This is a genomic window from Candidatus Babeliales bacterium (genome assembly GCA_040879965.1).
Taxonomy (GTDB): Bacteria; Babelota; Babeliae; order Babelales; family JACPOV01; genus JBBDJI01.
In genome coordinates, this window is record JBBDJI010000012.1 from 115,344 (window position 1) to 173,014 (window position 57,671).

Annotated in this window: 44 protein-coding genes (2 of these 44 cut by a window edge); 26 read left to right on the forward strand and 18 right to left on the reverse strand. The window is 31.8% G+C overall.

Going from position 1 to position 57,671, the window contains the following annotated elements; translation table 11 throughout:
• A protein-coding gene (locus tag WDZ41_02965) for an ABC transporter ATP-binding protein (protein MEX0940294.1) crosses the window boundary here: on the reverse strand, positions 1 to 305 show its beginning. The gene continues 412 nt to the left of window position 1, outside the view; the window shows 305 of its 717 coding nt (coding positions 1-305); its start codon is at positions 303 to 305; its stop codon lies off the left edge, out of view.
• A gap of 187 nt (positions 306 to 492) precedes the next feature.
• Here WDZ41_02965 and lon point away from each other — a divergent pair, with 187 nt between their 5' ends.
• The 3 genes from lon (at position 493) to WDZ41_02980 (ending at position 6,055) form a co-directional block, all read left to right on the forward strand.
• Positions 493 to 2,862 carry an endopeptidase La gene (gene lon, locus WDZ41_02970; protein ID MEX0940295.1) on the forward strand — a complete coding sequence of 790 codons (2,370 nt, stop codon included), beginning with the start codon at positions 493 to 495 and terminating at the stop codon, positions 2,860 to 2,862.
• Entirely contained in the window at positions 2,859 to 3,980 is a 1,122-nt protein-coding gene (locus WDZ41_02975; protein MEX0940296.1) for a carbohydrate kinase family protein, read from the forward strand. The genes lon and WDZ41_02975 overlap by 4 nt, the downstream gene beginning before the upstream one ends.
• 191 nt (positions 3,981 to 4,171) lie before the next feature.
• Entirely contained in the window at positions 4,172 to 6,055 is a 1,884-nt protein-coding gene (locus WDZ41_02980; GenBank protein ID MEX0940297.1) for an ATP-binding protein, read from the forward strand.
• Here the strand turns inward: WDZ41_02980 and rdgB are convergent.
• Entirely contained in the window at positions 6,052 to 6,666 is a 615-nt protein-coding gene (rdgB, locus tag WDZ41_02985) for an RdgB/HAM1 family non-canonical purine NTP pyrophosphatase (protein MEX0940298.1), read from the reverse strand. The two genes, WDZ41_02980 and rdgB, sit on opposite strands and share 4 nt — an antisense overlap.
• A gap of 201 nt (positions 6,667 to 6,867) precedes the next feature.
• Between rdgB and atpD the strand changes: the two genes are divergently transcribed.
• Genes atpD through WDZ41_03000 form a run of 3 tightly spaced genes read left to right on the forward strand, consistent with a single transcriptional unit; the run spans position 6,868 to position 10,172 of the window.
• A complete protein-coding gene (gene atpD, locus WDZ41_02990) occupies positions 6,868 to 8,313 on the forward strand; it encodes a F0F1 ATP synthase subunit beta (protein ID MEX0940299.1) in 1,446 nt (481 codons plus the stop codon).
• Positions 8,313 to 8,552, forward strand: coding sequence for a hypothetical protein (locus WDZ41_02995; GenBank protein ID MEX0940300.1), 240 nt, complete (start codon positions 8,313 to 8,315; stop codon positions 8,550 to 8,552). Before atpD ends, WDZ41_02995 begins: the two co-directional genes overlap by 1 nt.
• Positions 8,553 to 8,561: 9 nt before the next feature.
• A complete protein-coding gene (locus WDZ41_03000) occupies positions 8,562 to 10,172 on the forward strand; it encodes a DUF87 domain-containing protein (GenBank protein MEX0940301.1) in 1,611 nt (536 codons plus the stop codon).
• 13 nt (positions 10,173 to 10,185) lie between these two features.
• On the opposite strand, the gene WDZ41_03005 is transcribed toward WDZ41_03000, so the two are convergent.
• A complete protein-coding gene (locus WDZ41_03005) occupies positions 10,186 to 10,524 on the reverse strand; it encodes a hypothetical protein (protein MEX0940302.1) in 339 nt (112 codons plus the stop codon).
• Between the two features lie 172 nt (positions 10,525 to 10,696).
• On the opposite strand from WDZ41_03005, the gene glnA reads away from it, so the two are divergent.
• The gene (gene glnA / locus WDZ41_03010) at positions 10,697 to 12,085 is read left to right on the forward strand and encodes a type I glutamate--ammonia ligase (protein MEX0940303.1); all 1,389 of its coding nucleotides are present in this window, start codon (positions 10,697 to 10,699) and stop codon (positions 12,083 to 12,085) included.
• A gap of 4 nt (positions 12,086 to 12,089) precedes the next feature.
• On the opposite strand, the gene WDZ41_03015 is transcribed toward glnA, so the two are convergent.
• The 4 genes from WDZ41_03015 to WDZ41_03030 form a co-directional block, all read right to left on the reverse strand.
• Positions 12,090 to 12,629, reverse strand: coding sequence for a hypothetical protein (locus tag WDZ41_03015; protein ID MEX0940304.1), 540 nt, complete (start codon positions 12,627 to 12,629; stop codon positions 12,090 to 12,092).
• 243 nt (positions 12,630 to 12,872) lie between these two features.
• Positions 12,873 to 13,172 carry a hypothetical protein gene (locus WDZ41_03020; protein ID MEX0940305.1) on the reverse strand — a complete coding sequence of 100 codons (300 nt, stop codon included), beginning with the start codon at positions 13,170 to 13,172 and terminating at the stop codon, positions 12,873 to 12,875.
• A gap of 10 nt (positions 13,173 to 13,182) precedes the next feature.
• Positions 13,183 to 13,746 (reverse strand): hypothetical protein, encoded by a 564-nt coding sequence (locus tag WDZ41_03025; GenBank protein MEX0940306.1) that lies wholly within the window; start codon positions 13,744 to 13,746, stop codon positions 13,183 to 13,185.
• 12 nt (positions 13,747 to 13,758) lie between these two features.
• Positions 13,759 to 14,964 (reverse strand): M23 family metallopeptidase, encoded by a 1,206-nt coding sequence (locus WDZ41_03030; protein ID MEX0940307.1) that lies wholly within the window; start codon positions 14,962 to 14,964, stop codon positions 13,759 to 13,761.
• Positions 14,965 to 15,117: 153 nt separating this feature from the next.
• Here WDZ41_03030 and WDZ41_03035 point away from each other — a divergent pair, with 153 nt between their 5' ends.
• The 5 genes from WDZ41_03035 (at position 15,118) to WDZ41_03055 (ending at position 26,778) form a co-directional block, all read left to right on the forward strand.
• Positions 15,118 to 16,665 carry a hypothetical protein gene (locus tag WDZ41_03035; protein MEX0940308.1) on the forward strand — a complete coding sequence of 516 codons (1,548 nt, stop codon included), beginning with the start codon at positions 15,118 to 15,120 and terminating at the stop codon, positions 16,663 to 16,665.
• A gap of 17 nt (positions 16,666 to 16,682) precedes the next feature.
• Positions 16,683 to 18,521, forward strand: a complete 1,839-nt coding sequence (locus WDZ41_03040) for a hypothetical protein (GenBank protein ID MEX0940309.1) — start codon at positions 16,683 to 16,685, stop codon at positions 18,519 to 18,521.
• Between the two features lie 9 nt (positions 18,522 to 18,530).
• Positions 18,531 to 22,865, forward strand: a complete 4,335-nt coding sequence (locus tag WDZ41_03045; protein ID MEX0940310.1) for a hypothetical protein — start codon at positions 18,531 to 18,533, stop codon at positions 22,863 to 22,865.
• Between the two features lie 77 nt (positions 22,866 to 22,942).
• Positions 22,943 to 24,220, forward strand: a complete 1,278-nt coding sequence (locus WDZ41_03050; GenBank protein MEX0940311.1) for a GIY-YIG nuclease family protein — start codon at positions 22,943 to 22,945, stop codon at positions 24,218 to 24,220.
• Complete coding sequence (locus WDZ41_03055; protein ID MEX0940312.1) at positions 24,220 to 26,778, forward strand: AAA family ATPase; 2,559 nt, start codon at positions 24,220 to 24,222, stop codon at positions 26,776 to 26,778. The genes WDZ41_03050 and WDZ41_03055 overlap by 1 nt, the downstream gene beginning before the upstream one ends.
• Before the next feature lie 44 nt (positions 26,779 to 26,822).
• Here WDZ41_03055 and WDZ41_03060 read toward each other — a convergent pair whose 3' ends face one another.
• On the reverse strand, positions 26,823 to 27,194 hold the full coding sequence (locus WDZ41_03060) for a hypothetical protein (protein ID MEX0940313.1): 372 nt from the start codon (positions 27,192 to 27,194) through the stop codon (positions 26,823 to 26,825).
• A 195-nt stretch (positions 27,195 to 27,389) separates the two neighbouring features.
• Between WDZ41_03060 and WDZ41_03065 the strand changes: the two genes are divergently transcribed.
• Complete coding sequence (locus WDZ41_03065; GenBank protein ID MEX0940314.1) at positions 27,390 to 28,415, forward strand: RING finger domain-containing protein; 1,026 nt, start codon at positions 27,390 to 27,392, stop codon at positions 28,413 to 28,415.
• A 59-nt stretch (positions 28,416 to 28,474) separates the two neighbouring features.
• Here WDZ41_03065 and WDZ41_03070 read toward each other — a convergent pair whose 3' ends face one another.
• Positions 28,475 to 29,623 (reverse strand): hypothetical protein, encoded by a 1,149-nt coding sequence (locus WDZ41_03070; GenBank protein ID MEX0940315.1) that lies wholly within the window; start codon positions 29,621 to 29,623, stop codon positions 28,475 to 28,477.
• Between the two features lie 156 nt (positions 29,624 to 29,779).
• On the opposite strand from WDZ41_03070, the gene tpiA reads away from it, so the two are divergent.
• The 10 genes from tpiA to WDZ41_03120 all read left to right on the forward strand — a co-directional run bounded on the left by tpiA (position 29,780) and on the right by WDZ41_03120 (position 41,923).
• A complete protein-coding gene (tpiA, locus tag WDZ41_03075; GenBank protein ID MEX0940316.1) occupies positions 29,780 to 30,535 on the forward strand; it encodes a triose-phosphate isomerase in 756 nt (251 codons plus the stop codon).
• A 41-nt stretch (positions 30,536 to 30,576) separates the two neighbouring features.
• Positions 30,577 to 30,870 (forward strand): preprotein translocase subunit SecG, encoded by a 294-nt coding sequence (gene secG / locus WDZ41_03080; protein MEX0940317.1) that lies wholly within the window; start codon positions 30,577 to 30,579, stop codon positions 30,868 to 30,870.
• 42 nt (positions 30,871 to 30,912) lie between these two features.
• A complete protein-coding gene (locus WDZ41_03085) occupies positions 30,913 to 31,689 on the forward strand; it encodes an ABC transporter permease (protein MEX0940318.1) in 777 nt (258 codons plus the stop codon).
• A gap of 7 nt (positions 31,690 to 31,696) precedes the next feature.
• Positions 31,697 to 32,458: an ATP-binding cassette domain-containing protein gene (locus WDZ41_03090; GenBank protein ID MEX0940319.1), complete on the forward strand. Its 762-nt coding sequence runs from the start codon at positions 31,697 to 31,699 to the stop codon at positions 32,456 to 32,458.
• A gap of 129 nt (positions 32,459 to 32,587) precedes the next feature.
• Positions 32,588 to 33,577, forward strand: coding sequence for a MoxR family ATPase (locus WDZ41_03095; GenBank protein ID MEX0940320.1), 990 nt, complete (start codon positions 32,588 to 32,590; stop codon positions 33,575 to 33,577).
• A 114-nt stretch (positions 33,578 to 33,691) separates the two neighbouring features.
• Complete coding sequence (locus WDZ41_03100; protein MEX0940321.1) at positions 33,692 to 34,846, forward strand: type II secretion system protein N; 1,155 nt, start codon at positions 33,692 to 33,694, stop codon at positions 34,844 to 34,846.
• Positions 34,847 to 34,900: 54 nt separating this feature from the next.
• Positions 34,901 to 37,315, forward strand: a complete 2,415-nt coding sequence (locus WDZ41_03105) for a secretin N-terminal domain-containing protein (GenBank protein ID MEX0940322.1) — start codon at positions 34,901 to 34,903, stop codon at positions 37,313 to 37,315.
• Positions 37,312 to 38,928: a pilus assembly protein PilM gene (gene pilM / locus WDZ41_03110; GenBank protein ID MEX0940323.1), complete on the forward strand. Its 1,617-nt coding sequence runs from the start codon at positions 37,312 to 37,314 to the stop codon at positions 38,926 to 38,928. Before WDZ41_03105 ends, pilM begins: the two co-directional genes overlap by 4 nt.
• A complete protein-coding gene (locus WDZ41_03115; protein MEX0940324.1) occupies positions 38,928 to 39,494 on the forward strand; it encodes a hypothetical protein in 567 nt (188 codons plus the stop codon). The genes pilM and WDZ41_03115 overlap by 1 nt, the downstream gene beginning before the upstream one ends.
• Before the next feature lie 8 nt (positions 39,495 to 39,502).
• Positions 39,503 to 41,923, forward strand: a complete 2,421-nt coding sequence (locus tag WDZ41_03120; GenBank protein ID MEX0940325.1) for a secretin N-terminal domain-containing protein — start codon at positions 39,503 to 39,505, stop codon at positions 41,921 to 41,923.
• Here WDZ41_03120 and eno read toward each other — a convergent pair.
• Positions 41,883 to 43,130: a phosphopyruvate hydratase gene (gene eno / locus WDZ41_03125; GenBank protein MEX0940326.1), complete on the reverse strand. Its 1,248-nt coding sequence runs from the start codon at positions 43,128 to 43,130 to the stop codon at positions 41,883 to 41,885. The two genes, WDZ41_03120 and eno, sit on opposite strands and share 41 nt — an antisense overlap.
• 161 nt (positions 43,131 to 43,291) lie before the next feature.
• Here eno and WDZ41_03130 point away from each other — a divergent pair, with 161 nt between their 5' ends.
• Both WDZ41_03130 and WDZ41_03135 read left to right on the forward strand, forming a co-directional pair.
• Positions 43,292 to 43,759 carry a DNA starvation/stationary phase protection protein gene (locus tag WDZ41_03130; GenBank protein MEX0940327.1) on the forward strand — a complete coding sequence of 156 codons (468 nt, stop codon included), beginning with the start codon at positions 43,292 to 43,294 and terminating at the stop codon, positions 43,757 to 43,759.
• Positions 43,760 to 43,779: 20 nt separating this feature from the next.
• Positions 43,780 to 45,831 (forward strand): hypothetical protein, encoded by a 2,052-nt coding sequence (locus WDZ41_03135; GenBank protein MEX0940328.1) that lies wholly within the window; start codon positions 43,780 to 43,782, stop codon positions 45,829 to 45,831.
• A 7-nt stretch (positions 45,832 to 45,838) separates the two neighbouring features.
• Here WDZ41_03135 and aspS read toward each other — a convergent pair whose 3' ends face one another.
• The 3 genes from aspS to WDZ41_03150 all read right to left on the reverse strand — a co-directional run bounded on the left by aspS (position 45,839) and on the right by WDZ41_03150 (position 50,424).
• Entirely contained in the window at positions 45,839 to 47,617 is a 1,779-nt protein-coding gene (gene aspS, locus WDZ41_03140; protein MEX0940329.1) for an aspartate--tRNA ligase, read from the reverse strand.
• A 157-nt stretch (positions 47,618 to 47,774) separates the two neighbouring features.
• On the reverse strand, positions 47,775 to 48,428 hold the full coding sequence (locus tag WDZ41_03145; GenBank protein ID MEX0940330.1) for a hypothetical protein: 654 nt from the start codon (positions 48,426 to 48,428) through the stop codon (positions 47,775 to 47,777).
• A 4-nt stretch (positions 48,429 to 48,432) separates the two neighbouring features.
• Positions 48,433 to 50,424 carry a hypothetical protein gene (locus WDZ41_03150; GenBank protein ID MEX0940331.1) on the reverse strand — a complete coding sequence of 664 codons (1,992 nt, stop codon included), beginning with the start codon at positions 50,422 to 50,424 and terminating at the stop codon, positions 48,433 to 48,435.
• Positions 50,425 to 50,624: 200 nt separating this feature from the next.
• On the opposite strand from WDZ41_03150, the gene WDZ41_03155 reads away from it, so the two are divergent.
• Entirely contained in the window at positions 50,625 to 51,521 is an 897-nt protein-coding gene (locus WDZ41_03155; GenBank protein MEX0940332.1) for a deoxyribonuclease IV, read from the forward strand.
• 318 nt (positions 51,522 to 51,839) lie between these two features.
• Here WDZ41_03155 and WDZ41_03160 read toward each other — a convergent pair whose 3' ends face one another.
• The 5 genes from WDZ41_03160 to WDZ41_03180 form a co-directional block, all read right to left on the reverse strand.
• Positions 51,840 to 52,871 carry an MraY family glycosyltransferase gene (locus tag WDZ41_03160; GenBank protein MEX0940333.1) on the reverse strand — a complete coding sequence of 344 codons (1,032 nt, stop codon included), beginning with the start codon at positions 52,869 to 52,871 and terminating at the stop codon, positions 51,840 to 51,842.
• 155 nt (positions 52,872 to 53,026) lie between these two features.
• On the reverse strand, positions 53,027 to 55,030 hold the full coding sequence (gene infB, locus WDZ41_03165; GenBank protein MEX0940334.1) for a translation initiation factor IF-2: 2,004 nt from the start codon (positions 55,028 to 55,030) through the stop codon (positions 53,027 to 53,029).
• A gap of 63 nt (positions 55,031 to 55,093) precedes the next feature.
• A complete protein-coding gene (nusA, locus tag WDZ41_03170; protein ID MEX0940335.1) occupies positions 55,094 to 56,161 on the reverse strand; it encodes a transcription termination factor NusA in 1,068 nt (355 codons plus the stop codon).
• A 410-nt stretch (positions 56,162 to 56,571) separates the two neighbouring features.
• A complete protein-coding gene (locus WDZ41_03175) occupies positions 56,572 to 57,159 on the reverse strand; it encodes a uracil-DNA glycosylase (GenBank protein MEX0940336.1) in 588 nt (195 codons plus the stop codon).
• Between the two features lie 117 nt (positions 57,160 to 57,276).
• Positions 57,277 to 57,671, reverse strand: partial view of a clostripain-related cysteine peptidase gene (locus tag WDZ41_03180; protein ID MEX0940337.1) — the 3' portion only. 1,057 nt of this gene lie beyond the right edge of the window; the window shows 395 of its 1,452 coding nt (coding positions 1,058-1,452); its start codon lies off the right edge, out of view — the gene reads right to left on this strand; its stop codon occupies positions 57,277 to 57,279.

The window sequence follows — 57,671 nt, forward strand, 5'->3', positions numbered from 1 at the left end:
TCATCAATCAAATAAGGAGACTGAAAAACAAAACCCAAAGAACTTGTTCTTATATGCTGCTGCGCAGATGATGGCAATTGATTATAAGGCATATTATTAAAATAGACAATTCCTGTTGTGGGTTGGTCAAAACAAGCAATTATATGAAGCAATGTAGATTTGCCAGACCCTGAAACACCCATAAAAGCATAAGTATTATTTTTCTCAAGCGATAAGCTAATATCGTCAATAACCGAAACCATTTTCCCATCATGACGCATAAATTGCTTAGTTATATTTTTAATGTTTATTTGTTTAATAGGCATAATATTTTTTTATATTTCAGCAAAAGTTTTCTTTATTATCGATCATTCTTAAAGTATTACCTGAGAATTCTTGTTTTTAAAATTGCCCTTCATTTAGAATGGTATCTGTAGGGGATGTAACACCGGTTACGAAATAAGATTATTAGTATACGGTGTTTCGATCAAAATAAAAAAGGGGGAGTGGCAAATGATAAATTCATCAAACAAATCTATTCTAGACGCTATTCCGGAAATACTCCCAATTGTACCAACTATGGATGTTGTGGTATTTCCTCAGATGATCGTTCCGTTATTAGTTCTTGATGAACGGATTATCGCAGGAATTCAAAAAAGCCTAGAAGAATCAAAACTTATTTTATTGCTTGCATCAAAAAAACAAATAGATGATTTTCAAGGTGCAATCGGTACGCATGATTTATATCAAGTGGGAACCGTTGCTTCAGTAATGCGTTTAATTAATGTTCCAGAAGGAGGTATTAAAATATTAGTACAAGGAATGAGCAAAGTGTATGCTCATGAAATTTATACCGATAATGACATGCTTACCGCGCGAGTCGAACCTATTATACCACCTGAAGTAACTGATGATTCTCAAGTAGAATCTTTAATTAAAAATATTAAACAATTAATTGAGAAGATGGAAACTGCAGGCCAGGCTTTTAATCCTGATTTTTTTTCAATCATTTCAAAAATGCATGATCCACAAAAAATTGGCGATTTTATTTTATCGCATCTTAATATTTCAGTGGCAGAAGCACAATCATTACTTGAAGTTAATTCAACTCAAGAATTTTTAGAGAATCTAAATGCTATACTTGCAGAAGAACTTGAAGTTGTCGAAATACAAGAACGAGTAAAAAATCATACGCGTGAATCAATGAACAAATCACAAAAAGAATTTTATTTGCGCGAACAATTAAAAGCAATAAAAAAAGAATTAGGTGAAGATGAAATTGAAGATATTGAATCGATGCGGGAAAAACTCGAAAGCATTGCATTACCCGAGGACGCACGCAAAGAAGTTACTCGTCAGATTAATCGTTTAGAAAGAACTGCTTCAGATTCTATGGAAGCTTCGGTAACTCGAAATTATCTTGATTGGATGTTCTCATTACCATGGAATCACGTAACTCTTGATAATCTTGACATCAAACATGCAAAAACAATTCTTGATGAAGACCACTTTGGTTTAAAAGATATTAAAGAACGCATTCTTGATTTTATTTCTGTACGTAATCTCAAGCAAGATGGCTCCACGCCAATTATTTGCTTTGTAGGGCCTCCAGGAACTGGTAAAACTTCACTTGGTGCATCAATCGCAAAATGCTTAGGCCGAGATTATTTCCGTGTTTCTTTAGGTGGCGTTAAAGATGAAGCAGAAATTCGTGGACATCGTCGTACTTATGTTGGTGCTATGCCAGGAAGATTCATTCAAGGATTTAGAAAAGTAAACTCATCTAATCCTGTTATTATTATCGATGAGCTTGATAAAATTGGTGCAGATTTCCGCGGTGATCCATCTGCAGCGTTGCTTGAGGTTTTGGATCCGCAACAAAATAAAGCATTTTATGATAACTATATTGGCGTGCCATTCGATTTATCAAAAGTAATTTTTATTGCAACCGCCAATACGCTTGAAACAATCTCTGAGCCACTTCGTGATCGCATGGAAATTATTTCACTTTCTGGATACACATTGGATGAAAAACTTAATATTTGTAAGCAATATCTTATTCCAAAAGCAATCTGCGATGCGGGCCTTACAATACATAATCCTGCGTTCACTGATTGTGTATTACATGATATTATTATGAATTATACACGAGAATCTGGTGTACGAAACCTTGAACGAACGGTAAGAACATTATGTTCAAAACTTGCACGAGCGATTGTTGAAGAAAATAATTTAGTAACCTTTACGCAACAAAATATTGAATACTATTTAGGACCACGTAAATTCAAAGAAGATACGATATTAACTGAAGATCAAATTGGTATAGCAAACGGACTTGCATGGACTTCTTATGGCGGTGAAATGTTGAAAATTGAAGCGGTCGTTATGCCTGGAAAAGGTAAACTCATTTTAACCGGTCACCTTGGTAATGTTATGAAAGAATCTGCTCAGGCAGCAGTAAGTTATGCACGGGCACATGCTAAAACATTTGGTATTGGTCCAAAAATGTTTACGCATTATGATCTACATATCCATGTTCCTGCTGGCGGCATACCAAAAGATGGTCCTTCTGCAGGTATTACCATGCTTATTTCAATACTTTCAGCGCTTACTAATAGGCCAATTAATGGTCATTATGCAATGACAGGTGAATTGAATTTACATGGTGAAGTAATGCCAATTGGTGGCGTAAAAGAGAAAATATTGGCAGCAAAACGCAATGGCATACCACATGTTATTTTCCCATACAAAAATAAAACTGACATTGCAGGACTTGAAGATATTATTAAAGATATTAATATTATTTGGGTTAATCATGCCGATGAAGTATTAAAACAAGTATTAATATTAGATCCTGAAAAGAAGTATAAAATCAGACCATGAAAAAAATACTAACCATAGGTGGTGCCACACAAGATATTTTCATATCCTATGAGCATGCCGAAATGGTTACCTATTGTAAAAGCGAAGTACAAGAAAAATCATATATGCTTTTGCAAGAAGGAAAAAAAATAGAAGTACAAAATATTCACTATGCTACTGGCGGCGGAGCAACAAACTCCGCCGTTTCCTTCAAGCGTTTAGGTTTTAATGTTTCAACTTTTGTTAAAGTTTCTGAAGATATTGCAGCACAAGAAGTTTTAAAAAAACTGGAACAAGAAGGCATTAACACTGAATTTATCAAGCAAGAAACTAAAGGATCTACCGGGGTATCATTTATTTTGCCAACGGTATCAGGTGATCGTATTATTTTTGCCTATCGAGGCATCAATGGTCAAGTAGTTAAAAATGATATACCATTTGATAGCATTAAAGAATTTGATCAATTATATATTACTTCGCTTTCAGGCAATTCCTCTGATTTATTTTTACCAATCAGCAAGCAAGCAAAAGAGCATGATATTTATGTTGCAACCAATCCGGGAAGTAGTCAACTTGCAGCAGGTGCTGAAATAATGCGAGAATCACTCCCCTATATCGATACGTTTATTTTAAATGCTGAAGAAGCAAAAATATTTATGCTTTCTTTAGTAAAAACTTCTGAAAGATTATTAAAACAGGTAGAACATGCAGAAGAAACATTAAATCCAGATTTACCAGAGTTATTAAGCTGTCATATTTCATATGATAGTATTTGTTTTAGCTTGCCACAATTTTTTAAAGAAGTTCTTAAACGCGGACCTAAAATTGTAGTGGTAACTAATGGTGCTGAAGGCGTATATGTTGCAACAAAAGAACATATTTTATTCCATCCCAGTCTTGAAGTCGATGTTTATAATACCATTGGTGCAGGTGATGCCTTTGGCTCTAGTTTTACTGCAAGCCTTGTGCATGGCAAATCAATTGAAGAATCGTTAGTCAGCGGCATTTGCAATGCGGCTTCAGTGATTAGCTATTTAGACACAAAAGAAGGTCTTTTAACACTAGACAAACTAGAAAATAATTTTAAAAAAGTCGGAATTAATCAAATTCAATACTTTTCATTTTCTTCAGTTGAATAAAAAACTTTTAAAGCTATTATCTGAACAACACTCTTATTGATTCATACTGAAAACATTTCACGTTAAACATTGGCAACCTCATTGCAATAAGAATAAAAATTCTTTAGCCATTTGACTTATATTTATATTTATTTAATTATTAAGACTATATACAATTAGTATATTAATTTTCCAAATGGGGGTTATTTTCAATGAAATTAAAAAAATATTTATTTATTATTCTATTGTTCACCAGTGTTTCTCAATCTACTTTTCCAATATCTTGGCCAGCTTGGCCTTCCATGCCTGCAATATCTAATCCATTTGCTTCTTGTACTACTCGGCTTGCACAAGCAACAGCACCTGTTACAAAAGCTTTTAGTGGTTTAGCACAAGGAATAGGCCATTATGGAACTCAAATAGCTAACCGATTCGATAAAGGAATATCTGTTATTAATGCTATTGGAAAACGCTTGAAAAGCGTACAGGTACTCACATCATTTGCCTTATCTAGTGCAATAAGTACATTAATATACAAACAACTATTTGATATATCAGAATTACATATTACTTCTGCAGACTATGCAGGATGTCCAAAAAAAATTAATACCCTTATTGGACAGGTAAGAGCAGGAACGATGCCAAAAAAGCCGCTCTTACTTACCGGAAGCCCTGGGTCTGGAAAAACACAACTTGTTAAATATATCGCTTCCAAGTTACGCTATTGCCGTGGGAAAACAACAGTCTTTCCTTTATTTGAGGTTAAACCTGCAAGTTTAGTTACTATGATTCCACAATTAGCAACCATACAATTAGATTGCTTTCTGGCAAAAGCACAGCTTGCTGCAGATAAACATCCACTTAAAACTTCTATAGTTTTTATTGATGAATTTCATTCATTTACTGAAAACAAATCACTCAAGGAATATTTTAAAACATTGACTGATGGTGTTAATAGCTCAAAGCGTTTTGATCAGACAAATATTCAAACACTCGCATATAAATTAGCTGGTGGCTTACTAAATCAAAAAAAAGAAGGTACCGTAATTATTATTGCTGCTACCGATCGCCCTGATGCTGACTTAGCATTAGACAGACGCTTTGAAAAAATAAATGTAGAAAAAGATATTTCTGAAGATGAATATAAAGAACGATTAGAATATGCTTTTCAATATGGAAAAATGATTTATAAATGCTCTAATGAGCCAGAATATGCTGAGCAATGGTTTGAAAAGATGCCAAGTTTTTATAAAAAGTGCAAGTGCTACAATATAAAGATATCTACACCAGGTGGTGATCTTTATCATTATCAATATTGTTACAAAACAAATGATAATCAATTAAAACAATATACAATTGCTGATTTGCACGAAGCATTTAAGAAAATCTTAGCAAATAAAATATATCCATCATATACCAGCCTAAGTGCTTATTTGAATAACAACCAAGAACCACAAAATATAAGCATAGATGGTCTCAAAATAAAAATTACTATGACAATCAATAGCAATGATATTGCTGAAACTTTGGAAGAAATTAGTAAATCTAATAAATCTGATTTTAAAGAGGTTATTCTACAAGAATTACAATTCCCTGGCTTAGGTAACACAATGTCCCTTAAGGAATATCTAATGCATGAACAAATAATTCAAAAAAATCCAAAAGAAGAGAAAGATTATAAAGTTGAATTGCTTGAAAAAGCTTCTTTATTAAATACAATAAAAAGCCATTGCGCAACAATAACAAAAACTTTAATTAATCAATATTTCATAAATTTAGATAAAACCGAGCAATCAATATTAAGCGAAACCTTCTATAGTTTAATTTCAACTTCATGTCAGGAAACCAATGAAAAAGAATATAAAGTTCCTTTTACTGCCTATGAAAGTGCTTTATCAGAATTCGCTGAAAAATTAAATGCTAATATCGAAACTGAAATAACTGAGTTAACTGATTTGATTAATCAGGGAATTAACAAATCAAATATAAAATTATTTTCTGAAATGGATATTCCCTCTCTGGAAAATATCAAAGGCCAATATACTAATTGGTTAGATCAAATAAAAAAACAGAACCAATTTCAAATAAATCCCTAGTAGTAAGCTAGGGATTTCAAATCATCTGCAACTTGTCTTAATGATTGCTGACGATGCGATTCGTATGGAATTTGTTGTTCTTCGAGCTCAGCAATTGTCTTACCATATCTATCAAGAATGTAAATTCGGTAATACGGAAAGCCATAACGTGATTTACCGCGCGGCTCCATTGAAATCAAGCCCATGGATTGGCCTTCATAAATCTTTACTTTGCCATTAGGCCATGCAAGTACCATGCAAGAAACAAATTGCGCTTGTCTTTTGTCTATCGGAATGTTTTGCATTTTATCCAAAATAAACTGCATCTTTTCTTCATTTGTTTTATTAGGCCCTGCATAACGTGCAGAATAAATGCCCGGCTCTCCATTGAGCGCGTCAATTTGCAAACCAGAATCATCTGCCAAGGTAAGTAAACTAGACATTTGCGCGTATATTTGTGCTTTTAAAAGGGCATTTTCAACAAATGTTTTACCTGTTTCTTCAACATCATAAGTAATACCAATATCTGATAATGAAATCAGCTCATAGGGGATATCGCGAAGATAATCACGAATTTGTTCGAATTTTGCTTGATTATGAGTAGCAATCAATAATTTATTTTTCATTTCCATAAAATTCTCATATAAAAACATGATTCAGTATAACTTTAAATTATCACAAAAAAACAAAAATGACCTTTTTGCAACTATTTTTTACTTTACTAACACTTAAGATATACTAAAAAGAGAGCATAAAAAAGCGCTATTCTTTACAATAGCTCTCCATTGTTTTAGCTTAAAACTATAAAGATTGTTTTTTTCACAAGGATCGATATGATCAATATTGCTGATTCACAGATTAAAGAATCAAAAAATTCTCACGGAAAAGTTTTACGTGTTACGAACACCATTATTGATGTTCAGTTCCCTCAGGAAAGTACTCCTAGCATTCAAAATGAACTTAAAATTGTTTTCCCTATCAATAAAAAAAAGCGTATTGCAAGCGTTGAAGTAGCACAACAACTTGGAGATGGCATTGTGCGCTGTATTGCAATCGAAAATATTGAAGGTATCTATCGCGGCTTAGAAGTTATCGATACTGGCGGTCCTATAAAAGTACCAGTCGGCCCTGAAGTACTTGGTCGAATTTTTAATGTATTGGGAGAACCAATAGATAATAAAGGACCCGTGGATACTAAAGAACATTGGCCTATTTACCGTGAAACACCACCACTTATTGAACAAAAAATTGCTCATGAAATTCAAGAAACTGGTATTAAAATTATTGACTTAATTTCCCCATATATGAAGGGCTCAAAAATTGGTTTATTCGGTGGGGCTGGCGTTGGCAAAACTACCATAGTAATGGAACTTATTCGTAACATTGCTATCGAACACGGTGGGGTTTCAATTTTTACTGGAATTGGTGAGCGTACTCGAGAAGGTAATGAATTATGGCTTGAAATGAAAGAATCGGGCGTAATTGATAAAACAGCACTTGTTTTTGGCCAAATGAGTGAATTACCTGGTGCACGTTTTCGTGTAGGCCTTGCTGGATTAACAATGGCTGAATATTTTAGAGATCGTGAAAAAAAAGATGTACTTTTCTTTGTTGATAATATTTTTAGGTTAGTGCAAGCAGGTGCTGAAGTGTCTGCACTACTTGGCAGACTGCCATCAGCAGTTGGTTATCAACCAACATTAGCATCAGAAATGGGTGCTTTTCAAGAACGAATAACAAATACTATAAATGGTGCTATTACCTCAATACAAGCGGTATATGTTCCAGCTGATGATATTACTGATCCAGCACCGGCAACTACTTTTATGCATTTAGATGCAAGTACAGTTCTTTCCCGTAAACTGGTAGAACTAGGATTATATCCTGCTATTGATCCGCTTCAATCTAACTCTAAAGCACTTGATCCGTTAATAGTCGGGCAAAAACATTACCGTGTAGCACGAGAAGTTCAACAAATTTTGCAACGTTATAAAGACTTACAAGATATCATTGCTATTTTAGGAATGGATGAGCTTTCTGAGGAAGATAAAAAAATTGTTAGTCGAGCTAAAAAAATTCAAAAGTTCTTAACGCAGCCATTATTTGTTGCTGAAGCATTTACCAGCATTCCTGGTCAATATGTACCGCTTGAAACCACCATAAATGATTTTGAAAAAATAATTGATGGCCAATATGATAATTTACCGGAACAAGCTTTTTATATGGTTGGTACACTCAAACAAGTGGAAGAAAAAGCACAACAATTAACGGTTGAATAATGAATCTTACTATAATTAGTCCGCGTGAAAAAAAAACATATACCATTGCTTGGATTGAAGTTGAAACAGCGATAGGTAATTTTGTTATTCAACAAGATCATGTGCCAACTATTTTACTCGTAAAACCACATGAACCGATTACTTTTTGCTTAACAAATGGCAAGCAAGAAACTTTTATAAGCGCAGGTGGCATCCTAGAAATACAACGAGAATCAGCGCGATTACTATTAAATGAATAATATTAAGCAATGAAAAAAATACTGGGTCATATTTTAACGGGTTCACTCACTGAAGGTTTTGAAATGCGTATTCATGCTGATGCGCATTTAGAAAAAATAAAAACAGGTAAATTTGTCTCTATCATTGGTAATGAGCATACCTTTTTTTCAATGATTACCGATTTATCACTTCATGTAACGAATAACGATATTTTATTATTTCCGCCAACAAAACAAGAGAAATTATTAAATCGCATATTGCGCAAAAAAGATATCTATGCAAAAGCACAATTAAAGCCGATGTTAATGGTTACCAAAAATAATGAAATTAAACCGGTCAAAACAATACCTTCACATTTTTGTACTGTCCATGAAGCAAGTAATCAAGATGTAGCGCTTATTTTTGGCGATGAGCATGAAGCAACAAAACGGTATTTTAATATTGGAAGCCCGCTTGATATGAATACGCCGGTATGTTTAGATCTTGAACGATTGACTGAAAGAAGTAATGGCATTTTTGGAAAAACAGGCACTGGCAAAACATTCTTAACACGGCTCGTACTGGCGGGGTTAATTAAACAAGATAAAGCAGTCAATATTATTTTTGATATGCATAGTGAATATGGTTTACAAGCACGCAAAGAAGGAAATGATAAATCTTTTGTTAAAGGCTTAAAAACACTTTTCCCAGATAAAGTTGCTATATTTTCATTAGATCCGCAATCAACACGTAGACGTGGTGGATCACCAGATGTTGAAATTACACTCAATTATCAATCAATTCATGTTGAAGATATTTTATGCCTGCAAGATGAATTGAATTTACATGCCACCGCAGTTGAAGCAGCTTATTTGATTGCTACTCGCTATAAAAAAGATTGGCTTGCGGTTTTATTAAATCAAGGAGAAAATTTAAAAGATTTTGCGCAAGAACTGGGTGCTCATCCTGAATCGATTGCAGCGTTATATCGAAAATTAAAACGCATAGAACGATTACCTTTTTTTAAACCAGGTGGGCCTGGTGCTTATAAAGATCGATCGGTTATTGATCAAATGATGGAATACATCGATCGCGGAATATCGATCATTGTTGAATTTGGCAACTTTACTTCAACATTTTGCTATCTTTTGATTGCAAACATTATTACTCGTCGCTTACATACTGAATATGTCACCAAAACAGAAAATTTTTTGGGTAGTCATAAAAAAGAAGATGAACCAAAAAAAATAATGATCACTATTGAAGAAGCGCATAAATTTTTAAACCCGCAAGCAGCACGCCAAACTATTTTTGGCATCATTGCCCGAGAAATGCGTAAATATTACGTTTCATTATTGGTAGTTGACCAACGGCCTTCCGGTATTGATCAAGAAATTATTTCACAAATTGGCACCAAAATTATTGCACAATTGAATGATGAAAAAGATATTGGCGCGGTATTGACTGGTATTTCTAATGCTTCAAATTTACGTTCAGTGCTTGCTTCACTTGATAGTAAAAAACAAGCACTTATTCTAGGCCATGCGGTGGCCATGCCCGTTGTAGTCCAAACACGTGAATATGATGAACAATTTTATCGGGCTATGGCACCTGAAGTAAGTACAACTGACATTGATTCATTTATTAAAGAAATTTTTTAAAGCAATTAATCGATTATTTCAGCTTTTTCAATTCTTCAATTGCTTCTGGTGAATCTTTTAGAACTATCTCAAAGATTTCAGGTTTTCTCATTTGCATCATTATGCTCATCATTGGTTGTTGTAAGTTTTCATTATAATCATGTAAAGCTAACTCTATTTTCAGCGCAACGCCCACTGACTCAAAAGTTTTATCTGCAAGTTCTTCTACAATATTTGTTTTTTCTATAAAATGATCAAATCCTTTTCCCTCAAATCTCTTTGTAAGAATTTCCGCACTGGGCAATTTAACTGGCTTAGCAAAAACATTTAATACACTCAATAAGACCATAGATAAAAATAATTTGTTTTTCATATTGTATCCTTTCATGAAAAAATAACGATTTAAAAATATATTTTCTCAAAAATTATATTAAAAAAAAACCTTTATTACTATTTTTTTCATTTTTCAATTCTTTCTATACTTGACTTTATTGCCTGATCACGTAAGGTTGCTTTACAAAAAAACTATAGCTAAAAGGAGAACTATGAAAAAGTTCATATCATTTTCATTACTGATCATTTCGATGACAACTATTACGTATTTATATGCCAATAATGCTTCTTTAACAAAAATGAGAAATAATAATATTCGTTATATTGAATATTCTTTTACTGATTTTTCTGGCATGCGTAAATCATTAATTAAACCGGCTTCTTGTGTTGAAGAAGATCTCGAAAAAGGAATTTATTTTGATGGATCATCAATTAAAGGTTGCACACGTATAACAAATAGCGATCTTTTATTAAAACCATCTCTTGATACTATGCGTCTTATTCCATGGACAAATGATGCCACCAAAACTGTATCACTTGTATGTGATATGTTTTTAGATAAAAATACTCCATATACAAGCGATCCGCGGTTTATCTTAAAAAGCGTTTTAAATGAAGCAAAACAATTGGGATACGATTTTTTCGTTGGTCCTGAATTAGAATTTTATATTTTTAAACAAAAAGCTAATCAAGAATCTTCGCTGATACCATTCGATAACGAAAGTTACTTTGAAAATAATTGTAGCTGTGAAGATGAAGTTATGAAAGGAAATATCTTAAATAACTTTGATGCTCTTGAGCTTGTACCTGAAAAAATTCATCATGAAGTCGGCCCCGGACAATATGAAATTTCACTTCATTATGATAATGCTTTAAAAATGGCTGATAAAATAGTTACCGCAAAACATGCCTTGCAAGCAATGGGAAATTCATCCAACTGTTATGTTTCATTTATGCCAAAACCATTAAGCACGCAAAATGGTAGCGGTATGCATATTCATTTTAGTTTATTTGATATACAAAACCAAAAAAATGCTTTTTTTGATCCTGAAGATAAAAACCGCTTAAGCCCTATCGCTAAATCATTCATTGCTGGCATCCTTCATCATGCAAGCGCACTTACCCTTTTATTTAACCCTACTATAAATTCTTATAAGAGATTAGTTCCTGGTTTTGAGGCACCTATTTTTATTTGTGCCGGTACTAAAAATAGAAGTGCTTTAATTCGCTTGCCATTGTTTAACCCTGATCAAGCGGAAGCTGCTCGCGCTGAAATACGCTCAATAGATCCCACTTGTAATCCTTATCTTGCTTTTGCAGCATTGCTTAAAGCAGGCCTTTATGGTATTCAGAATAACTTACAATTAGATCAGTTTATTGAAGAAAATTTATATGAAATGACAAGTGAACAAAAAATAGAAAAGGGAATTGATACTATTCCAAGCTCATTGCCTCAAGCAATTGATGCATTTGAACGTAGTGGCTTTTTAAAAGAATTACTTGGCAATCACTTATTTGATGAATATATAAAAGATAAAAAAAAAGAAGTAATGCAAAGCCTTCGTGCAATTACTGATTGGGAACTTAAACATTACTTATAAAATTTTAAATGATAAGCCAATAATTAGAATTTTCAAATTTTAATATTCCATCAATTACTATTGGCTTATCATAAGATATATTTTTAGGAGGTTCCTTTACTCGAGCAGTAATAGAACAGCCATTAAGTATAAATAATGGTTGTTTATGCTCATTTAAGCTTAATTTACCATAATATTTCCCTTTAATGGATATATTATCAAAGCCTTCTTTTTTTATATCAGAAACTATATCTGAAACATGAGGATTTTTTTTTATCGGAAATCTAAAACTAGTATATGCATTGATATAATTTAGCGATGGTTTTTGGAAATACGCTTCTTGCCCGTCATACTTTGTTATAATATCTACAATAGATTGGGCACATAAATCGCACTCAATACCTTCTACTCGCAATTCAAAAATATTTTTTTTGTTAAACCTTCTTGTTCTATACCTATTATTGCAAGTAGTTTGGTTTTTGTTTTTTTGGTATGGCAAACATTCTGTAAAAAAAGAAACTGAAATTAAAAAATTAAAATAAATAAAAAATTTGAATACTTTCATCGTTGTTCTCACTGTTGTTTATTATCATTTTTCTTTTTCCATAATAAAAAAAAGAAAAAATCTATCAAGATAATTTCAAAAATTCCTTAAAAAAAAGCCAATAAAATTTTTTCTTGACAACCCGATACTCCGTTGCTACGATCATCCTAAATTTATAACAAAGTCCCTAAACGAACAATACAAACTTTTGTGTTGTTCACCCCCCTAACCCTTCAGCTTTTTCTAAGTTGGAGGGTTTATTAGTCATCTTTCTTCTTCAGATGACAATGCAATTTCCCGGATATTTCCTTGATTGTCTTGTAATACCACTACATCATCAAAAGAATGTAATATCTTCCATTGATCTTTTTTGACATTATTCTTTAACGATTGTTTTGTAATAACTTGTTCTTTGATTAATTTTTTTTCTTGAGCTGATGGCGATGATAATGATAAAAGTTTTTCATTCGCTTTTAAACACTGTAATCCAAAATTAAAAGGATTCCGTTGAGCAAATACAATATTACTAAAATAAAAAATCATTAATATTACTAAAATTTTCACCATACATCCTTTACTCATAAACTTGAATAAAATCCATTAATGCATTCACCGTTAATAGATCGTTTTCAATAGAACTTATGGTAATATTTTTACAAACAATACTCGCTTGCGATAATGCGATGCGTTTTAATAAAGAAAAAATATTGCTAAAATTCCCTCTCAACGTATATAAAACTCGTTTTTTTTCGAACCATTTTTTATTAATAATAACCGAAGGAATATAAGAATCTAAAAAAACGTCCGTCTCATTTAATTTCTTCAATAAATCTAGCATCCTCATATCAAATGAATAAATTTTTTTTACTTTTGTTTGTAATATTTTTTGATCAGCTTCAAAAAACTTTTTTAATTGATTCATTTCAATTTGTTTTTGCTGTAGTTGTTTATTTTTATTTAATATTTGGTTGATTTGTTGTATATATACTTTTTGCCAAGCATAAAAGGTATTATTAATCATTTGATAAAAAATAAATCCACTAATTAACAAGGCAAGCAAACTTCCTCCATAGAGTGCCCATAGAGGATAGTTATTCAAATATTTTAAAAACCATGTGTCTTTGGAAATAAAATTCACTTATTTCCTTTTTTAAAAATATTGGTCTATCCATTGTTGTGGGTCAACAGCAATATTATGTATTCTCATTTCCCAATGTAAATGATATCCACTTGCATAACCCGTTTTACCAAGCGTTCCTAAAGGATTTCCTTGTTTTACATTCATACCCACTTTTAGATTCTCCGCAAAATCATCTAAATGATAAAATAATGAAAGAATGCCACAACCATGATCAATGACAACCGTATTACCACTTAATGCATATCGTTCTTTTATTACTACTCTACCATCTTGTGGTGCCCAAATAATACTTTTTGGTGCATTAACAATATCAAGCGCTTTATGCATGTAGCGCCCTTTTTCTTGCGTTACTCTGATAGTACCATATTCTGTTGATATTGCCTTAATTTCAGTTGGCGCATAAAAAATACCGTTCCATAATTTTTCAAACGGAGATTTTTGCGCAAGTACTTCGAGTTCTTTTTCAAGTTGATCATCACTTAATCCGATCTCTTTTTCTTTTTTCACTTTCTCTGGATCAACTTTAAGATTTTGTCGCTTGAAAGGAAATTGCGCTACTTGTAGTTTTTCATCAAGCTTTACTGTATTGCCTACTAAATCAGAGATTTGAATATGTATTACATAGTCGCCCGGCTTTTCTTCGCACATAACCGGCATAAAACAATCATATATAGAAGAGTTTTTTGATTCAGGAAAACATTGATAACTTTTATTAAATACCTCTACGAAAGCTTGCTTAATCGGTTTATTTACTTGAAGCTTTACCCGCAATGTTCTTCCCTGATTAACTTTATAGCTGGGTTCATTTTTTATTACGGCAGCATGTAATAATTTATTATCTACAAAAAATGAAACTTCTTGTGTTGTTTTTTTTCTGTTGTATAAACCATTTTCTGCTTGAATTTTTAAAGTATGCTGTCCATCTTTAAGTGATACCGTCGATATAGTAAAGGGGTATTCACATATTTTTGTATTGATTTTATTTTTGTTAAATAAAGGCTTATCGTCTAACCATGCTGAAATTTCAGCTATTTTATAAGAATCATTTATATATATTTTGCAAGGTATCTCATTTCCATAATATTGATCACGAGCAATCCCTTCCATTTTTATTGTGGGCTGTGCAGTTCCAAAAAAATAATGATAACCGCTTACACAGGAATAGCTTATTATAAAAAATACGATTAAATATAAAATTCCTTTTATTTTATTCATCTTAGGTCCACTTTGATTTGTATTTTTATGTTGAAATATAATTAATTTATCCACAGAAAAAATATGTAAAAAATATAACAAAATTATTGCACTATCATCATTTATCTAAGTAATGTGCTGGTAATATTTACTCTCGTCAATAGGAGAACTTAAGTGAGCATATTACTGAGAGTGTTAATTATAGGTCTTTTATTTGCACAAATGCAAATAAATTTTACACAGTCATTAAGAGAATCTTCTTGTATTCAACCTGCAGGATCACAATTAAGCTCATGCCAACTTTTTAGTATTTGGCAAACAGAAAATGGAAATCCCGAATTGGTAACTGCTGGCACAAAATACAATATTCCTCTTGGAAGCCGTATAGCGGCAAATCGCATGAAAACAAGCTATACCCGAACATTAGTACATAAAAATCATCCAAGCGGTGGGAGCTTATTTCCGGGCGCAGGCGGTCTGGGGCAACAATTAAATAGCTTTTTGGATTCAGTTGAACAACTGGTCGAAGCTGATTATGAACAGCGTTTTGCTCAAAAAAAAGATAATTATTTTATTGCTTATTTTAGCCGAATTCAATTAACCGTATTACATGAGCTCTATCAATACCTGATGTCAATCTATACTGCTTTTAATATGACTCATATTAATAATATACAAGAATATTTAGATAATGCTGCAAATCAAGCTTTAAATAAGAAAACTATGATTATCAATCATCTTGTTAGCATTATTGAAGCACAAGCCAATCAAGCAATAGTTATGCGATTTCCAAATATTCCGCAACATATTGCAACTCGCATGGGCCCAATGATGATGCAACATGATTATGGTGCAGATCTTAACTTAATGATCGAAGGCACAGAAAAAGAATTATTCGATGAACTTGAAACACAAGAATATTATAAAAAACGTCGTGAAGTGTATCTAGATATATTTGGTAAATATTTGAGCTTTTTTAAAAATTATACCGCAACATTAAACCAAGAAGATCAAGCATTTGGCACACGTTTTACTAGGTATGCCCAAGAAGTCCAAAAAGTGATTAATGCTAACAAGCCTTCAATTATTAAACGTGGCTCAATGAAAGCAAAAATAGATGCCTTACGCACCATTAAAACAATTAACCCACCGCTCTTTTTTTATGATGAAGAAACATTACGAAGTCTTCGAATTATTCCAAAAATTGCAAAAGATTTACCGCCTAATTCTCAAAAAGTAGCTTGGCCAAAAAAACTTATAGAGGATGCTCGCACCGGTGCTCCTATAACTGATAAATTTGGCAATATTATTAGCAATCAACCACGTGCTTATTTTCTTGATAAAAATGGCAATGTTACAAGAAGTTCATCTGGCGATGTTCGTCTTTTTGTAAATATCCCGACTGCACAAAATATGTATTCGCAGCAAGTAAAAGCACAACCTGATTGGCTCAACTCTCAAGAAGGAGTCATATTAATGCTTCGTGCTTGCCTGGGAGATTATACTGCAGTATTTGATCCTTTATTAAAAGCAGAAGAAATTTTTGATCCCTGTATTTCATGCATTATTCTTAATGCGGCATTAAAAGCAAATATTATGGGTAACCAAACAACGCAAGCATGTAGAGATTGTCAATGGTACTTAGAACAAATAAAAAATATTTTAAAAGCCACCGCTCCTGAAATACCGGAAGCACCACCAGCACCAACCGGATTACCTTAAAAAATTTGGAGAATTTAGTGAAGTTAAAAACAACGCTTCTCTGTCTTTTACTATTATTTTTAGAAAACATACTTTTTTGTAATGAATTAAAAAATAACCAACTAAAAAAACAAGCCGAACATATTAATGAATACGTATTCGGTCAATTAGGATTAAATATAGAATTGGCTGAATATAAAAAAATGGGGCAGCTTCTTTATCAAATTCTGGCTGCCGATTTTAATAAATTAATAATCGTTGCAAAACAAGTAAATGAAAATTTAAAAAAACAGCAAGAAGAAACTAATGCTCTAATTGCAAAAATGCAAACACATAATCAAAATATACCCTATGAATTATTTTTTAAGCAGTTTTGTTTAGAACAACAAATTAAGCACTTTCAAGATTATATTACTGATAATGAAAAAGCATTACCTTTTTTGCAAAAAATACGCCATATTATATCTCCATTTTTATTGCGTATCGATCACAGCGATTTAACCAAACAAATTCTAAATTATATTACCTATGAACGTGAAAATATTTTATTTAATTATTCTAATTTACTTACCTTTTTAGCAGCAAAGAAAAACGTTTCTTGGCCCAAATTAATTGATTTTTGGGATACGCCAGAACTTGAAGAAAAATTAAAAAAACGATCAAAACATATTACTGAAGTACCTCAAGTACAATTTGCAGAATTAATATTGAGCTTTGCACTACAAGGACTTGTACTTGCAGGAGGCGAGCTTGGCATTCAATGGGTAGATGAAGCAGATAAAAAAATCTATGAACAATATAGTAAACAGCAACAAGAAATCGCTAACAGCTGGGATGTTTTTCAAAAAACATTACAACAACAACAAGAAAAAACAATAAAAAAAATTGAAGATTCTTTTTCTAAAGCACAAGAAAAATTGAATAATGAATATAAGCAAAGTAGTGCTCTTTTACAAGAAGAGTTGGTATATTTAAATCAGGCAATAAATCTTGATAAGCCCATGGATCGTTATTTAGAAGCATGGATTAATTGGGATCGTTACTTTGCTACTTCAAATATGCTTGCTCCAAATGCATCTTGTATTTGGCATAATATATTTAATGTTTTTAATAAAAGTGATTGGCAATTTGAGAGCGATACCCAAAGCTTTTGGCAAAATAGTCTCGTTTTAATGCCAAAGCCATTTTATTGGCAACAAGCAGCAAAAGAAAAAAATATTTTTACGAATGACCCGGCAACTCATAGTATTTTTACCGAATATGCAACAGGAAGTGGATCATATGATATCCAAATAGAATGCACTCTAATAAATTGTTCTTATCCATTCTTTGTTGGCATATTATTTAATCGCGGAAGATGGATTTCAGGAGATCCTGAACGCGTCTGGTGGTATCGCTTACTTGGCCTTTATGGTACCCAAGCAAAATCAGATGATAAAGCAACCCGAGAAATTGCATTGCGTTTTGGGCAACAAGATCTTATCTTTCCACCAAATCAAAAAGAAAAGATTACTGCACCATTTGAACAAATTAATACTGCATCAAAACCTGCTATTAATTTTAAATTAGGCGAACAAGCTATCAAAACACTCGAGCATGATCCAATTACTTTTATTTTTAACGTAACAAATCGACCAAATGATCTTACTATTAGCTTAGAAAAAAAAGAAATAAAAAATGATAAAGAAACAAGAACATTATTGCATAAAACTTCTTTAACAAATCTTGATTCATATATTTTTAAATTCCATGGTATTGGTTTTATGGCGATTGGTTGTCAGGCACAATTTAAAATAATCAAGCCAACGGCATTAATATTTTCAGGCCAACAAATAGATCAATTTAATAAAAAAATTAAATCAGAAATAACAAAGTAATGGGTGAATATGAAACGGATAAGTTTTTGGTTGCTATGCTTATCAGGTCTCTTAGGAGTAACATCTGTTTTTAGCAGACCAATTTTAGAGCAAACCGCTGCTGAGCTAACACCAGTACAAGCAGTTGCAGAAAAAAAAGATCGTCTTTCTGATGTTAAGACTATTGCTGATTCATTGTTTAATCCAGTTTTACCTACTGATCAATCACAGTCTAATCCATATCCCACTCAATCAATAAATGAAAAAGCAGTCAATGCAATATTTGGTGCACAAGGATTAAATGTTGACAATACTCTGTTAAGACATATTAAAAATTTTTATTTTTATCTTGAATATCTTATTAAAGTTGAATTAGGAACTCAAATTGCCACCTATGCCCAACAACAAAATATAGATGTATTTACACTTTTAGAAGAAAAATCATGGACCGATTTAATTAATAATGCAAAAAGTAAAGCTGGTGGATGGCAGCAACTACTCAAACAAGTACAAGAAATAACGCAACCAAATTATTCCTTAATTCAAGGGACTATTAATGCAGCAACTTGGCTTGAAGTAATAAAAACAGATTTTTGGAAAGCAATTCCCATTACTCCTGATATCATTGTTAACTCAAATTTTTGGCAAAAATTTCTTAAATATTTTATCACTAAGTCGTTTGAACAAGATGCTACTTTGCTCAACTCGATTTTTGATGTTGAGAAAAAAATTTTTATTTATATTCCTAACATCGAAGTTGCTTATTATAATGCCGACTTTACGCATCTAAGAAATTCATCAGAATTTTTTCGTCTTCACCTTGTTTTAACTGATATTGTACGGGATAGACAAATTCAACAATGTGCTGATTGGAAAACTTTTATTAATACCAAAACTAAAAGAACGGATCTAAAAAAAGTATATGAACAAACTGAAGAATTTAAAAAAACAAGTTTTTATTCTTTATTAAATATTGCTGATCAAAAATTTTCTACTTTTGTTGAACAAGCAATCGATAAAAATTTGAAAATTCCCAATACCACTTATGCTCGAGAGCCCATGGTACAAACAGAGATTACCTGCATTGCAATGCTCAAAAATATTGAAGCACAATTACATTATTTATTTGATTATCAACATTTAGAAAAAACAATAGATGTTCTTAAAAAAACTCAAAAGCCAGAACCATTTATTATTTTTTATCAAGCTGAAGATTACTTATATCTCTATGATTTGGCAACGGTACTTGAACGCTTTGAACAAATAGCACCAGAGGAATCACAACCTGGCTCAACTAAAATTGTAGCTGGTGGTCGAGGAGAGAATAAAATCATTGTACAAGATTTTGGTTCATGGCTTTCTGATAAATGGAGTGATATAAAAAAAGAAAGCAAACAAACATGGAAAGATGTAAAACGAACAGGCAAAGATATTGAAACTGGTGCAACCGATGTATGGCGTGGTATTAGAGATGAAGCAAAAGTAACCGTAAAAGGATTTGAGGCACTTGGTGCAATCGTATCTGGTCATCCAGCTGATGCACAAAAATTACTTCAAGATGCTGAAACTTTACAAAAAAAAGTTGCCCAAGAAATAAAAAAATCAGTAAAAGATGCACAAACAGTATTAGATGATACCGTAAAGGTAGCAAAAGATGCTACATCAATTGGAGCAGATGCAATAAGTTTATATATAGGAGCAGTTTTACGTGATCAAAAATTAGCTGATGATCTTGATAATGCAATAAAATCTGGTGCTGGCATGGTAATCAATTTATTTGCTGGCATGACAGCCCCTTTATTTGCACTCTCTGGTGCGGTTCTCTATCTTACCACCGATGCATTAGCAATTGCTGCACAAGTAGTTACCAATTCCATTATAGAAGTTGCACGGGGCCATTGGAGCCATCTTGGTAGTGAATTACTTGATGGCCTTGAAAATATGGTAGCTGATGTAGCATCCACACTCTGGAGTACTATTAGTTTTGTTGGTAAATATTTTGTTGCTGAATTAATGGATGCGGTAAAATTAGTCGGTTACATCACAAGCATGTTAACGAATATTGTTGTTGATGTTACGACTGGTTTTCTAAAAGGATTTGCGGCGATATTTGATTCTTTTGGTTGGGAAAGCGCCGAGCAAGCATTAAATCAAGCAAGCAAAGAAGTTGAAGCTCATCGTAGATTAATTTCTGCAACTATTACTACTGGATTATTAATTGGTGCAGTTGTGCTTACCGATGGTGCCGCCTTACCTTTACTTGCAATGACCGTAGGCCCTCAAGTATTCCAAGTAGCTGGTGGTTTTCAACAAGATGAACGTGCCAAACAATTAAAAATCGAACAAAAAGAATTTTTAGATCACTACAAAACTTTTGTAGATAATAATAAAATCATTTCAAAAACAGCACAGGAAACATGGTCAAGCGAACTTAATGAAAAATTTGAATCGCAAGTTATTAATGAAGAGCGAGAACTTGGTTTTTATCAAAACTTTTTAAGTAATTATTTTGAAAGTACCAAAGAACAAATGTCCTTTTATCTTGGAAGCAATTTAGCACCACAATTGCAATTAGATCCTACTTACAAAATACGATTTGCCGATATTGGTTCGTTATATGGATTTAAAACAGGTGATGGCGTTAATACCGGCGTACTTAATCTTAACCCTTCACAAGGATTCCCGTTATATAACAAAAGCAGGAATACCTATAGCCAAGAAATTGCCGTTTATCCAGCGCTCTCAATGCAACTAGAGAATAAAGAATATACTGCTGATGAAGTACGTAAGTTTTGGTTTAACCAAAAAGAGACAGTTGTTTTAGATCAGGAAACTAATGAAGTTGAAATTAGATGGCAAGCTATTTATGTATTAAATAGTTTTCATATCGGTCTTTATTTTGGTGGTGAAAGTATTGATATTTCACAAATAATCAAAACAAAAAAAGCTCCTATTGATCCTGGCTACTTGGCAAAAATGCTTGTTTACAAAAAAGAAAATAAAAATCAACCGATAAGCCTTGGTCTTTATGAGCATGAAGGAAAAGGATGGGTTGCAGAAAATATTAGCGGGCCCTCTTTTAATGTTGGTAATTGGTATCGTATGAAAATGCAATTAAATAATACACAATTAAAATTGAAAGTTTGGCAAGAAGGAAATGATGAGCCTGATTGGCAAACTTTCAATGTTGCAAAAACAACTCAAAAAACTGTTGGTATTATCTCTTCTGGAGCTTCTATTCAATATCAAATTCTTAATCCAAAAGTTCCAATTGATGCAATTCCGCAATTGCGTCAACCAATAACTTGGTCAACTGAACAAGAACGCGCAATTCAAGCGCGAAAAATCTTAGAACAAAAAATCAATCCAATAATTGGTACATTTAATTTACAAGCAACCGATAAAATACAAATTTTAAAGGGACAATTTATTTATACTACTAGAGCAACTAATCTTAAAGATGATCAAAATAATAGTATTGATGATTATGTTATTCTAGGCACTCAATCAGGATCTGGACAAACATTGCGTATTGAAAATCAAGGTATATCGCCACGAGCAGAACTTAAAACTGCTCAAAATGTTATGATTCAAAATTATGAAGGAACAGTAGTCATTAGCTTAGTTACTGGAGATGTATTTGATAGAAATAGCAACAAAATAACAACCGTAACCGTACCTACCGCCTTACCTAATTTTTTACAAACACATGGTCCTTTAACAAATGCACTTACCAAAAAATTAATGAGTTTAAACAAAGAATATCAAACGGCGTTACTTGAAAAAGTTCACTTTGGCCCAATCAATCTTAAGGCTACCAGTATTGAAGATATTCAAAAAGGACAATTTATTTACCAAGCCGCTTCGCCTGAATCAGAATTGCGTGATATCGAAAGAAACCCAATTAAAAATGAACAAGGAAAATCAGTATATGATTACTTTTTAATGATTGATTCTGATGGATTACTTGGCTCAGTTTATTCTACAGCTATTGGGCAAATACAAAGTCTGATTACCGGAAATGTCTATAATCGAAATGGTTCCATCGTTGAATCTGGCTATCCAGTTGGTACTGAAGCGCTCAATGAATATGCAAGCGAAATCGGTAAAATCAGAACCGAATTATATAATAAAATTAATACTGCTGCACAGTTATATGCCAAAATAAAACAGAAAGCAATAACAGCTGCCAAACCATTAAAACCTATTCGGTCAATAAAACCTGATGAGGTTAGTCAGCCAAGCGGTGCCCATACGGCTAACCAAACTGAATCACCACCCTCAATGCCTATTGATCCTGCACAAGAAAGCTTAGAACAGAGAACAACTGAGGCTAGCGAAGGACAATTCGGCTGGGGAGGATAATTAATATTTTTACAAATTGCGTTTAATTTGTTAGAATTATATCTATAAATTAATATTTCTTACTAGGTATGATTGCTATGAATGATATCAAAATAAATAAAGATAATTTCCCCAGTTTGCCGGGAGTATACCTATTTAAAAATAGGGATAGTGAGATTATTTACGTTGGTAAAGCAAAAATACTAAAAAAACGTATCCAATCATACTTTTTAAATAAAGAAAAAGACTGGAAAATTAAATCATTGATTGATGAGCATGATTACATTGATTATATAGTAACTAAAACTGAGCCAGAAGCATTATTGCTCGAAGCACAGTTGATAAAAGATAATCAGCCAAAATTCAATGTTTTACTTAAAAGTGGTCAACCTTTTGTTTATTTATTATTTACTAAGGCGCCAGCCCCAAAGCTAGAACTTGTGCGTAATAAATCAAAAAAAGGCACTTATTTTGGCCCTTTTTTACATAAAAAACAAGCGCGTAGTGTATATGATTATTTATTAAGAACATTTCGACTAGAATGGTGTACCAGTAAAATAAAAGAAGGTTGTTTAAAATATCATATTGATTTATGTGTTGGTAATTGCCGCGAAGATTTTAATAAAGATGATTATTTATTTAGGATCGATTTAACTATTAATATCTTAAAAAATAATTATAGCAAATCATTAAACCAGCTTAAGGAACGAATTAAAGAACATAATAAAGGACTAGAATTTGAAAAAGCAAAAAATTTATCAGAATACTTACATAATTTAGATACTATTTTTGCTACTCTTAAAACAAAATTTTCAGAAAAACGGTATGAAAACGATGTATTTTTGGCAACATCACCTATTCATACAAGAAAATTACCAGATATTGCTCTAGCAAAAAAATTACAAGATTTTATCCAATCATCAAAACCTATTATTACTATTGATTGTTTTGATATATCTCATTTTCAAAGCAATTTTATTGTTGGTTCTTGTATACGATTTTCTCATGGCATACCAGATAAAAATAATTTCAGACGATTCAAGATTAAAACTCTAACACAACAAAATGATTATGCTGCTTTACAAGAAATAGTAAGCCGCCGTTATAAAAATGAAACTGACTTGCCAGATTTAATTGTCATTGATGGTGGCAAAGGCCAGCTCAATGCTATAAAACAAATAATAAATACAACACATGTTATTAGCTTAGCAAAAAAAGAAGAACGTCTCTTTATAGATCGATTTCCTCATGGTATTTTACTAGATATTAATACTGAACTCGGAAAATTATTTATAGCTTTACGTGATTATGCACACCATTTTGCAATCAGTTATCATCGTGTTCGAAGAAAAAAAGAATTAGAGGGGCAACAATAATGAATACTGAATTATTTACTACCTCAAGCCAAGAACTTTTAAATAAAAGTATTGGTATTGCTATCGCACAAAAAAATCCCACTTTGTTACCGCTGCATACTTTAGCAGCAGGTCTTGAAGATGAATTTTGTTTATCTTTTTTTAATGTACTTAATATACCGGTTGCTGCTTTACGTACTATCATTGAAAATGAATTACAAAAATTGCCGCACGTTGAAGGTGGTAGAGTTTCTGCTGATTATGCTATGCAAAATTTTTTAGAACAATTAAAAAAACAAGCAGAAGCGCTTAATGATGAATATATTAGTCTTGAGCATTTTGTACTTGGATGGGCAACTACGCAAGAACTTCCACAATCAATTCAAGAATTTCTTAAAGAACATCAATTTACTAAATCAGCAATACTTGCCCATATGCAAAAAATTCGCAAGGGAAAAACCGTGAAAGATAAATCTGCAGAAAAAAAATATCAAGTACTCGAAAAATATTGCCAAGATATTACTGCAATGGCTGCAGCTGGAAAACTGGATCCGGTTATTGGAAGACATGAAGAAATTAGAAGAGTAGTTCAAATTCTTTCTCGACGTACCAAAAACAATCCCGTTTTAGTTGGCCCTCCAGGTGTTGGTAAAACCGCTATTGTAGAAGGTATTGCTCAAAGAATTATTAATAATGATGTTCCAGAAAGCTTACGAAATAAAAAAATCTTTTCACTCGACCTTGGCTTATTACTTGCAGGAACTAAATACCAAGGTGAATTTGAAGAACGGCTAAAAGCTATATTAAAGGAAATTGAAGAAGATCAAGACGAGGTTATTCTCTTCATTGATGAACTACATATGCTTGTAGGCGCTGGTGCTGCTGGTGGTGGCATGGATGCTTCGAATTTAATGAAGCCAGCATTAGCTCGAGGCACATTACATTGTATTGGTGCTACAACGCTACAAGAATATAAAAAATATGTAGAAAAGGATGCTGCTCTTGAGCGTCGTTTCCAAAAAGTATTAGTCGAAGAACCTTCAATTGAAGATGCTCTTTCAATTTTACGAGGATTAAAAGAACGGTATGAGTTACATCATGGCATTCATATTAAAGATCAAGCACTGGTTGATGCCGTATTTCTTTCTTCTAAACATATTCCTGATCGTTTCTTGCCAGATAAAGCTATTGATCTTATTGATGAAGCAGCAGCAAGCGTACGTATGTCTATTGATTCACAGCCAGCAGAAATAGATCAATTAGAACGTAAAATACGGCAATTAGAGATAGAAAAAGTTGCCCTACAAAAAGAAAAAGATGAAGCTTCGCAAAAAAGGCTTACTGAGCTTGAAAAAGAACTTATTGAATTAAAAGAAAAACATCAAACGCTATTGAATCAGTGGAAAGCAGAAAAAAAACCACTCGAAAAAATTCAGACGCTTAAAGAAAAAATTGAACAAGCAAATCATGAGTTTCAGCAAGCTGAACGAGAAGGTGATTATGCAAAAGCGTCAGAAATTAAATATGGAAAATTAGTAAAATTAGAACAAGAACTTGGTAAAGAACAAGAAAAAATTAAAAAATTAAAAACGCACCTCATCAAAGAAGAAGTTGATGAAAATGATATCGCACGCATCCTTTCGCGCTGGACAGGAATTCCTGTAGAAAAATTACAAACCTCCGAAAAAGAAAAAATTCTTAATATTGAAAGTACTCTTAAAAAAAGAGTTATCGGGCAAGATGAAGCAATTGAAAAAATCGCACACGCTATTCAAGTGCATCGTGCTGGCCTTACCGATCCAAATAGGCCTATTGGTTCATTTTTATTTTTGGGACCAACTGGTGTAGGTAAAACAGAAGTCGCCAAAACATTAGCTGATTTTTTATTTAATGATCCAAAACGACTAATTCGTATTGATATGTCAGAATACATGGAACGGCATGCCGTTGCTCGATTAATTGGCGCTCCTCCTGGTTATGTTGGCTTTGAAGAAGGAGGACAATTAACCGAACAAATCCGCCAACATCCTTATAGTGTCATTTTATTTGATGAAATTGAGAAAGCGCATCCAGAAGTTTTCAATATTTTTTTACAAATTTTAGATGAAGGACATTTAACTGACGGTCAAGGACGTACTGTTTCATTTAAAAATTGTATTATTATTATGACATCAAATATTGGCTCAACTATTATCTTAGAATCAAAAGAATTAACTGATAAGGTAAAAGAAGATGTTGAAAAATTATTATATAAAAACTTCAGGCCGGAATTTTTAAATCGCATTGATGCTGTTGTATTCTTTAGAAGATTAACTGAAAAAGACGTTGAAAAAATTGCGCAAATTCAATTAAATCAATTACAAAAACGGCTACAAGAACAACATATTACTTTATCATTTGATGAAAAGATAATAAAAAATATAGCACAAAAAGGATATGAGCCAGAATTTGGTGCACGCCCACTAAAACGAGCGGTTCACCAATATATTACTGTACCAATTTCACAATATTTATTAAAAAATTCAGAAGTGAAAGAAATTAAGCTAACAATTAAAAATAATAATATTGAAGTTAAATAAGCAGGCCTTTGGTGTTTTTTATCTCAAAGGCCCATTAATTTTGATTAGAATTGAGCTTTTTTTCCAAATATTTCTTCATCTGATCGTCGTTTTCGTAATTCATTTTTAAGAAATTCTAATGTTTGAATAACTTCTTTTTGTTTTGCAGTATATAGAGAAGGACCAAAGCCACCCCTGCCATAAGCCTGATCTTCCTCTTGTATATTCATAAATTCTTTTATCTCTTTTACTAATTGATTTAATTTTTCTTCAAAATTTTTTGGTTTTACTATGATTGGCCCACGTCCAAATGGGGATTCTTCTTGCTCAAATCCTCCGTATTCTGTGCCTGGTTTCTTATACAATGAAAATACAGATTGAGAAGTTGCTAATCCAAAAAACACTAAAAATAGAACTCTTATATTTTTTTTATTCATGATTTCTCCCTATTTTTATACATGATTCTTTATTATCAAAGTATCAAATTTAATTCAAAACTGTCAATAATCAAGGCTTTTTTAGATTTATATGCATAAATATTGATTTATATAAAAATACAGTTTATTTTCAATTTTACTGGTATGCTAATATCGATAGTTAAAAAAGCTCATTATTTTTCAAGGAGAAATAACATGAAAGTTATAAACAAAAAAAAACTTATATTTGCGGCATTATTAATTAATCTATTTAATCTATCGCATCTTTATGCAGATAATTGGTTTACAAATATTTGCGGCTGGGTTGTTAATTCAATAAAAGAAGAAATTAAAGAAAGTAAACTAAAAAAGAATATTAAAAAAGATATTGATTATCTTTTAGCAACAACAAGCCAATCTCGTGATTTGCAAAAAAAGCTTGCAGAAAAAACGGATAAAATGGCAACAGTTATTGCGCTACAATTAAAAGAAAAAAAACATTTTTCTACTGGAGAATTTGAGCAATATAAAAAGGAACTTGTTTATGCTTCCACTTTACAACTAGTTGTGGATGAAGTAAAAAAACAAGCACAAAAAGATATTGAACGTATTAGAGAAAACCCACCAATTAATCCAATTCTTGTAAAAAAGCTTTCATCAAAAGAAGTAATGCAAGCAACTGCTAATCTTATTATTAAAGAAGCGCAAGCAGCAATCAAAAATAAAGAATATGGTGCTTTAAAAGATTTTATTGGTGAATCTTTAGAAAAGAAAGTTCAATTTAAAATAGAAAAGCAGTTTGGTATTCATGATTCTCAAGCAGCATCAATAAATTATCAAGCAACCTCATATAATCCAAAACCATCCGCTCCACCTTCTGCTGGTTCTTCTTATGAAATTTATGAGATTTACCCCAATCTTCAAGATCTTTCACGCAATAAAAATTTCCATGCACGCAGAGAGCGTGGTCAACTATATCGTGAATCTGAATGTTGTATTTGTATGGAATCATTTATGAAATTAGGTAAGCGAGTTACGCTTTATTGTGGCCACTCAATATGTCCAACTTGTTTATTTGGCATGATGTATATTACTGAAAAGAAAAACTGTCCTTTATGTAGAGATACTATAAAAACTGATGAATTTTCTGTGAGCCATTTACGTCCCCATGTAAATGTTCAACAATTAAAAGAAAATCTTCCAACTTTTCATAATAAAATTAATCAATTTTTTAGAAATTAAAATATAAAAAAAGGCCAAGCAATTACTTGGCCTTAACAAAATTAATTCAATAAAATAAATTATAATGATTCCATATAAGTGTATATTCTTGCTTGAAGATCTTTCGGAAATTCTTTGATTTGCTCATCACTTAGTAGGCTTTTTTTATATGCATTTATTTGCGAAGTTACATTATGTTTAGATTTTGCTTTTTGAAGCAATTCGGCAAAACCAATAAGCCCACATAAAATATCATGCGCCCATTTATAAGTAACATGCTCCGCAATACTACTATCAATTTTTCGAGTTAAATTTTTTGGTATAGCATAAGCAAAAAGTTCTGGATTTTGATCATTAGGCTGCTCCAAATCACTTTGCCCTAAATGATAATTATAAGTATTGAAAAGACCATTACCTTTAATATCCCATAAAATTGCTTCTTTAATAACTTTATAAGTTTCCTCAATTGTTTGAGGAGAAATTAATGGAAACACTTGAATATTTTCACGTAAAGTTATCCAATTATCGCCGCGATCTTCTTGTATGACAACTGTATTTTCATCACAAGCATAAGATTTAAAATCACTGCGTCCAGGAATTTGCGCAAGATAGGTTTTTGGTACATAAAAATTTTTAATTTTTTCTTTTTCTATTACTTCATGGCATTTCAATGCGCCAAGTGCACGGCTTATCGTTTGAAATGTAGCCATTTTTTTATCTACGTTGGGATCTAATTGGCCATCCCAAGGCTTGCCATTGAAAGAAAGTAAGTTATGTTTTTTATGAATTGGGCCCGATAATTGAGCAAAATATTTTTTTCCATCAATTTCTTCCGGCAATGCAATCATATAACTAGCTTGCTGTGGAATGCTTATTTTTTGTGCATTAATAGTCAATTCTCGTTTTTTAAAATTAATACTATTAATTCCTAGTATGTAAGAACTTCCTATTAATTCTTTTACAATTTGATCTTGAGACATAGAAATATTTTGAGATTGACGTGCTAAAACTTTTAACATACCGTGATTTTCAGAAGTCCATTTTGTTATTGTAGTATCTATTTTCTTGGGTATTTGAGGAACTAATTTAGAGATATTCTCTGGAGTAATCAGTTGCCCTTTATAACTATGGGCATCTTCTAGCCCCATTGGTATCTCAAATGTATTTTCCATAGCACATAAAAAACCACCGAAAATAGCAGTAAGGTATAATAAACCTATTTTTTTCATAAAAACTCCTTTGTATGTTGAAAAATTAGACTCAATAGATTATCGTTTTTTTATTTCAATTTGTCAAGCGCATTGCTCATTTATTGTAAATATTGTATCGAAGGCTAACATAATTTAAACTTCTAACTAAACTATTAAAAAAGCAAAGTAAAAAATATGAAAAAACAATTTTCTGTTGTTTGTAATTGGAAAATGTATTTCCCACTAAATACCTCTATCGAATGGATTATAAAACATTTTTCAGAACTAATTGATCTGCAGAGTAAAACCAATCAATTATTAATTATTTGCCCTTCATTTGATGCGCTATATCCTATAGCACAACACATAAAAAATTCACCTATTAGGTTGGGCGCACAAAATTGTTCTACACATGATTCAGGGGCTTATACTGGTGAAGTTTCTGCCAAATCTCTTGCACAAATTGGCTGTAATTTTTGCATTATTGGACACAGCGAAAGAAGGCAATATTTTAAAGAAACTAATGAAGAAATCACTCAAAAAATATCCCGTCTTTTTTCACAAGCAATAACTCCTATTTTATGTATTGGCGAAACTAAGAATGAATATGAAAATAAAGCCACCCAGCAGGTCTTAGATCAACAATTATCAAAAATTCCATTAATTTTAAAAGAAAATGACCAATCGCTGTATATAGCATATGAGCCTATCTGGGCTATAGGTACCGGAAAAATAGCTAATATAAGCTATTTAACAACTATTTTCGACTATTTACAACAAAAAATTAGCCAATATCCTAATAAAAAAAATATTAGACTTTTATATGGCGGGAGTATAAAAGGAGAAAGCACCTCAAGTCTCCTAAAAATATCAAATCTAAATGGATTTCTGATAGGAAACGCAAGTACCGATTTTCAAGAGCTTAAAAAAATAGTATTATCTATAGTATAAGAGTAAATTTATTGAAAAATATGAAAACAATCGAGGTAATCATGATTTTATTTAACTTATTAACGGCACTTTTTATTATAATAACTGTTCTCCTTATTCCGTTGATTCTTGTTCAAAAAGGCAAAGGTAGCATGGGACTTGGTACTATGGGAGGCGGCGCTCAAATGATCTTTGGTGGCTCCGGAGGTCAAGATCTTTTTCAAAAAATAACATGGATTTTTGGTGCTATTTTTATGTTTGGCTCATTAGCTCTTTCTTTAATGAAAACACAGGAATACCGCAGTGCTCGTTATTTAAATAGCTATAAACAGACTACACAAATTCCTCAGCAATAAACCAAAAGAAAACTAAATAAAAATAGCATCTGAGCTTAATCAATGATCGTATCAATTATTGACTGTATTGGGATTAATAGTATTTCATTATGCAGTACAGTAGGTCTATTTTTTATCTTTTTAATACGAACAATCGAAGCCCTTTTTACTAAGAAACTCAATTGGCAAAGATTGCTACATCAAATGGAATGTATTGGCGTTAACTCTTTAGCTATTGTTATTTTAACGGGATCTTTTGCGGGCGCAGTACTTGCTTTTCAAAGTTATATAGGTTTTAAGCGATTTGGCGGAGAAGAATTTATTGGCCCTGTTGTTGCATTAACTATGATGCGCGAACTTGGCCCGGTACTTACTGGGCTCATGGTTGCTGGCAGATCTGGTTCAGCAATGGCAGCTGAAATTGGGACCATGTGCATCACTGAACAAATCGATGCGCTCCGTACCTTGTATATAAATATTTGGCAATATCTTATGGTCCCTCGCATATTAGCAAGTACTATTATTTTACCTTTTTTAAGCCTTTTTGCTATGATATGTGGTACTATTGGCGGATATATTATTGCCGTGTATGTTTTACATCTAAATGGAGAAGAATATATTTCTGGTATAAAAAGATATATTGAGCTAGCTGATGTTATTAATGGATTATTAAAATCAGCAATTTTTGGTTTAATTTTTTCATGGGTTGGTTGCTATCAGGGTTATGCTACTCAGGGTGGTGCTCGTGGAGTTGGTATATCTACTACTCAAGCAGTCGTTATTGGATCAATAATGATTCTTATCGCAAATTATTTTTTAACTGCACTGCTATTCGAATAAAAATTTAATGATTGAATTAATTGATTTAAAAAAGCAATTTAATAATAAATGGATTAGCAACGGAGTTAATCTAAAAATTCCTGAAAATCAGATGACCGTAATTATAGGTAAGTCAGGAGAAGGTAAATCAGTATTACTTAAACAAATAATTGGTCTTGTGCCCCCTACTTCTGGAAAAATAATTATTGAAGGTAAAGATACCGTTCAGATGAATAAATCACAACGCGTAAACATATTTAAAAAATTTGGTTATGTTTTTCAATTTGCAGCATTACTTGATTCATTAAATGTATTTGAAAATATAGGGCTCCAACTTCTGGAAGATATAATACCTAAAAATAAAATACTGGAAATTGTAAAAGAAAAGTTAAAACTTGTTAATTTGCCTTCTGATATTTTATGGAAATATCCATCAGAATTATCAGGTGGCATGCGTAAGCGAGTTGGACTTGCGCGCACTTTAATAACTCAACCACAAACTATCCTGTATGATGAACCAACTACAGGACTTGATCCAATAACAGTGCGAATAATCCATGAACTTATGTATGATATGCAAAAACGATTCAAAATTACTTCTATTGTTGTTTCTCATGATATAGAAATATTTAAATATGCTGATAATGTCGCATTATTACACGAGGGGAAAATACGGTATTTTGGTAATGCAAAAACTATTTGGCAATCTGATAATCCATATGTTTATCAATTTATTCGAGGGCTTTCTGAAGGCCCCATGCAAACTGAAATAGTATCAAAATCAAATTGATTTTAGTTTAATTTAATATATTCACTGATAGATTTTACTTTTCGTATTGTAAGAAAAACAAAAGATTGTTACAATAAATTCTACATTTTCTCCTTTTGTGCTTATAGAAAAATATAATAAGGCAAGACTATGACAATTGAATCTTTCAATGAAGAATTACTCGATCAAATAAAAAATGAAAGTATACGATTTCAATTTTTAAAAGATGAAATCGCTCAAGTTATTGTTGGTAATGACAATATAATTCATTTTATTATTGTCGCTCTTTTATGTAATGGTCACATTTTGCTCGAAGGAGTACCTGGTGTCGCAAAGACCACCACTATAAAAGCTATCACAAATGCTTTAGGATTATTATTTAAACGTATTCAATTTACTCCTGATTTATTACCAGCTGATCTTATTGGTACTTTAATTTACAATCCAAAAACACAGGAATTTGAAACAAAAAAAGGCCCTATCTTTGCTAATCTCGTTTTAGCTGATGAAATTAATAGGACGCCAGCAAAAGTGCAGGCTGCTTTATTAGAAGCTATGGAAGAACAGCAAATTACTATTGGCTCAACTACTTACCAACTTGAAGCACCCTTTTTTGTTTTAGCAACACAAAACCCGATAGAACAAGAAGGTACTTATCGATTACCGGAAGCACAAATTGATCGTTTTATGTTTAAATTAATTGTTGGTTATTTAAATCCAGAACAAGAAAAAGAAATTTTACATAAAACAAATAACTCAAATAATATTAATAAAATATTAGAAAAAGAATCATTGTTTACTGCACAAAAAATAGTAAAGCAAATTTACGTTGATCAAAAAATTATTGATTATCTAATACAAATCGTTTTTGCCACTAGAATTCCTAATCAATATAATTTAAGTCGTCTTAAGCCATATATTGAATACGGAGTTTCTCCCAGAGCAACACTTGCATTATATCGAGCAGCACAAGCACATGCTTTTTTGAAAAAACGACACTTTGTTACTCCTGACGATATTAAAGCGGTATCGCCAGCAATTTTAAGACATAGAATTTCTTTAACGTATGAAGCTGATGCAGATAATGTAACAGTCGACAATATTATACAAGAGGTATTATCGACTATATCAACACCGTAATAGTTAAAAATAATGAAAGCATAGTGCAACTCTAATCATCAGAGAAAATTCCGCTTGACAAAATTTAATACTGAAGGGTATTGTGTGAAATTAATGACTAAAAAAGGAATATTCATGAAACATCCTTTTTGGCTCGCCAATAGTACCCTGTTAATTTTATTGATTTTTATTATTTTTTTTATTGTCTTTTCACGGCCAACTATACCGCCACGTATATCTTTTGAGCCAACCGAAGTAAGACCGCCAAAAAAAGAAATCAGTAAAATTGATGTAAGTAAAATTTATACCAATGATCTTTTTAATACGTACAAACAACCATTGGTTCCTCCTAAAGAACCTGATTTAATAAAACCAATGCCACAGCCTCCTAGCCCTAAGTTTCCAACTATGCCTATAGCGGCTCCACCAAAGTTTTTAGAACCACTCAAAATTAATTTGAGAGGAATTATAGTTGCTACTAATGAACATATGAACATCGCTATCATAGAAGATGTTAAAGAAAAGAAAGCAAAAAATTATAAAGTTGGTGAAACAATTGAAGATGGCCAATTAATTAGAATTTTAAAAAACAAAATTATTTTAATACGATCAAATGGCCAACAAGAAACACTATATGTTAGTAAACATGATGCGCAAATAGAACAGTTACTAATGCCACAAGATAACTGGGGTTCTATTATAAAAAAAATTAGTGCAAATCAATTTGAAATAAATAAAGACTTATTTATTGAACGAGTAAGAACGCTCGCGCAAATCATTGATATGCTTAATCTTACTACTGTTTACAGTCAAGGGAAAAGTATAGGCTGCCGTATTGGAAAGTTAGAAAAGAATTCCCTCGGCCAAGCATTAGGTTTAATGCAAGGGGATATAATTCAAAAAATTAATGATATCCCGGCAACGAATACACCTTCAAGATTTGAAATTTATAAAATTATTCTCAAATTAAATCATAATGATACTATTGTTGTAGAATTATTGCGCAAGAATATGCCTATTACCATGCGATATACTCTTAAAAAAATACAAACAGAACAGGCATCGGTAAAGCTACCAGATAAAGAAGTAATAAGTTTAATAGATGAAAAAAATCAAAAACAAGTTGAAGAAGAAAAAAGAAAAATAAAAACTGAACAGCAACGTTTTGCACCAACAGTAAGAGAATTAGAAAAAAAAGAAAAACAAGATATGCTCAAAATGAGTCAACGCACTGTGTCAAATAGAAGACACGGCCGTGGTATTTTGTCAAGCAATATAGAACAACCATAGAACAAGTGAAAATAGATGAAAACAAAGGGTAATTTTTTTATATTTCTTGTATGCATGTTTTCCCTAATTTGGGAATTCCCTTTATATTCAAGGCAATATAAAAGAAAAAAGCAAGCAATACAAAATACAGAAAATAATATCTCTGCCAATAACGATGATGATTTCAAAATTAAATTTGCTCATATGGAACATAATCCCATGCAAGATATTATATGCAAGCCATGCCTATCGCCTTATCCTTTAACCGCTACCGATGACCCTAATAATTTAATTGAAGTAAATTTAGAAAATACCGATTTAGCAAATTTATTAAATTGGATATCAGATACATTTGAGGTTAATTTTTTAACTGATGATGCCATTCAACCATTGCCCACTGGTGGTAAAACAGTAGCAGGCAATAAAATTACTTTTAAAACACATAAACCACTTACCAAAAAACAAGTATGGAATCTTTTTCTTACTTTTTTAGATTTTTTTGGATTTGGTCTTGTTGAAGGAACTATTCCAAATCTTTATAAAGTAAGACCGACGGCAATAAATGCTCCAGGATCAGTAAATCGTTCACCCTTAGATTCATATATTAATATACATTGGGAAGATTTGCCTGATAATGATACGCACATTCGTTATATATATTTTGTTCGTAATACAACACTTGCCACTATTCAAGGAATCGTTGATGCCTTCAGAAGTACTACTGCAACTTTAAAGCCCTTACAAGATCTTAATGCATTTGTGCTTACCGATAAAGCATCAAATATCCGTTCCTTAATGCAAATTGTTACTGAATTAGATTCCATTGCCTCACCAGAAGCAATGTCAGTTCTCAAGCTAAAAAATGCCGATGCTGAAGATGTAGTAAAGCTTTACAATAATTTAACTAAATTTGAAGATCCTCGTGGCCTTGCTGCTCGAATTTTAGGGCCTAAAAAAACATCCCCTAGTGTATATTTTCCAGAAACAACTCGATTAATTGCAGAACGAAGAAATAATATATTGATTATTCTTGGCGATATAGAAAGCATTAAAAAAGTTGAAGAATTTATTATTAATCATATTGATGTTGAATTAAAAGTTCCTTATTCTCCGCTCTATGTTTATGAATTGCAATATGCAAGTGCTGGTGATATAGCAAGCATATTAACTGATGTTACTCGATTCGCTCAAGGCACTGCAGCTGCCCAAACAGGCGGTGTTCGTGAAGGTGATAAATATTTACAGCCTATGACTTTTAAAGCAGAGCCCTCTGGCAATAGATTATTAATTAAAGCAGAAAAAGAAGATTATCTAAAAGTACGTGATATTATTAAACAATTAGATGTTAGACAACCACAAATAGCTATTGAAGTATTAATTGTAAATGTTATTTCTGCTGATAACAAAGAAATCGGTGTTCAAATCAGAAATAAAAATTCTAATACTATAAACGGTAGTCTTGATTTTCAAACATCTGGTTTTCCATTAGCTGGAGGTAACCGTGCAGCCCCTGTTATCAACCCAACAACTGGCAGTATCATGGCTGATTTGATTCAACTTGCACGAAATCAAACACCTGGCGCTACATTAATTTCAATTTCTAATGCCGCATCTGGTGTATGGGCAATTTTCAAATTATTACAAAACCACGCACATACCAATCTGATATCTAATCCATTCTTGATAACTACGAATAAGTATCAATCTGAAGTTTCCATTGGTGAAACCAGACGTGTAATGACCGGTATTGTTAAAGGTGCTACTGATACTCCGGTATTCGATGATGTTACCGCAAACTTAACGCTTCGCATTACGCCGCAAATAAATACTATTGGTATGATTAATCTAGAGATTAGTATTTCTATTGATAACTTCATTGATACTGCCGATCCAACAAGCGCAAATAGAAATACAAAAACAGTTGTAACTAACGCCAATGTTGGCAATCAGCAGGTACTTGCACTCGGAGGACTTTTAGAAACAGTGCAAAATGAAAGCTTATCAAAAGTACCAATTTTGGGAGATATTCCACTCGTTGGTTGGTTTTTCAAAAATAGAGTTAAAGTTAAAAGAAAAGATAATTTGTTAATATTTATTTCACCAAGAATTGTAGAACCCCGTCTTGCCGGTGGTATCAATCAATATACTAAAGACAAAGCAACAAGCGCTAAAGAAAGTTTATGTGGTTTACGTCATCCAGCAGAAATGCGAGATCCTATTCATAAATGGTTCTTTAACGATGTTATTAATGAAAACACGGAATATGTTGACAATTTCTTGGCAAAACAAAATCCAGAACAATGTATTGATATCCCTGAATCATTATATTGCCAAGAACCTTGCTTGGAAGTATCAAATTGTTGTATTGCGCAAAATGATGAATATGATAACCAATCAACTACAATAGCATTGGAGAATAGTAAACCAAAAAGCAAAAAAAGGTCTATTACCGAACTCGTACCACTTAACAATCAAGAGGTGGTTACATGATTATTGATATTTTTGTACCAGAAAAATTTGGCACTTATTATGTAATTCCTAAGCGAATATTAGGATTTGATCTTTCAAAAACATATGTATATGCTTCTCAACTTTATCTTTCTGGTCAAGAAATTATCTTAGAAAAATTTTATCAGGAGCAATTAGATACCAACCTTACTCGTCCTTATAGTGAACGGGTAAGTGAAGCTATAAAAAAAATAATTGATAAAACTGGCAATTATGATGTTATTAAAACATCTTTATCAAGTTCAGTTGTTATGTTTAAAGAATTACAGCTTCCTTTTAGCAATCCAGAAAAAATCGCTTTAATTATTAATTATGAAGTAGAATCATATCTACCTTTTCCTATTGATACTGCAATTATTGATTTTATCATTACTGAATCTAATGAATCGGAAAATACTGCCGTTGTTATGGTTGCTGCTGTGCAAAAACAATATATTGCCGAGCATTTAAGTTATTTTGAAAGCGCTGGTCTTAATCCTAACAAAGTTACCGTTGATCTTTTTGATTTATATGCACTGTACAAAGAAATTCCATCCTATACTCAAAAAAATGAAACGGTTGCATTAATTGATATAGAATTTAATGTTACGCGAATCGCTTTTATAGCAAAAGGGCAACTTAAATCGATTAGAACATTGCCTAAAGGCATTGTCTCTATCACTAAAAATATCGCTCAATTGCAGGAAATCTCAAATGCACAAGCCTTAGAAGACATTATACGTTTTGGCGTTGAAAGATATGATAGCCCTGATTTTGAAAAATCTATCAAAGAAGCATTTAATAATTATTTTAAAGACATAAAATTTACCTTGCAATCATTTTTAACTCAGGCTTCCTCAGATCAAAAATTTGATCGAATCTTATTGCTGGGCAAAGGAGCAGAAATTAATAAAATTGATAATTTTATATCAAAATCCCTTGATATTCAATGCAATTTATTTGATGGAAATGCGTTAATCAAAATCCCATCAGTAATTTTAAAAAATAGTACTAGAATTCCAAGATCAAATATAATGAGTTTAAGTACCGCTTATCCAAGTACAATAACTGAACATTTTAATTTATTAAAAGAAGAATTTGCACCATCAAAAGCATATGAGTTTAATAAAAAATTCTTGACAGCAATTACTCTTTTATCCTTTATCTTTTTAGCTTTATTTACACATAATTATTTACAACAAAGAAAACTAAAAAAAACAATATCTACTATGGAAAGAGAAGTAATAAGCACCTTAAACCAACAAGATCTTTCTGAAGAAAAAAACTTAAGTAAAGCAATTGAGGAAGCAGAAGATAAGGTAGCAAAAGAAGAAGAACTTTGGTTCGCTTTTTCACGTCAGAGAAGATTTTCTTTTTTGAAAACATTACAAGATTTAAGTATGGCAATTGATCGAAAAAGTACAGGCTTAGATTTAAAAAAGTTAATTATAACACCTAATGAGCTTACTTTTGAAGGCGAAGTAAGAGGTTTTGAAGAATTGAAAGTATTAGAACGAGAATTACGAGAATCAAATCTTTTCCAGACTGTACCAACCCTACAAGAATTAAAGTTTAGTGAAAAATTACTTCTCAAGAAAAATGGAGAAGAATCATAATGATAGTACTTGATCAAATTCGTCAATTTATTCTTAATCTTGATTCTAAGCAGTTTCAACGATATCTTATTATAATTTTAAGTATTATACTTTGTTTAATAGGTATTGTTATTTATCGTTATTATAGTTCAATTTCTTTTTATAAAAAACGCATTTATCAGATTAATCAACAACGCCGAACCGTAAAAGAAATTTTAGAGCGATTTGAAATAGTAAAAAAACAACAAACGGAAGTAAATACACTTCTTGAAAAAGACAGAGACTTTAAAATTGCTGGCTATTTTAATAATGTAATAAATAAGCTAGGGATTTCTCAAAATAAAACGAGAGAGCCTGAAACTTCTTCCGAAGAACTTGATAATGGATACACTGAAATAAAATTATTTGCAAGTTTTTCTAATATGAATATGCAAAGATTAACAGAATTATTGGATACACTTGAACAAAATGAACGAATTTACACCAAAGAAATTGAAGTATACAAGCCTGATCAAGAAGCAACTATAAATATTAATATTCTTATAGCTACGCTTGAACCTAAAACTGAATTAGAATTGACGGAGTAAAGAACTCTATGAAAAAAAATATCTTATTGTTTCTCTTTTTGTTTATTTTTAATTTTTCTTTCGGTCAAGAAGAAATAAAAAAAGAAAATGAACAATCATTAAAAATTAACACTAATCATAGAAAAAAATTTCTTTTTAATTTTACAGACAAACCTTTAGTTGAACTTATTAATGAATTAGCAGCAGAAAAAAAGGTAAATATTGTTTTGCCTCAAGGTGCTCTTGCTATTCAGCCAACTACAAAAGTGACCATGCATTTTCAAAATCCAATGAATATGAAAGATGCTTGGAAACAATTGATGGCCATTCTAGAGCTTGCAGGCTATACTATCGAGCCAGCGGCCAATATGCTGCATGTAAAAAAAATTGATCAAAATATAAACCGAGAACCACTTGATGTTTATATTGATATTCCTTTTAATGAGTTACCTGATACTGCACAAGTAATTAGAGCACTCTTTTACCTTAAAAATTTAAGTTTAAAAGCAAATTGGAATGATCTAAATGCCATGCTTAAAGATATGTTATCACAAACTGCTGATATTCGTGCTGATATAAAAACAAATTCAATTATTTTAACTGATAAGGCAAATAATATTAAAGGAGTAATGAAAATTATCAATGAATTAGATAAAGGTGGCATGAAAGATAGCATTCAAGTATTACCTTTATATTATGTATCGGCACAAGTAATTGATGACCTTTTTAATAAGCAAATGCTTGCACCAAAACAACAACCTACTGCTGGTGCTCCTGCCGTTTCTGATCAAGCCTCATACTTTCCAAAGAACACAAGGGTTTTAGGCATAGAACATACCAACTCTTTAGTAATCATGGGAAGCCCTTATGCTATTGATGCCGTTAAAGATTTTATTTTTAAATATATTGATCGTCCATTAGAATCTGGTGAATCAATTTTACATGTTTACGAATTGCAATACTTAAATGCGCAAGAATTTGCTCCAATTTTACAACAAATGGTTTCTCCAGCTCAAGAAGGACAAGCAGCAGGAAGAGTTGAAACTGGTCCAAAGCAATATTTTAAAGATGTAAGAGTAACAGCTGAGATTACCCGTGAAACTATGGAACGAATAATGCCTACTACTCCAGGTGGCCAAGCGGTAACTGGAGCTCCACAACCAATTACTGAAGGTGCTCGTCTGGGCGGCAATCGTTTAATTATCGCTGCACGCAAAAAAGATTGGCTTCGTATAAAAAAATTAATTGAAGACCTTGATAAGCCGCAACCCCAAGTTGCACTTGAAGTACTTGTTGTTGACGTAATACTGGATAATAATCGGTTACTTGGCCATCAAATGCGTGATACAAAAGGATTCGATCATAGCATTTCTGACAACCTTCATTTTCAAGTAGCTGGTTTAAACCAACCAATTTTAAGTGAAGCTTTTCAAGATGATGGTTTATTGCCAGCTGGTAGCTTGCCCGCAAATGCTTTAATGTCTAATTTATTACGTCCTGGTTCTTTAGGAAATTCAAGTGAAGGTGTACCTCAAAACTTAGCAAATGTTGCTACCCCAGGATCTTTAATTATCTCTTTAGATGATGCTAATTCAAATGGAGTGTGGAGTGTATGGCAAATTTTAAATAGATATATGAATACTACTATCCTCGCGCAACCATTTATTATCACTAAAAATCATAAACAAGCGACCGTAACCATCACTCAACAAAGACTATTAGAAGGTGATGCTGATACTTCTAATGTTGCAGTTAAGGTTAACTTTCAATGGGTAACAGCAGCTCTTACTGTTGATATATTACCGCATATTAGCTCATCTAATAATGTAAATTTGCAAATTACTATTAATGTAAATGAATTTGCGAGTGAAACACAAAATAACAGGATCACTAGATTAATTCAAACAAATGCAAATATTGGTGATAAACAAATATTAGCAATTGGTGGCTTGACTAGAACACAAGAAAGTATTTCCACCGATGAAACACCCTTATTGGGAAAAATTCCAATTTTAGGATGGTTTTTTAAAAGAGAAGTAAAAAATAAAGAAAAGAATAATTTAGTTATTTTTATTTCACCTACCATTATAGAGCCAAAATTAAAAGGTGGTACTGATATGTATACTGATCGCAAGCTAGACCTTGCCAAAGACAATCTTAATGAATATTTAAATTTTGAAAACTTAAAGGATCCAATTACACGATGGTTCTTTAAACCAGATGTTTGTTTAGGTGAAAAAACAATTGCTAAGTATCGAGAAACTACATTGCAAGAATTTGATCAAAATGAAATGATGATGGCAAGAAATAATACTGAAATGGCACCTAAAAATAGTTTTAATCTTGCTGATCAAAGCAAAGAAACGAATGAATTGAAAAAACTAATTGAGCATGAAGAAAATCCACTTCTTACTCAAGCAAATCCTGCGCAAGCTGATCCTCAATCGTGAGAAGCCGATTATATTTTGCAAGTCGTTCGCCACGCATGCAACCTCCTGCTTTAATCTGACCAGCGCTGGAACCAACTGCAAGATCTGCAATGAATGAATCATTAGTTTCTCCTGATCTATGAGAAATAATAATACCAAGATTATATTCTTTACAGAGCTGGATTGATTGTAAGGTTTCAGTAACTGTTCCTACTTGATTTGGTTTAATTATTGCTGCATTAGCAGCTTGGATCATGCTACCTTGATAAATTCTTTCGGGATTTGTTGCAAAAAGATCATCACCAACAATTTGAATTTTATCCCCTAATTTCGCTGTCATTTCAATCCATGCATCCCAATCATCTTCAGCAAATGGGTCTTCTATTGAACAAATTGGATATGACTCGATAAATTTTTCATATAGGTTCTGTAACTCGATTGAATTAAGAGCAGTATCTTTCCATTGATATATTTTTTTATCTATATCATAAAATTGAGATGCTGCTACATCAATCGCAATCTTAAAAACCTCTTTTCCACCTAATTTATTGATTACATTTATTAATAAATCAAATACTTGTGTATCATCTTCAAATAATGGTGCATAACCACCTTCATCACCTATGCAAACCATTTTCTCAATACGATAAACCTCTTCTTTTAATACATGGTTAAATTCTATACCAATTTCTAGGGCTTCGCGAAAACTTCGGGCTCCGACCGGCATAATCATAAATTCTTGAATACGTAATCGATTTCTTGCATGCTTACCACCATTTATAAAGTTAAAAAGAGGAAGCGGCAATAATAATGTTTCTAAATCACATAATTGTGCAATAAGTTCATAAGGTTCGACTTCTAGTAAAATTGCTTGTGCTTTAAGTACTGCTATGCTTACCGCAAGCATGGCATTAGCGCCTAAGTTTTTTTTATAATCAGTTCCATCTAGTTGTAATATTAATTGATCAGTATTCACTACATCAGGTTGTTGACCAATAATAACGGGTGCAATAATTGTTTCAATATTATTAATTGCTTTTTTTACTCCTAAACCCATCAATCGTTTTTCATTATCACGTAATTCATAGGCTTCATATTTTCCTTTTGATAGGCCAGAAGGGACCGATGCGGTTATCAAAATCTCATAATCTAACGTTAAATGACACTCAATTGTTGGTATTCCTCTTGAATCAAAAATTTCATATGCCTGCAATTTAGTTATTTTCACATAATCCCTTTAGAATTTATTAGGATACTTCTTTTTCAATGTATCAATTGTCCTATCTATTCTCAATCAAACTAATTGTATTTAATCAAAACCGTTGCTAAAATCAATCTCTTTTATTAAAATTTTAACTATTATGCAAAAATAAAAAAAAAGGGAATATTATGATCGATATTGGAATCCCAGAAAATAATCGTAAAGAAATAACAATAAAACTTAATGTATTGCTTGCAAATGAATATATTCTTTACACTAAAACATTAAATTATCATTGGAATATTGTTAGTAGAGATTTTGGTGCATTACATAAGTTTTTCGAAAATCAATATGAAGAACTGTTTGATATAATCGATGCTGTTGCTGAACGAGTAAGATCTCTGGGATTTAAAGCATATGGCACTTTAAAAGAATTTATCGAAAATACTACTCTTGCAGAATATCCTGGCAAATACCCTGATGATCGCACTATGATTGAACATCTATTAAAAGACCATGAAACTATTATAAAGCAGTTACGACAAGATGCTGACTTAACAATGGATCTTAATGATATTGGTACCAATAATTTTCTGACCGATATTTTGGAAAAGCATGAAAAAATGGCTTGGATGCTCAGAGCTCATTTAGATTAAATTCAAAAAAAGAGAATTGCATGAAGCTTAATCGGTTTATTTTTTTACTTTCACATTTTATTGTTTTCAATTTTGCACAAGCAGTATTCATCGATCCTGGCGCAAGAAATCTTATTATACTTCTTGATTGGGAACATGAGCAATTAGATTTAAAAAAAGGAAAAGATGCTTTTGATGCGGTTACACAAAGCTTAGTAGCCGCATTAATTGAAAAAGAAAATCCTATACTTGTAAGTATGACTCCTTGGCATAATTTTGTAAAACGAAGAATTATTTTTAATGATTTTATAAATAAACCATTAGATGAATTAGTCAAAAAATATGAATCTGAATTTCATAGCAAGGAATCTTTAACTCAGTTTTACCTTGATAGTCAAGCACTTTTAAAAACAAAAAAAGGCGATGTAAAAATAGAAAATTTTGCCTTATGTTGGGCATTAGATTTTAATCAATCAGATTGGATAATAAAAAAAATTAAAAATTTTTATTTATTAATTCCTAAAAAATATCTAACTATCCTTCATGAAAAACAAAAAATTGAGATTAATACTATTGAAGCTTATAAGCAAAATTTAGATAAAAAAGATTTAGCAGAATTTATAAAAGATTTTGATAACTTCCAATGCAAAGCTCAATTAAATGAAAATGATTTGCTTTTAGGTTTAAAAATTTCAGATAAGGAAACAGTACTGGATCCTTTTAGCTATAAAACAGTTGAAATTAAATCGCAAAGCGATTTTGCACAGGAATTTTTATCAATTTTACCTCAATTATTTGTGACTAAAAGAGATATTCCAAAAACTACCCAATTTGCTTGTTTAAATAGTTGGTATTTATACTTATTAGGTCATGGCCAAAAAGATATTATTGCTCAACTTCCAATAAAGCCGGTTAATTATTTTCAACAATTTTTATTATTTTTGAATAGTAACATAAATACACAGTTTTTATTTTATGATACTTGTAAGATAGGCGGTATTCATTTAAAAATTCCTTATGATCAGGAATGGTCTTACCCGTTAAGAAAGGATACGCCTTTATTAGTTACTTTGACTAAACCTATTGAATTAAATTATATATTAATTGCAAGTTCATTTTTGTATGCACCCACATATACATTATCATTAGAACTAAAATACAATCAGCTATTGCAATCATTCTATGCAAAGGCAATACAAAATTATAATGCTTTTTTTAATTTAGCGCATAACTATCTTGAGCCGAAAACAATTAAAAAATCGATCTCTTTACCTGAAATTATTGAAAAAGTTCATCCATTTGCGCGATTTACAGCTCCTAATTTACAAGTACCAATTATTCGCTTTCCTGGAACTTCTTGGTTTTCAACCATTGAACTTGATAAAAAGCTTTTTAAACTGTCTCAAGTATTGATCGCTACAAGGCAAGCAGAAAACAAACCAATTATAATTAACAATAAAGGTATTATTATTATTGAACCAGAAAATTTTTTTGATGATCTTAAAAATGCTCAGAAGGCAGAAATTTTAACTCAAGTTAAAATTAGCGGTAACAAATTTCCAATATTTATTCCTAATTCAAAAAAGACTTCACATTTTTATTTACAAGAAATTGATGCACGCGATTTTGATTTAAAACAAATTATTGAAGGGTTTTTTAAAATAAGGGAATTAGAGATTCCAATTAGGTATTACATCACAAAACTAACTTGCAAAAATCCTGGTTTTTCCATTTTTAACAAAAAAAATACAATTGAATTATATGATATTGTAATTTCTCATTATGTAGGTAAAAAAAATAGAATTCATTTTAAATTTAATGGAAAAAAATATAAAGCAATTTTAGCGCAAAATCAGTGGAATTTAAAAGAAAATGATATTGAACAAACAGATGAAATGTTCCCACCTTATATATTTAAAATTCAAGAATCAAAGTATAAAGATTTAGTTGATTTATTACAAAAAAAAATAGAGAAACTAGAAAAAAGTAAAGAAAAAATAAAACCAGAAAAGCAAGAAGTTTCTCTTTTACATACAAAAAAATACTTGCCTAAAATTTATACAAAAAAAGTTTCATATCATACTAATAGCTAATTGCTTATTATTTTGATTCTGGCTTTTTAGTAATAATTTTTAATCCATATTCCTTTAATTGCTTATCATCAACTTTGCTCGGTGCATCCATTAAGGGATCATGTCCGCTTGCCATTTTTGGAAATGCAATTACATCACGAATCGATTTGCTATTGGTAAGCAACATTAATAAACGATCTAAGCCAAGAGCGATACCGCCATGTGGCGGAAAACCAAGTTCTTGCGCTTCTAATAAAAAGCCAAATTTTTCTTGGACTTGTTGTTCAGTTAAGCCTAATAAATCAAATATTTTCTTTTGCATTTCAGGCTTATAAATACGCATTGAACCACCGCCTAATTCTACGCCATTTAAAACAATATCATAAGCACGTGCCTTCATTTGATCTGGCTGCAAATCCTCCCAACCTTCTTGCGGAGCAGTAAATGGATGATGAACCGCATCCCACTTGTCAGAATCTTTATCATATTGTAGTAAAGGGAAATCAATAATCCAGCAAAAATTATATATACCTTCTGGAATCATTTGTAATTCTTGTGCAATTTGCACACGCAAACGACCAAGAATTTCCCAAGCACTTTCATATTGCCCTGCTACTAAAAATAAAATATCGCCAGGTATCGCCTTTGGGCATATTGTTTTTATTTGTTCATAAAAATCTTCTGATAAAAACTTTTGTACCGGTGATTCTATTTTGCCGCCTTCTTCAATTTTCATCCATAATAAACCTTTTGCGCCAACTTTTTGTGCCTTTTCTACCCATCTTTCAAGTTCGGAACGAGATAGTTGCTTACCTTGTAAAAGTACACCGCCAACCTTACCACCTTTATCCAACACTGATCGCAAAAATTTTAATTCCGTATTTTCAAATAAAGGGGTAAAATTTGAAATAGTTAGGCTATATCTTAAATCAGGTTTATCAGATCCATATATAGAAAAAGCTTCGTTATATGAAAGCCTTTTAAAAGGTGTATTGAGCGAGATATTGAAGATTTTTTTCATTATTAATGTAAACAATTCTTCAATAAGAGACTGAACATCTTTTTCTTGAATAAATGACATTTCTAAATCAAGTTGAGTAAATTCAGGTTGCCGATCGGCTCTTAAATCTTCATCACGAAAGCACCGCGCAATTTGAAAATAACGCTCTACACCACTTGCCATAAGCAATTGTTTATATAATTGAGGCGATTGTGGCAAAGCATAAAAATAACCCGATTCCATTCGAGACGGAACTAGAAATTCTCGTGCTCCTTCAGGAGTGTTTTTCGTTAAAATCGGTGTTTCAATATCATAAAAACCACGTTGTTGTAAAAATTCACGAATCAAAAAATTTATATCATTACGCAAAGATAATTTCTTTTGCATAGACGGACGACGTAAATCTAAATAACGATATTTTAATCGTAACTCTTCATCAACTTGATCTGCTTCTTCAAGAGAAAACGGTAATGATTTTGCCTTATTTAAGATATCTAACGATAATACTTGAATTTCCCAATGACCAGTTGGCATTTCAGGGTTTGTTGTTTCTTGAGTTCGTTCAATAACCGTTCCCTTAATAGAAATAACATACTCTGATCTTAAAGAATGAGCTAGGCGATGCGCTTCTGGAGAAAAATCAGGATTAAATACAAGCTGAACAACGCCACTCCTGTCTCGTAAATCAATAAAAATTAAGCCGCCATGATCTCTTCTTCGTTGTACCCATCCAGCTAATTTTACTTCTTTATTCAAATATTTTTCATTAATTAATCCACAGCCAGTAGTTCGTTCATAATACTGCATGATTTTGCCCATATTTATAAAATTGTATTCCTTTTTATATATCCCTAATATACCTTAAAAAAAGAACAAGCGTAAGATGAACTCAAAAGAAAAAACTAAAAATATTGTAAAAATATAGACTTTCTCTACAATTTATATTTACTTTTTTGATAATTCTTTAATGAATATTTTTATACTTTTGACAAGCTTCTTTTAATTTGAGGATATATAAAAAAGTTTTCAAATCACATTCTGCATATTTTTTAGTTATATAAACAGGTGATGGCTTAAGCGAATAACAGCAAAAACCAGGAAATCCCATTTCAAAGTCTCTAAGGGTATCATTACTAAGGCTGCTAGAATTTGTATTATATTCCCCTATTTTTAATATTTCATAATTTTTATCAACTTCAATAAAATCTATTTGATTTATAATATGAGAAGATATTACGCTAGTAAAAAAATAATTTTTTGTTTTTTTACTTTTTACTTTAATCATATGATTATTAATAAAAATAATATAATCAGAATTTAAATTAATTTTTTTTACATTTTTCTCTATATCATATTCTCTTTGTTCTTTTACCTGCCAGTTTAAATTAAAATTATAATCTATAATTTTTAATTTTATATCTTCATTTAAAATATTAGTAAGTTTGTTTATACTCTTTTCAAAAAATTTTTCATTTGTTTTTGACTCCATTAAAATAATAGTATCTAAGCAACTTTCTAATAATGTTTTTGGTTGTTTTAATTTAAATATATTTTCTAATTCTGTTGCAATTAAAGGAAAATTAAAAAGAATTAAAAAATACAATAATTTTTTTAGCATTTTTCTAAAAACGGCATTCGATACCTAAGTTTATAGTAAATGCAATATCGTCATTCAATAATGGATTATTATCATTTGTGATTCCAGTAACATCACGTCTTTCTAAAAAACGTAATTCATCTCGTGTTAATGGTGTTCCTTTGATATCAACAAAATGACTTCCCGGTATAAATACTGAGCCAATTGCATATAACTTACAGCTATCGAAAAGTTCTGCATCAGTGAAAGCATTAAGTTCAAGACCCAAATAATTACGGGCAAGCATCGTTGAACTCATATTAGTTGCTCTATCCCATGCACTTGTTGCTTTTTGTTGCCAATAAGCAAGAATATTTGGGCGAATGGTAAATGTACGATCCTTATATTTTGGATACCAATGTAAAGCTGAACCAATAAAAATTAAGTTAGTAAATCCAGATATTTGAGATGGTATTCTATTTAAAACATTTCTTGCAGTAGGCACCGATAATGGACGAGGAGCCCTACCCGTACCACCAAGAAAGAATACACTTTGTACCCTCGATCCTGAATACAATTCCTGCAATGGAATAAAACCCTTGAAATCACCATCAACATTGCTTTCATTAGGATTATTAAGATCTTGATTTGGATTTCTATCACCTGATGCTACACCTACCGTACCGGCAATTTTTAGGCTTTTTGAGGAGTTAAGCGTATAGGCCGCATCTCCTACAAACATCCATCCTTTATAACTATTAACATAAGGATTTCTAAATCGATTAATATCATTAAATAGTTGTGTGCCATTAACTTGACCGATTAACTGTCCATTTTGTGAAGCATCTTCTGCTGAAGTATTAATAATTTGCTGAGCAGGACTATTGGGTACATATATTGTTTTAGATCCTTGCGCATTATTATCTCTAACTCGTGAATTTACTAAAGTAACTACGCCATCTCTGTTTTCAAACTCAACATCATTTCTATCCCATCCATGCACTACTTGACGACCAACATTTATACCGGTATCAAAGCCCCATGCAAGATTATCAATAACAAACTCTCCGGCTAAGCCAAAAGTAGCTAATTTACTACTTGCATCAGAAGGAAATTCAACTATTTGTTCTGGTGCATTGTTATATAAAGCATAAGGCTCTAACGCAACAAGTCGTCCTTCCTCATTAATTGGAAACCATTTAATACGACTTGCTACAATGAAATTTAAATTACCCGGCCCTCGTTCTTGTTGTAAACGATGTCCAAATTGCTGTCCTCTAATTTTTTCACCAGTACGAGTAAAACTATCACCTCTATTTTCTACAATTGCATTATAAAGATCATAACTTAAACATCCCGGCTTAAGGTCGCCTGATAATTTAAAGCCAAATGCATATTGGTCTATTGCATTATCAGAATAAAAACCTAAAACTCGCGGACCTACGGCAAATGCATTCCCTAATGAAATGCCTCGCCCAAGTTCAAACGGAAATGCTCCTAAAGTAAAATAATGTTTCTTATCAAAATCCAAACTTAGCGCATCATTGATACAGAATTTTAACCATAATTCTCGAATCCAAACAATATGACGAGTAATTAAATGCCGATGATTTCCGAATACTGCCTCTAAAAGCCTCAAGTTCATCTCTGTAGTTTGAGCATTACTGTCCAGATTTCCCCATACCGCTTTATTTCGGAATGAAAGAAAGAATTCTGCAATATCATAGCCATACCATTCTTTGCCATATAAAAGATCAATATTATAATCGATAGTAGATCTACTTATAATGAGCTTGTCAGCAGCAATATCATTATTCAGCCTATTAGCATTTTTTAAATAAAAACTTTCTGGCTTAAATTTAATCTGCCCCCAACCATGTAACATACCAAGATTAAATGCTAATCGTTCTTTTTTTGGCCTCTTTTTTATAGACGACTCACCTAGTTTTGAATCTTGAAGAGTAAAGCTTTCTGCAAAACTATAAGAATTTAAAAATAATGCAGCAACTAAAATGAAAATTTTTCTATGAAGTGCCATGTGCTCTCAATCATTATAATTTAATAATTAGTTATATTTTTGTATATCTCTAGATCACTTCATAACTACTAGCTTTTTTGAATGATTTTTATGCTAAAGATTTTCCCTGTTTTGTCAAATAAAAACAGAAAAATAATCCTACTTTTTTGCATAATTTGTTACTATTTATATAGTTTTTAAATTTAATAGGATTTTTATCAATGAAACAAAAAAAACAATCGCTACTCCTAGGTGCTCATATGTCAATTGCTGGTGGACTGCAAAAAGCAATAGAAAGAGGGGAGTCTATTGGCTGTACCTGTATTCAAATTTTTACTAAAAGCAATAAACAATGGGCTGCAAAAAAATTAACTGAAGAAGATATTAATAACTTTAAAAATGCTGCAAAAAATTCCACTATTATTAAAAGCATTGTGGCGCATGCAGGTTATCTAATAAATATTGGATCTCCAAATGAATTAGTAAATAAAAAGTCAGTAGAGTCGCTAATGGCAGAATTATTACGATGTGAAATGCTAAATATTCCTTATCTTATTTTACATCCTGGAGCCCATCTGTATTCTTCTGAATCCGATTGCATAAACTTGATTGCTAAAAACTTAAATCTAATTCTCTCAGAAAACCCAGGAAATACTACAATTTTGCTTGAGAATACTGCAGGACAAGGCTCAAATATTGGATACACTTTTGAGCAACTCAAAAAAATATATGAGAAAGTTATTGATAAAAAAAGAGTAAATTTCTGCCTAGATACTTGTCATGCTTTCGCCGCAGGTTATGATTTTTCCACGCCTAAAGAGTACCAACAAATGTGGATTCATTTTGATGAAACTCTTGGCTTAGAAAATCTTAAAGCTATTCATATTAATGACTCAAAATTTGGTTTAGGTTTACAGAAAGATAGACATGCTAATATAGGTGAAGGGAAAATAGACCTAGAAGCATTTAGATTATTATTCAATGATGAACGTTTTTTTGATGTACCAAAAATTCTAGAAACTCCAAAAGAAGAAGGACTTAAAGAAGATATAAAAAATATGAATACAATAAAAAATCTTCTTTCTTCATCTACCCGAAAAAAATTAATAGTTTTTTAAATAGTAATAGCCCAGAAACCATAGTGCTAAGAAGGAATTGTAGTAAAACAATCCAAAAATGGCTCTGAGCTATTACCCACAAATATAGCAGTGCTTCTAACCATACTACCTTTAGAACCAGCCTGCCACAGGAAATTTCAAAATATCTCGTAAATAAGTGTTACCATTTTGATACAAATCAACACAAATTCAATAAAATTTATTAACCCAAATTACGCAACAACAAAATTTGATTAGGTTTTTAAGTAATTTCTTATAATATTAGATGATTTTTTTTAAAAACAACAAGAAAGCAACAGAATTTAAAAAATAGTCGCACTATATGATTTTTACCGAATTATTCTTTTTACAAATAGAATATCCCCAGGAAAACAGTAGTATAATTGCAAGGAATGTAAAGGTTATAAGATCTATACTATTAAGAGCAACCAATATGCTTGTTCCACATAATATAGTTGATATACAAAGAATATATCCTAATATTTGGTTTTTACTCCAACCTCTCTGTTGCAAATACATGGAAAAATGATCTGGGCTGCCATAATAAAATGGTATACCTTTATATGATCGAATCAAAATTAAAGCACTTACTTCTAAAAGTGGTATTAGCAAAATAATAATCGGTGTTAAAAAACCATAAGGATTGTAAGTACTCCAGTTAAATAAAAAAGGTACCGTTCCCAAAAAACCTCCTATAAAAAGAGAACCTGCATCGCCTAGATATATTTTTGCCGGAGGACGGTTATACCAAAAAAAAGCAATCAACGGCCCTAAAAAACAAGTTAATAATAAAGATAAATTATCCTGGCCAAAAAAAATCGCAATAAGAAAGAGTGTTATACAGGCGGCAGAGGCTAATAAACTTGTTAACCCATCCATGACATCAACTAAATTAAATGCATTTGTAACTATTAATATCCATAATGCGGATATAGGAATATTCCAAATATTATTGAGAAAAAAGCTTTCTTTGAGATAAATACCGGATTTTAAAAAGCAAAAAGCCACAATTAATTGCCAAAAAAATTTTTGATATGGTTTAATCTGTAAAATATCATCAATTAATCCAAGAAAAAGTAATAATGTCGAACCTATTAACAATAAAAATATTTTATTTTCAAAGGGAAACACAATTGCAAGAGTGGCAATAAAGCCTATATATAAAGCAATTCCTCCTAAATAAGGCGTAGGTTTTTTATGTTTTTTTATTTTCCCATCTGGAACATCCATTATATTCAATTTTATTGCAATGCGAGAAAAAATAGGAATTAGATACCATGTCATTAAAAATGAAATAAGCGACGAAAGAAATAATTTAATAGCTAAAAAAAGCTTTACCGACAGCATCATACTCGGCACCTTTTTGTCAAAAATCGTAATAATATCCTAATGTCTTCTATTTTGCACTATACAAAAGAATAAACAAAATAAAAATGATGATTTTTTCATTAAGTTTTTTTAGATATGAAAAAATCATCATTTAAATAAAAAAATAAGCTATACGATTATTTCGATTCAGGAACATTAATATAACATTCGGCGCGGTCATCTACTTGCCAATCATCTATGCCTTCTACAAGAAATGCACATTCAAAGCCAGCATGTACTTCTTTAACTGACCTTTTTTCACGCTCGAGACTTTTTATTGGACCTTCGCCAATCTTTTCTTTCCCTCGCCATGCAATGATTCGTCCTTCTCTTGCAAAACGACCGTCTTTAACATATGCTCCAGCAATGACACCAATATTTTTTATTTGGAACACTTTTCGAATGACAGCTTCGCCAATTTTTTTTGATACCATCTTAACTGGCTCTTCTGCTTTTATAATAGATTCAATATGCTCTAAAAGCTTATAAATAATATCAAAAAGCATAATTCGAACAATATTTTTTTGTGCTATCTGTATGGCATTCGATTCAATTTTTATATGCAAGCCAACAATCATTGCACCAGTATTTGTAGCCAATACTACATCGCTTTCAGTGATGTCTCCGATGCCACTGTGTACAATATAAATTTCTTTTTTCATTTTACTAGATAGTTTATTTAAAGATGTTAGCAATGCTTCTTGTGATGAAGAATTATCTGTTTTTACAATTAATTTAATTGCTTGATCAGAAACAATATACTTTGCTTGGTATGCGACACGTGCATCTTTAGAATTTTTTAATTTTCTGTATTTTTCTTGAGAAATAACCTCAAAAAAGTCTCCTGCATGAGGAAGTTCAGAAAATCCTGCTATCTGTACCGGTATTGATGGACCAACTTTTTTGATACGTTTGCCGTAAGAATCAATTATTGAAGTTGCTTTTCCAATGGAATAACCTGCCGCAAAGTAATCTCCAATATGTAAAATACCATGTTGACAAATAATAGTTGCAACAGGTCCCAATCCTTTTTCTAGCCTTGATTCTAAAACGAATCCACTAGCTGGTCTTTCCAAATCAGCCTTTAAATCCATAAGTTGGGACTGTAGAACAACCATCTCTAAAAGCCGATCAACACCATCCCCTGTTTTAGCTGAAATTGGAACCGCTATAACATCTCCGCCCCATTCTTCTACTAATACATTATAACGAGCTAAATCAGTTCTAATTACTTCAAGCCTACTTGAATCAACTTTATCCATTTTGTTAATAGCTACAATAATTGGGATATTTGCATCTTGCGCTTTTTTTATTGCTTCAACAGTCTGTGGCATAACACTGTCATCAGCCGCAACCACAATAATTGCCAAATCTGCAACTTTAACACCTCTGCCGCGTATATTTGAAAACGCTTCATGACCAGGTGTGTCAATGCAAATTACATTTCCCTGAGGAGTTTCAGCTTCATACGCACCTAAATGTTGCGTAATTCCTCCTTTTTCTTTTAAAGCAACTTTTGTTTTACGAATAAAATCTAAAAGCGTAGTTTTTCCATGATCAACATGGCCTAAAACCACAACAATCGGTAGCCGTTCGGTAAAACCTTCTTCTTGTTCAATAACTGCAATTTTTGTTTCTTCTTTTTCTTTTTTAGGATAAGAAATCGAAAAGCCATAAGAGGTTGCTAATTGCTCAACAAGTTTTTCAGAAAGCAACTGATTTTTTGTACAAACAACACCTTGTTTTAATAATGAGACAATAAGCTCACTAACTGGCTTATTAATTTTTTCTGCAATTTCACCAAGAGTCATCGGTTTTACAATAAATTCAGGGGGTTGTGCTGCTGGACGAGATATATCTTCTGGTTCGCGCTTTAATTCTTTTTTTTCAATAATTTTTTCAACTTTTTCAACTTTTTGAGAAGACTTTTCGATTTGATTCTCCCTCTTCGGTTTTGTATCATCTTTAGCAATCTTTGAAGGAGTTTGTTTTTTTTCTTTCAAAATCACATTAAGCTTATCCAGATCATCTTGAGAAATAGTAGACATATGACTTTTTGCTTGCATACCATGACGTTCTAGTATTTCTAATAATTCTTTATTCGAGATATTTAATAACTTTGCAACTTCATAAATACGCATCAATTTATCTTGCTCTTGGTTTTACTGTTATAGGACTCTAATTTCTTTAAAACTTAAACCTTATTATTCTTCGCTCATCTCAAGGTCTTCAATTTGAATATCTTGTTGTTCGCGATCTTCTTTGGATTGAACTAAATTAATGCTTATTCCAGTAAGTTGCGAAGCTAATGCTATATTTTGTCCCATTTTTCCAATTGCCAAAGATCTTTGATCTTCATCCAGCCAAATATCAGCATTGTTATCATTAACAAGTTCAACTCTGTTTATTACTGCAGGTTTTAATGCATTGGCAACCATTGTCTCTGGTGTACTACTATAGGCAATTACATCTATTTTTTCACTACCCAATTCTTTTAAGATAGGTTTTATTCTAACACCACCAACACCAACGCAGGTTCCTACGGGATCCACATTTTTGTCATGAGAAACTACTACTACTTTAGATTTATATCCTGGAATTCTTACTATTTTCTTTATTTCAACAAGTTTTTCAAAAACTTCTGGTATTTCTAGTTCAAACAATCTTTGTACAAATTCGGTAGATGCACGATCTAAAACAAGTTGATTATCATTTCTTGGTTCTTTTAATACATCTTTAAGTAATGCCCGAATTGAATATCCTACGATACATTTATCAGTAGGAATAGAAAATGATTTTGGCAAAAAGGCTAATGTTTCACCTATTTTAATAGTCATCCCTCCACGCTCACATTTATGAATAGTGCCCAAAACAATCGTACCTTGTTTTGCTATATATTCTTCATAAATGGCCGCTGCTTCGATATTGCGAATCATATTTGCAATAACTTGCTTAGCCCGTAAAATTTCAATTCTGCCAATAGGTTGCTCAAAAGGTACCCAGACAGCACCCTCAAGCTCTATGTTTGGATCAATATTGCGTGCTTTTCTTAAAGAAATTTCTGATTCTTCATCTTTAACAACAGAAACTACCTGTTTATTTACTTCTACTTCAAGCTCATCTGTTTTTTTGTTATGCTTGACTGAAAGTGTTAACTCAGGATATTTCTTCATATATGCAGCAAGCATACCTTCACAAATTATATTGCTTAGAAGCTCTCTGTCTAATCCTCGCTCTTCAACAAGCTCATCTATAACATGACTCAGTTTCACGATTTATGTACCTTTATCTAAGACTTCGTAACCTATAATATAATTTTAACAAAAAATAAGAAAAAAGGAATGATTGGAAAAAAAGAAGTTCTTAGTGCTTATTAATTCTTTAAATAATATATTTATTTTTATGGTAATAATAGTAAACAGTTGAAATTGTGGATAACTTTAACTAAATCAATCCAATTGTCGCTCTAACAGGTAAATTGGATAAATGGCTGTATTGTGGATAACCTGTGGATAACTTGTGGATAGAATGTGGAAAAGTTTAAATCTTTTTCCTTAGGAAGCATTGGGAAGCTTTTTTTGGACAAATAAGTTCTTTATGTCTGATTCAAAAGTACTTTTCAAAAAAATCGAATAAGTTATCCACAAGTTATCCACAAGTTATCCACAAGTTATCCACAATTTCAATGTGGCGTTTTTTGGGCAGATAATTCTGCTGCAAGTTTTATATCAGAAATAAAAATGGGCTGCTCTGAGGGATTTCTTAAGATGTATGCGGGGTGATAAGCCGGTACAACAGAAATATTATTCCATATTAAAACATTCCCTCTGGTCTTTGTAATTTTTATGGGTTTATCTATAAGCCCTTGAATTGCAGCGCTACCAAGTGTGCAAATAACAAGAGGGCGAATTATTTTTATTTGTTTAAAAAGAAGAATTTCTTTGCATGTATTACTTTCAAGAGTTGTAGGTGTTCGGTTTCCAGGAGGTCTACATTTAACTATATTTGTTATAAATACTTCCTCGCGCTTCAATCCAATGTGTGACAGTGTTTTAGTTAATAATTTACCGGATCTCCCTACAAAAGGTCTATTTTGTGCATCTTCTTCAGCACCTGGTCCTTCTCCGACAAAAATAAGTGCAGCATCAGGGTTTCCTTCACCAAATACTACATTTTCTCGACCTAATGTCCCGAGTGGGCACATAGTACAGTTCTGATAAGGTTCATAAAGTTCATTGAGCAGCTCTTGTTTGAATGATTTAATATCCATGTGGTACCTTATTGAAAATTTTTAATGATAAGTTTATAAAACATGCAATATTTTTATAAAAAGAGCTATTTTTTCAGAAGAGCCGCATGGTATAATACGGCTCAAAATTTTTTGTAATTATGCATAATGTGCCAAGTAATCTTTTAAAAACTGCGGCCAAGCATTTGTTTTTGCAAAATTTGTTCGATGATAAGAAGAATGAATTCTACGCTCAGGAAAATAAATTGAAATACCATTTGCGCGAGCAAGATTTTTTCCCGTTACATTTGCAATAACTGTTTTCTTTATAAGATCGATGCCTTGAAGAAGGGCAGCATTAAGTTGTTGTCTAATTGCTTCCCCATGGCGGCCATTTTTATAATTAAAGCGTTTTAAATTAGTAAGCAAGTTGTTATAAAAATGATGTAAGTCAATATAGCTTGGTTCATCAAAATGTGTACAAAATAACTTATGCCTACTTGCTTTAATTGTATCAACTATTGATTTACCTTGCTGAAATTTTATTGAGTCAA

Coding starts and splice junctions, on each gene's coding strand:
- lon (MEX0940295.1), top strand. CDS start 493: ATGATAAATTCATCAAACAAATCTATTCTAGACGCTATTCCGGAAATA.
- WDZ41_02975 (MEX0940296.1), top strand. CDS start 2,859: ATGAAAAAAATACTAACCATAGGTGGTGCCACACAAGATATTTTCATA.
- WDZ41_02980 (MEX0940297.1), top strand. CDS start 4,172: ATGAAATTAAAAAAATATTTATTTATTATTCTATTGTTCACCAGTGTT.
- rdgB (MEX0940298.1), bottom strand. CDS start 6,666: ATGGAAATGAAAAATAAATTATTGATTGCTACTCATAATCAAGCAAAA.
- atpD (MEX0940299.1), top strand. CDS start 6,868: ATGATCAATATTGCTGATTCACAGATTAAAGAATCAAAAAATTCTCAC.
- WDZ41_02995 (MEX0940300.1), top strand. CDS start 8,313: ATGAATCTTACTATAATTAGTCCGCGTGAAAAAAAAACATATACCATT.
- WDZ41_03000 (MEX0940301.1), top strand. CDS start 8,562: ATGAAAAAAATACTGGGTCATATTTTAACGGGTTCACTCACTGAAGGT.
- WDZ41_03005 (MEX0940302.1), bottom strand. CDS start 10,524: ATGAAAAACAAATTATTTTTATCTATGGTCTTATTGAGTGTATTAAAT.
- glnA (MEX0940303.1), top strand. CDS start 10,697: ATGAAAAAGTTCATATCATTTTCATTACTGATCATTTCGATGACAACT.
- WDZ41_03015 (MEX0940304.1), bottom strand. CDS start 12,629: ATGAAAGTATTCAAATTTTTTATTTATTTTAATTTTTTAATTTCAGTT.
- WDZ41_03030 (MEX0940307.1), bottom strand. CDS start 14,964: ATGAATAAAATAAAAGGAATTTTATATTTAATCGTATTTTTTATAATA.
- WDZ41_03045 (MEX0940310.1), top strand. CDS start 18,531: ATGAAACGGATAAGTTTTTGGTTGCTATGCTTATCAGGTCTCTTAGGA.
- WDZ41_03050 (MEX0940311.1), top strand. CDS start 22,943: ATGAATGATATCAAAATAAATAAAGATAATTTCCCCAGTTTGCCGGGA.
- WDZ41_03055 (MEX0940312.1), top strand. CDS start 24,220: ATGAATACTGAATTATTTACTACCTCAAGCCAAGAACTTTTAAATAAA.
- WDZ41_03060 (MEX0940313.1), bottom strand. CDS start 27,194: ATGAATAAAAAAAATATAAGAGTTCTATTTTTAGTGTTTTTTGGATTA.
- WDZ41_03065 (MEX0940314.1), top strand. CDS start 27,390: ATGAAAGTTATAAACAAAAAAAAACTTATATTTGCGGCATTATTAATT.
- WDZ41_03070 (MEX0940315.1), bottom strand. CDS start 29,623: ATGAAAAAAATAGGTTTATTATACCTTACTGCTATTTTCGGTGGTTTT.
- tpiA (MEX0940316.1), top strand. CDS start 29,780: ATGAAAAAACAATTTTCTGTTGTTTGTAATTGGAAAATGTATTTCCCA.
- secG (MEX0940317.1), top strand. CDS start 30,577: ATGATTTTATTTAACTTATTAACGGCACTTTTTATTATAATAACTGTT.
- WDZ41_03085 (MEX0940318.1), top strand. CDS start 30,913: ATGATCGTATCAATTATTGACTGTATTGGGATTAATAGTATTTCATTA.
- WDZ41_03090 (MEX0940319.1), top strand. CDS start 31,697: ATGATTGAATTAATTGATTTAAAAAAGCAATTTAATAATAAATGGATT.
- WDZ41_03095 (MEX0940320.1), top strand. CDS start 32,588: ATGACAATTGAATCTTTCAATGAAGAATTACTCGATCAAATAAAAAAT.
- WDZ41_03100 (MEX0940321.1), top strand. CDS start 33,692: ATGAAACATCCTTTTTGGCTCGCCAATAGTACCCTGTTAATTTTATTG.
- WDZ41_03105 (MEX0940322.1), top strand. CDS start 34,901: ATGTTTTCCCTAATTTGGGAATTCCCTTTATATTCAAGGCAATATAAA.
- pilM (MEX0940323.1), top strand. CDS start 37,312: ATGATTATTGATATTTTTGTACCAGAAAAATTTGGCACTTATTATGTA.
- WDZ41_03115 (MEX0940324.1), top strand. CDS start 38,928: ATGATAGTACTTGATCAAATTCGTCAATTTATTCTTAATCTTGATTCT.
- WDZ41_03120 (MEX0940325.1), top strand. CDS start 39,503: ATGAAAAAAAATATCTTATTGTTTCTCTTTTTGTTTATTTTTAATTTT.
- WDZ41_03130 (MEX0940327.1), top strand. CDS start 43,292: ATGATCGATATTGGAATCCCAGAAAATAATCGTAAAGAAATAACAATA.
- WDZ41_03135 (MEX0940328.1), top strand. CDS start 43,780: ATGAAGCTTAATCGGTTTATTTTTTTACTTTCACATTTTATTGTTTTC.
- aspS (MEX0940329.1), bottom strand. CDS start 47,617: ATGCAGTATTATGAACGAACTACTGGCTGTGGATTAATTAATGAAAAA.
- WDZ41_03145 (MEX0940330.1), bottom strand. CDS start 48,428: ATGCTAAAAAAATTATTGTATTTTTTAATTCTTTTTAATTTTCCTTTA.
- WDZ41_03150 (MEX0940331.1), bottom strand. CDS start 50,424: ATGGCACTTCATAGAAAAATTTTCATTTTAGTTGCTGCATTATTTTTA.
- WDZ41_03155 (MEX0940332.1), top strand. CDS start 50,625: ATGAAACAAAAAAAACAATCGCTACTCCTAGGTGCTCATATGTCAATT.
- WDZ41_03160 (MEX0940333.1), bottom strand. CDS start 52,871: ATGATGCTGTCGGTAAAGCTTTTTTTAGCTATTAAATTATTTCTTTCG.
- infB (MEX0940334.1), bottom strand. CDS start 55,030: ATGCGTATTTATGAAGTTGCAAAGTTATTAAATATCTCGAATAAAGAA.
- WDZ41_03175 (MEX0940336.1), bottom strand. CDS start 57,159: ATGGATATTAAATCATTCAAACAAGAGCTGCTCAATGAACTTTATGAA.